This window comes from Paraburkholderia unamae (genome assembly GCF_003268775.1).
GTDB lineage: Bacteria > Pseudomonadota > Gammaproteobacteria > Burkholderiales > Burkholderiaceae > Paraburkholderia > Paraburkholderia unamae.
Genome location: NZ_QLSU01000022.1, coordinates 108546 through 149384 on the forward strand (window position 1 = coordinate 108546; position 40839 = coordinate 149384).

At 59.8% G+C, this 40839-nt stretch carries 33 protein-coding genes and 1 pseudogene (1 of these 34 cut by a window edge); 20 read left to right on the forward strand and 14 right to left on the reverse strand.

Annotation, left to right across the window (positions count from 1 at the left end; translation table 11 throughout):
• From C7401_RS30110 to C7401_RS30120, 3 genes are all read right to left on the reverse strand, one after another.
• Positions 1-1262 carry the 5' portion of an ABC transporter permease subunit gene (locus C7401_RS30110; RefSeq protein ID WP_112175080.1) on the reverse strand. It extends 421 nt beyond the left edge of the window, so 1262 of the gene's 1683 nt are visible here — the first part of the coding sequence; its start codon is at positions 1260-1262; the stop codon falls past the left edge of the window.
• Entirely contained in the window at positions 1259-2275 is a 1017-nt protein-coding gene (locus tag C7401_RS30115; RefSeq protein ID WP_112175032.1) for an ABC transporter ATP-binding protein, read from the reverse strand. The genes C7401_RS30110 and C7401_RS30115 overlap by 4 nt, the downstream gene beginning before the upstream one ends.
• 81 nt (positions 2276-2356) lie before the next feature.
• Positions 2357-3373, reverse strand: coding sequence for an ABC transporter substrate-binding protein (locus C7401_RS30120; RefSeq protein ID WP_181565725.1), 1017 nt, complete (start codon positions 3371-3373; stop codon positions 2357-2359).
• Positions 3374-3648: 275 nt separating this feature from the next.
• Between C7401_RS30120 and hisN the strand changes: the two genes are divergently transcribed.
• Both hisN and C7401_RS30130 read left to right on the forward strand, forming a co-directional pair.
• Complete coding sequence (gene hisN, locus C7401_RS30125) at positions 3649-4440, forward strand: histidinol-phosphatase (RefSeq protein WP_112175033.1); 792 nt, start codon at positions 3649-3651, stop codon at positions 4438-4440.
• 44 nt (positions 4441-4484) lie between these two features.
• Complete coding sequence (locus tag C7401_RS30130; protein ID WP_112175034.1) at positions 4485-5255, forward strand: DeoR/GlpR family DNA-binding transcription regulator; 771 nt, start codon at positions 4485-4487, stop codon at positions 5253-5255.
• Positions 5256-5330: 75 nt separating this feature from the next.
• Here the strand turns inward: C7401_RS30130 and C7401_RS30135 are convergent, their stop codons facing one another.
• Together C7401_RS30135 and C7401_RS30140 are read right to left on the reverse strand one after the other, a co-directional pair.
• Complete coding sequence (locus tag C7401_RS30135) at positions 5331-6998, reverse strand: Na/Pi cotransporter family protein (RefSeq protein ID WP_112175035.1); 1668 nt, start codon at positions 6996-6998, stop codon at positions 5331-5333.
• Positions 6999-7067: 69 nt separating this feature from the next.
• The gene (locus tag C7401_RS30140; protein ID WP_112175036.1) at positions 7068-7694 is read right to left on the reverse strand and encodes a DUF47 domain-containing protein; all 627 of its coding nucleotides are present in this window, start codon (positions 7692-7694) and stop codon (positions 7068-7070) included.
• A 120-nt stretch (positions 7695-7814) separates the two neighbouring features.
• Between C7401_RS30140 and C7401_RS45370 the strand changes: the two genes are divergently transcribed.
• The 6 genes from C7401_RS45370 (at position 7815) to C7401_RS30170 (ending at position 15248) form a co-directional block, all read left to right on the forward strand.
• Positions 7815-8036: a TonB C-terminal domain-containing protein gene (locus C7401_RS45370; protein WP_112175037.1), complete on the forward strand. Its 222-nt coding sequence runs from the start codon at positions 7815-7817 to the stop codon at positions 8034-8036.
• Positions 8037-9113: 1077 nt separating this feature from the next.
• The gene (locus C7401_RS30150) at positions 9114-10292 is read left to right on the forward strand and encodes a tyrosine-type recombinase/integrase (protein ID WP_258397279.1); all 1179 of its coding nucleotides are present in this window, start codon (positions 9114-9116) and stop codon (positions 10290-10292) included.
• A gap of 2 nt (positions 10293-10294) precedes the next feature.
• Positions 10295-11836 carry a site-specific integrase gene (locus C7401_RS30155; protein WP_112175039.1) on the forward strand — a complete coding sequence of 514 codons (1542 nt, stop codon included), beginning with the start codon at positions 10295-10297 and terminating at the stop codon, positions 11834-11836.
• Positions 11833-14157: a hypothetical protein gene (locus C7401_RS30160; protein ID WP_112175040.1), complete on the forward strand. Its 2325-nt coding sequence runs from the start codon at positions 11833-11835 to the stop codon at positions 14155-14157. Before C7401_RS30155 ends, C7401_RS30160 begins: the two co-directional genes overlap by 4 nt.
• Positions 14150-14647 carry a hypothetical protein gene (locus C7401_RS30165; protein ID WP_112175041.1) on the forward strand — a complete coding sequence of 166 codons (498 nt, stop codon included), beginning with the start codon at positions 14150-14152 and terminating at the stop codon, positions 14645-14647. Before C7401_RS30160 ends, C7401_RS30165 begins: the two co-directional genes overlap by 8 nt.
• Before the next feature lie 97 nt (positions 14648-14744).
• A complete protein-coding gene (locus C7401_RS30170) occupies positions 14745-15248 on the forward strand; it encodes a hypothetical protein (protein WP_112175042.1) in 504 nt (167 codons plus the stop codon).
• 387 nt (positions 15249-15635) lie between these two features.
• On the opposite strand, the gene C7401_RS30175 is transcribed toward C7401_RS30170, so the two are convergent.
• The 6 genes and pseudogenes from C7401_RS30175 to C7401_RS30200 form a co-directional block, all read right to left on the reverse strand.
• A complete protein-coding gene (locus C7401_RS30175; protein WP_112175043.1) occupies positions 15636-16118 on the reverse strand; it encodes an RES family NAD+ phosphorylase in 483 nt (160 codons plus the stop codon).
• Positions 16115-16621 (reverse strand): Xre family toxin-antitoxin system antitoxin, encoded by a 507-nt coding sequence (locus tag C7401_RS30180; protein ID WP_112175044.1) that lies wholly within the window; start codon positions 16619-16621, stop codon positions 16115-16117. The genes C7401_RS30175 and C7401_RS30180 overlap by 4 nt, the downstream gene beginning before the upstream one ends.
• A 105-nt stretch (positions 16622-16726) precedes the next feature.
• Positions 16727-18182 (reverse strand): annotated as a pseudogene (locus C7401_RS30185) (ATP-binding domain-containing protein).
• Positions 18183-18346: 164 nt separating this feature from the next.
• On the reverse strand, positions 18347-18775 hold the full coding sequence (locus C7401_RS30190; protein WP_112175045.1) for a hypothetical protein: 429 nt from the start codon (positions 18773-18775) through the stop codon (positions 18347-18349).
• Positions 18776-18874: 99 nt separating this feature from the next.
• Positions 18875-19450, reverse strand: a complete 576-nt coding sequence (locus C7401_RS30195; RefSeq protein WP_112175046.1) for a DUF7686 domain-containing protein — start codon at positions 19448-19450, stop codon at positions 18875-18877.
• 443 nt (positions 19451-19893) lie between these two features.
• Positions 19894-20772: a GntR family transcriptional regulator gene (locus C7401_RS30200; protein WP_112175047.1), complete on the reverse strand. Its 879-nt coding sequence runs from the start codon at positions 20770-20772 to the stop codon at positions 19894-19896.
• Positions 20773-21052: 280 nt separating this feature from the next.
• Here C7401_RS30200 and C7401_RS30205 point away from each other — a divergent pair, with 280 nt between their 5' ends.
• From C7401_RS30205 to C7401_RS30225, 5 genes are all read left to right on the forward strand, one after another.
• On the forward strand, positions 21053-22078 hold the full coding sequence (locus C7401_RS30205; protein WP_181565726.1) for an amidohydrolase family protein: 1026 nt from the start codon (positions 21053-21055) through the stop codon (positions 22076-22078).
• Positions 22079-22107: 29 nt separating this feature from the next.
• Positions 22108-23478, forward strand: a complete 1371-nt coding sequence (locus C7401_RS30210) for an NAD-dependent succinate-semialdehyde dehydrogenase (protein ID WP_112175049.1) — start codon at positions 22108-22110, stop codon at positions 23476-23478.
• 34 nt (positions 23479-23512) lie between these two features.
• Complete coding sequence (locus C7401_RS30215) at positions 23513-23938, forward strand: cupin domain-containing protein (protein ID WP_112175050.1); 426 nt, start codon at positions 23513-23515, stop codon at positions 23936-23938.
• A 15-nt stretch (positions 23939-23953) separates the two neighbouring features.
• Positions 23954-25027 (forward strand): isocitrate/isopropylmalate dehydrogenase family protein, encoded by a 1074-nt coding sequence (locus C7401_RS30220; protein WP_112175051.1) that lies wholly within the window; start codon positions 23954-23956, stop codon positions 25025-25027.
• A gap of 170 nt (positions 25028-25197) precedes the next feature.
• On the forward strand, positions 25198-26517 hold the full coding sequence (locus tag C7401_RS30225; protein WP_112175052.1) for an MFS transporter: 1320 nt from the start codon (positions 25198-25200) through the stop codon (positions 26515-26517).
• 1105 nt (positions 26518-27622) lie between these two features.
• On the opposite strand, the gene C7401_RS30230 is transcribed toward C7401_RS30225, so the two are convergent.
• Positions 27623-28516 (reverse strand): LysR family transcriptional regulator, encoded by an 894-nt coding sequence (locus C7401_RS30230; protein ID WP_112175053.1) that lies wholly within the window; start codon positions 28514-28516, stop codon positions 27623-27625.
• Positions 28517-28898: 382 nt separating this feature from the next.
• Between C7401_RS30230 and C7401_RS30235 the strand changes: the two genes are divergently transcribed.
• The 3 genes from C7401_RS30235 (at position 28899) to C7401_RS30245 (ending at position 32676) form a co-directional block, all read left to right on the forward strand.
• Complete coding sequence (locus tag C7401_RS30235; protein WP_112175054.1) at positions 28899-30239, forward strand: cation:dicarboxylate symporter family transporter; 1341 nt, start codon at positions 28899-28901, stop codon at positions 30237-30239.
• Positions 30240-30324: 85 nt separating this feature from the next.
• Complete coding sequence (locus C7401_RS30240) at positions 30325-31401, forward strand: 1-aminocyclopropane-1-carboxylate deaminase/D-cysteine desulfhydrase (protein ID WP_112175055.1); 1077 nt, start codon at positions 30325-30327, stop codon at positions 31399-31401.
• Between the two features lie 141 nt (positions 31402-31542).
• A complete protein-coding gene (locus C7401_RS30245; RefSeq protein WP_112175082.1) occupies positions 31543-32676 on the forward strand; it encodes an MFS transporter in 1134 nt (377 codons plus the stop codon).
• 1537 nt (positions 32677-34213) lie between these two features.
• Here C7401_RS30245 and C7401_RS30250 read toward each other — a convergent pair.
• Complete coding sequence (locus C7401_RS30250; protein WP_112175056.1) at positions 34214-34561, reverse strand: hypothetical protein; 348 nt, start codon at positions 34559-34561, stop codon at positions 34214-34216.
• Between the two features lie 456 nt (positions 34562-35017).
• Entirely contained in the window at positions 35018-35800 is a 783-nt protein-coding gene (locus tag C7401_RS30255; RefSeq protein ID WP_112175057.1) for a hydroxypyruvate isomerase family protein, read from the reverse strand.
• A 297-nt stretch (positions 35801-36097) separates the two neighbouring features.
• On the opposite strand from C7401_RS30255, the gene C7401_RS30260 reads away from it, so the two are divergent.
• The 4 genes from C7401_RS30260 (at position 36098) to C7401_RS30275 (ending at position 40305) form a co-directional block, all read left to right on the forward strand.
• Positions 36098-37165: an isocitrate/isopropylmalate dehydrogenase family protein gene (locus C7401_RS30260; protein ID WP_112175058.1), complete on the forward strand. Its 1068-nt coding sequence runs from the start codon at positions 36098-36100 to the stop codon at positions 37163-37165.
• Entirely contained in the window at positions 37162-37887 is a 726-nt protein-coding gene (locus C7401_RS30265) for a GntR family transcriptional regulator (protein WP_220092867.1), read from the forward strand. Before C7401_RS30260 ends, C7401_RS30265 begins: the two co-directional genes overlap by 4 nt.
• A gap of 107 nt (positions 37888-37994) precedes the next feature.
• Positions 37995-39302, forward strand: coding sequence for an MFS transporter (locus C7401_RS30270; protein ID WP_112175059.1), 1308 nt, complete (start codon positions 37995-37997; stop codon positions 39300-39302).
• Positions 39303-39420: 118 nt separating this feature from the next.
• Entirely contained in the window at positions 39421-40305 is an 885-nt protein-coding gene (locus C7401_RS30275; RefSeq protein ID WP_112175060.1) for an amidohydrolase family protein, read from the forward strand.
• The last annotated feature ends 534 nt before the right edge of the window (positions 40306-40839 follow it).

Sequence of the window (40839 nt, forward strand, 5' to 3'; positions counted from 1 at the left end):
CATGTCCCCAGCGGACCGCTATTGAATGCGAGAATATAAGCGAGACCGACAACCATCCCCGGCACGGCGGCTGGCAGCACGGCCACGGTGTAAATCAGCCTCGACACCGCGCCCGGCATGCGGCGCGCGCCATAGCTCAGGCAGAACAGCAACAGCACGCCCAGTGCGGCCGCCGCGAGCGAGATTTCCAGCGACGTGATGATTGCGCCATATCCGCCGGACAATTCGCCCCGGTAATTGGCGAGAGTCAGTTCGAGCCGGTACGGCCACAAGCGTACGAAGCTTGCAAAGACGACGGTCGCGACGGAAGCCACGATCGGCAGCAGCGCGAGCAGGCAGCCGACACCGAGCAGCCTGTCACGCAGGCGATTCACACGGGGCGTCACTGATACACGGCTCTCCGATGCCCCGCCGAATTGCCGCTGCGAAGCCATGCGCTCGATATACACCGAGGCGAGCGAAGGCAGCAGCAAGACCATGCCGACCGCGGCGCCCGTGCCGAAGTTCATCTGCCCGGAAACCTGGTTGTAGATCTCCGTGGCGAGCACGTGATAGTTCCCGCCGATCACCACCGCATTGCCGAAGTCCGTGATCGTCACGGTGAACACGACGAAGGCGGCGGACAGCAGGCCAAAACGCACATTCGGCAAGGTGAGTGCAAAGAATTGCTGCCAGCGTCGCGCGCCGAGCACGTCGGCGGCGTCGTAGTAGCGGGCGTCCGATTGTGAGAGCGCCGCGCCGATAATGAGCACAGCCTGCGGCAACGCATAGATCACGTCGGCGATCAGGAGTCCCCAGAAACCGTAGATCTCGACGTCCCAGCCGGTCCACTTGTGCACGAGGCCATTGCGTCCGAGCAGGAACAGCATGCCGAGGCCTTGCATCAGCGAAGGCGCGAGCATCGGAAGCAGCAGCGTCGCGCGGATCATGTTCGGCGCAGGCAGGCGCGAGCGCTGTAAGCTGAACGCGATCATGAAGCCGAGCACGATGCTCACGAGCGTCGTCGCGGCGCTCAGCACGAGGCTGTGCCACGCCGCCTCCAGCATGCCGGGCGTGCGCCAGAGCGCGACATAGTTGCCCACGCCCAGTCTCGCGTCGCCATTCACGAGGCTATGCCACGCGATAACCGCAAGCGGATAGAGGAAGAACAGCGCGAGACAGGCAAGCGGCACCGCGACCATCGCGACGCGCAGCACGGCGCCCATCGTGCGGCCCGTGCGCTCGACGCGCAGGCGATTCGTGGCAGCAAGCGAGGCGCTCATGCCGCCACCCATGCGCAGCGATCGTTGGCCACGGAAAGGGTGACCGGCGCGCCTGCTTCCATCGGCAGGCCACGCGGCTGTTCGGCGAGCAGTTCGCGGCCGCACCAGTGCAGGCGTATGCGCGTGGTGCTGCCGAGGAAGGTCGAGTCGATCACGCGGGCGGGCGCGCCTTCGCTGTGTGCTCCCGGCGACACCGTGAGATCCTCGGGACGCACGCACGCTTCGAATGCGGCATCGGCGCCGCCCGGATGGTGCGTCATCAAGGCAGGGAATGCATCGCGCACCCACGACGCAGGCAGCAGGTTCGAGGTGCCGATAAAACTCGCCACGAAGCGCGTGCGCGGGCGCTCGTATAGTTCGCGCGGCGAGCCGATCTGCTCGATGCGCCCGTGATTCATGCAGATGATCTTGTCTGCGAGCGTGAGTGCCTCTTCCTGATCGTGCGTCACCATGATGGTGGGAATGCGCAGACGGCGCTGGACATCGTGAATTTCGCGGCGCATTTCGACGCGCACCTGTGCATCGAGTGCGGAGAGCGGTTCGTCAAGCAGGAGCAGCGAGGGATCGACGGCGATGGCGCGCGCGATCGCGACGCGTTGCTGTTGACCGCCGGAAAGCTGGCCCGGATAGCGGCCGGCGAGATGCGGCAGGCGAATCAGTTCGAGCAGTTCCTTGCAACGTGCGTCGATCTGCGCGCGCGGCACGCCGCGAATCTTCATCCCATAGCCGATGTTCTGCGCGACCGTCATGTTCGGGAACAGCGAGTAGGACTGGAACACGATGCCGAAGCCGCGTTCGCGCGCGGGAATCTCCAGCAGCGAGCGCGTACCCATCATGACACTTCCGCCGTCGGCGTCGAGCAGGCCGGCGATGACGCGCAGCAGTGTGGTCTTGCCGCAGCCGCTCGGACCCAGCAGGCAGACGAACTCGTCCTCCTGCACGTCGAAATGAATGCGTTCGAGCGCGACGTGCCCGGCAAATGTCTTGAAGAGATCGGAGACGGTGAGATGCATGATGACTTCCCTGAGTGGCCAGGCGAGGTTGCCCGACGTTGCGCCGGGCACGAAACGGACTACGGGACAGCGCGACTGCGCTTAATGCATCACGTCGGTCTTGAAGCGTCTGAGTACTGCATCGTGCATTTTCGCGGAAGCGGCGAAGTCCATCGGGTACAGCACTTTGGAGACGTCGGCGGGCAGGCCTTCGGCGATCTGTTCGGGCGTCGGCTTGATGCCCGGCGTCGTGACGATTTCCTTGTATTGCTGATAGAGCTTCGCGGCGTCGGGCGAGGCGACCCATTCGAGGAAACGCCCGGTATCGGCTTGATGCGTCGAACTCTTCAGCATGCCCGAGCCTTCGAGCTCGTAACCGACATACTTCGACGGAATCACCATCTTCACCGGGAAGCCGGCCTTGATCGACTGCATGGCGACGAACGCGAACGAAGCGCCCACGGCGTATTCGCCGGTGCGCGCGAGCTTGCACGGTTGCGAGCCCGACGGCGTGAACTGCGCGACATTCGCGCCGACCTCCTTGAGGATCTGCCAGCCCTTGTCCTCGCCCGCGCCTTGCAGGATCGCGGCGATTTGCAGATAGCCCGTGCCCGACGAAGCAGGGTCCGGCATCACCACGTTTCCTCTGTAGACCGGCTTGGCGAGGTCTTCCCACGAGGTCGGCATAGGCAACTTCTTCGCGGCAAGCGCGTCGGTGTTCACGCAGAGCGCGGCCATATAGCCGGTCGCGGCAAACCATTTGTCGGCCGGATCGCGGAACTGCTTCGGCAGGCTCGACACGTTCTTGCCGCTCACCGGCGCGAGCTGCTCCGCGATGCGCGGATCGAGCAGATTCGTGAGCGCTTCGCCCCAAACCGCGTCCGCATGCGGCGCGCCGGATTCGGCGATCATGCGCGCGGCGAGGTCGCCCGTGGACAGACGCAGCACGTTGACCTGTACGTCGGGCAGCGCCTTTTTCGCGGCGGCGAGGTACGTGGCGATTTCGTCGCTTTCCAGTGCGGAGTACACGGTGATCTGCCCGGCGCGCGCGGCGTTCGAGATCGTGCACGTGAGCAGCCCGAGGGCGAAAAGCGAAGTCGGTGTCTTGCGGATACGCATTGCGATCTTCCTGAAAGAGTGAGAGGTGACCGAAGAAGGAACCCCACAAAGTCACAAGGCGCGCGCGTTGCCGTCTGTGTCGAACCGTGTGTTTTTGCGCTGTGTGGTTTTGTGGATATTTGCAGAATATTGGCATTGGGTCTAGCAATCAAAAATATCTGCTGCCATGATGGCGACACCACGAAAGCGAGCCTCGCGCGCCTTAGGCGCGGGGGTTTTGCCACACTGTTCACGTCATGGCAGCGGCAGCGCTGCCCCAGAAAAGGGCATTCAAGATGAGTCAGGAAAGCGACGATGTGCTGCGCGAATTCGAGGCATTCGCGGTGCTGCTCGCCGACGAGGCACGCGAGATCTCGCTGAGCTATTTCCGCAAGAAGCTCGACATCGAGACCAAGTCGGACGAGAGCCCCGTGACCATTGCCGACCGCGAGATCGAGGCGCATATCCGCGCGCGGCTCGCGCAGCGCTTTCCCGCGCATGGCATCTTCGGCGAGGAACACGGGCGTGAGCGGACGGACGCGGAGTACGTCTGGGTCATCGATCCGATCGATGGCACGCGCAGTTTCGTGACGGGCTGGCCGATCTGGGGGACGCTGTTCGCACTGCTGCGCAACGGCGAGCCGGTGCTCGGCATCGTCGATGTGCCCGTGACCGGCGAACGGTGGATCGGCGGCAAACTGGGCGCCTGCGACAGGCAGGGCGTGGCGCTGCACACGAGCGGCTGCACGCGCCTCGCGGCGGCGCATGTCTACGCCACGTCGCCCGACATCTTCGATGCAGCCGAACTGCCGGTGTTCGAAGCGGTGTGCCGTGGCGCCGCGAGCCGCCGGTTCGGCGGCGATTGCTACAGTTACGCGATGGTCGCGGCGGGCTACGTCGACGCCGTCGTCGAAGCGGGCTTGCAGCCTTACGACTATCTGGCTATCGTGCCGGTCGTGGAGGCCGCGGGCGGGCGCGTGACGGACTGGCAGGGCTGCGCGGTGGGAATGGGCAGTGACGGACGTATCATCGCTGCGGCCACACAGGAGCTGCATGCGCAGATCCTCGAGATCACACGCCGTCTTTGAGCGCGAAAGCAGAGCCGGACAAGCTATGAGGGGGCAGACAGTCCATGTTGGTTGAGGAGCGATATCGCCGCATTCGCGCGCTGTTGAAGGCGCACGGCACCGTGTCGGTCGAGCATATGACGGAGGCGCTCGGCGTCTCGCGCGAGACGATTCGCCGCGATCTCGTCGAGCTCGACACGGCGGGCGAAATCCGCCGCGTGCATGGCGGCGCGATGTTCGTCGAGAGCGAATTGCCCATCGGCGTGCGAGCGGGCATTCGCGTGAAGGAAAAGCGCGCGCTCGCGCGCGGTGCGCTGGCGCATATCGGCAGCGGACAGACGCTGTTCATCGACGCAGGGACCACCACGGCGATTCTTGCCGAAGCCCTCGCTTCGCTGAGCGGTCTGCACATCGTCACGAACTCGGTGGCCGTCGCCAACGAGCTGGCTGGCGAGCGCGCCGCAAAGTCGGGCGGCCATGCGGTGCATCTGCTGGGGGGCGCATTCAATGCGCCGGTTGGCGCGACGTATGGCGGTGCCGCGATCACCGAGGTGCATCGCTTTCACGCCGACATTGCCTTGCTGTCACCTGTCGGCGTGGACGCGGTGCATGGCGCGACGAGCTTTATTCAGGAGGAAGCGGAAATGGCCGACGCCATGAGCCGCAATGCGAAGCAAACCCTTATCCTCGCGGACTACTCGAAGATCGGCGTGCGCAGCAGGGTGGTGTCGTGTCCCGTCGAGCGCATGTCGGTCATCGTCACGAACAGTCGGGCGGCGAAGTCGCCTCAAGCCCAGGCATTGGGCGACGTGGTGCCTGCAATCGAGTACGTCTGAGACTGCCTCGTTCTCGACTGGCTCGATCGCCGAACGGACGGCATGGCGTCTTCATCTGCTGCGTTTCGCGCTGCCTCACTCCTTCGTGTGCAGACTGTCCAGCGAACGTTTGCGCAGGCGAGTTTCATGAAGCGCGCCTGCGGCGTCGAGCACGGGGTAGGCTGTCGAGCAGAAAAGCGAATTCAGGCGCTTCATGTTGCTGATGAGATCCAGGTGCAAGGCGCTGGTTTCCACACTGCGCATCGACTGTCCCGCAAGCCGGTCCAGATGCTTGTGGGAATACGCGCGCTCAAGATCGCGAAAGCGTTCCTTTTCGGCCAGAAGCTGCTCCGCGCAGCGCAGATCGTTGTTCAGAAAAACGGACAGGCCGAGCCGGAGGTTGCTCACCAGCCGCGCGTGGAGATCGTCGAGTTCCCCCAATCCTTCCTCGGAGAAAGCGAGTCGTTGAGAGATCTTTTTCTCTTCGATGTCGCTCACGATGCGCTCGATGATGTCGCCCGCATGCTCGAGATTGATCGTGAGGGAAATGATGTCCGTCCAGCGCTGGCTTTCGGCTTCATCCAGCTGTTCGCGCGAGATCAGGGTCAGATAGCTTTTGACTTCGGCGTATAGCTGGTCGACATCATCGTCCATCCGCATGGTTTCGCGCGCGACGGCGAGATCGTTGCGTCTGAGCAGCTCGGAGACGTTCTCCAGCATCACGCTGACGATGTCGCCAATCCGCAGTACTTCGCGCGACGCGTTGGCCAGCGCGAGTCCCGGCGTGGCAAGCCCGGCAGGATCGAGATGCAGCGGACGCAGTTCGCCTGCCACCAGTGGGCGGTCGGGCAACAACCGCCGGCTGATGGCGGCGACCCGGTCGACCATGGTGAGGCAGGCGCAGCATCGCACTGTGTTGTAGATGAGATGGAAGCCGACTACGGCCTCGCGCGGATTCGCAATGATGACCGGCAATACGCGTGCGAGCAACGATGCGAACGGCAGGATAATCACCGCACCGAGGAGCTTGAATGCGAAGCTGCCCGCGGAGAGGCGTCGAGCCGCAGCATTTTGAGGCAATGCGCTCATCAGCGCGAGCAGCCCGCTGCCGAGATTCGCGCCGACCACCAGACACAATGCGACCTTCAGCGAGATGACGCCGGAGGAGGCGAGTGTCGCGGTCAAAAGAACGGCCGCGAGGCTCGAATACGAGAGCATCGCAAAGGCCGCGCCGACCAGTGCATCGAGCATCGTGTCGCCGGTCAGGGCGCTGAACATCACCCTGACGCCGGTGCCCTGCATCATGGGTTGCGCGGCTTCCACAATCAAATGAAGTGCAAGCAAGATCAAACCTAGCCCGATGAGCGTGCGCCCCGTTTGACCGACGCGCGTCTGCTTGCGCGTGAGAAAAAGCGGCACGCCGACGAGTATCAGCAGCGGCGACAACCACGACAGATCGAGTGTCAGCACCCGCGCCATGAGCGCGGTGCCAACGTCGGCGCCCAGCATGATGGTCAGCCCGCTCGCCAGCGACACCATGCCTTGCGCGGCGAACGACGAGATGATGACCGCCGTGGCGTTACTGCTTTGTACGAGGCTGGTGACGCCTAGACCGGAGAGGAAGGCCTTGAGCCGGCTGCCCGTGCTGCGGCCGAGGATTGCGCGAAGATCGGCGCCTAGCACGCGCAGAATGCCGGTGCGGACGATGTGTGTGCCCCACACCAAAAGCGACACACCGGAAAGCAGATTCAGAAGGATCAACACGATTGGATATCGCGACGTGCAGGATCATCGTCAAGATTGCGAGTTAATTGGATACATGTTATAACTTGCTCAGGCGTTTTCCAGCACGATACCCTGAATTATCTTGGCAGCGTCTTCACACTTATCGGTGATTGTCTCGAGCAATTCGTAGACGCTTTTCAGTTTGATCAGTGTCTTTACATCCTCCTCCTCATGGAACAGTCGCGAGATCGCGATACGTAGCAATCTGTCAACGTTGGATTCAAGCTCGTCGATCTCCCTGCAGCATCCCAGGATCTGTTGCGACTGTTTCATGTCAGAAAGCATACTGACTGCCTGCTGAACCTGAATAACTGTTCGCGTGCTCAGGCGCGCAAACTCGATCGCATCATCGGGCAGCGCTTTCACGTCATACAGCGTTATGGTGTTTGCGACATCCTCAATGACATCGATGATGTCATCCATCGTATTGATAAGCTGTTGGATCTCGTCGCGATCAAGTGGCGTGATGAATGTCTTGTGCAACAGGTCGTTGCAGTCACTGGTAAGCTTGTCGGCAGCCTTTTCGATGATCTTTACATTCCGTCGATGATGCTCCGCATCCTCAAGATTCTCTATCAGCTTTTCGAGAGCGCGACTGCCATCCACAATATAACGGGCGTGAGCATTGAAGAGTTCGAAGAAGTTACCTTCTCTGGGCATGAACCGGCCGAACATAGGGCATCACCTCAGGTTCGACGGTGCGACGCTCGCTCCGTCACAAGAATGACACATCTTACCGCTATTCGGGTTGTATCCTGTTGCGCCAAAATTCGGTGACCTCCGCTCGACGGCCCGGTGTTTGAAACACGGCAGAGCGGGATAGGGTCGGGCAATACGTCGGGTCTCGAAGCGGAACTCTCAGTGCGTTGCTCCCCGAGGAGGACGCTGCTTCCGGCGAAGATCGGGCGCAGCAGCGGCAATCCATCGTGGGACACTGCTGCGTTGCGTGCCGCGCAGCGCCCGGATCCCGATGCCCGCGGACGTCGATTAAAAAAGCGCCTGCAAGCTTTACGGTGATAGTTCGACCATGACCGGCGCTCGCGCAGTCGGCGACGCGAAGTTGCCAGAGCTCGCCGCGTTTTGCCATCGTCTTCGGCGAAAGACGCGTGGGCAGCCGTGTAGTTGCCACGGCCGTCATACCCCGCAGGGAACGCATGGTGCTCTGGAAATACTATCGCGCCGTACAAACTAACTGGCATCTAAGCAATGAATGACCTGTTGATCGTTATTGGCCTCTCCATGTTTGTGCTCTCGCTTGTGGCATTGCTCGGTGTGATGCTCATGGACACGCCACTTTGAGACGCACGAGCGATGCTCTCCATGGTCAGATTCGGTTCGTCCTTCTGTGGCAACTTGAACTGTTGGGCGTGACCCCCGAGATGCGTTCCGGAGTCCGGAGTCCGGAGTCGGGAGTCGCGACGATTGCGTTCAACGGTAAAGAACTCGTACGCATATGTGGATCCCGCGCATCGATGATGCGACTCACGTAGTGCTGCGCGGCGCCGCGCAACATCCGCACATTATCTTCCGAAAACCGGGATTCTTGAATCCCTTGCTCTGGATGTTTTGCCGAAAACGGGGTATCACGCAAACCCCATTCCTAACGCACATGTAATTGGGAATGCAAATGCGAATCTTGGCCCTCTGGCAACGTGTTGGTTGGTTATTCAGGTTTTGTTGTATTTCAACGGGGAAGGCGGCCGAGCTATTCGTGCAACGAAGCTCGATCGTTTGCTCCGAGCCAAGCTCCCGAGGAAATTGGCCGTGTAATTGTCTCGCGCGCGAAATTTTTGGGTGGCCGCTACTGCTTGTGGTCGAGATTGGGCAACAGTCGCTTAGCTCGCAAACCGGTTTGGTCCTGTGGCACTGGCTGGGGTGGTCAGTTCTCTGGTAACAACGGCGTATCCAATTTAACATAAGTAACATTATCAACATCAGTGGTACCTTTTAGAGCGTTGCGTCACGGAGGGACTGTCATCAAGTTGTCCGCAACAGAGACATAGGATTTGGCATCTTTTACTGTTGCGCGAATTCATGGCCTTTCTACAGCTCTCGGACGCGCTTGTGCCTGGCCGTCTACGAGGCGTCGCACTCGTGGACGACTCCGCCTTTCCTCGATATTGGGCCAACGTCTGGCTAATCATGTCGATGGGCCATCTGGCCGAAAATACCCAAACTGGCAAGCTTCGGTACATCGAAGATCTCTACCGGCATGCAGACCGGATTCTGGGACCGAGCGGCCTCGACGATGCACTTGCTGGTTCCGATGACGGCGCACTGGCCGACGTTCTCGAATCATGGTTTGTTTCTATCAGAAACCGGGCGCGGGCCACCCGAGCCGACGAGTTACGCTGGCACGCTGGCCTCGGATTCGTGACCGATGTGCTGACTTGGCTTTCGAGGAGCCGGATTCCTGACGAACGCCTGCGTAGCATAGAGGCACGGCTGCATAGGCTTTCGACCTTGTACAGCCAATTGCACGTGCGCAAAAGCGGTCAGGTCGAAACCATCCGCTCGTTGCCAGCCTCCGTCGTAGAGACGCTCTACGGGCTGCTTGACCCGGATTCAGGCCGGAATCCGTTCAAACATGCGGGGACCCGCTGGCGAGTTTACATTGCCTTCATCCTGATGCTGCATCAAGGCCTGCGACGCGGTGAGTTGCTGCTGCTTACGGCAGACTGTGTGAAATCGGGCTTCGACAGGACGCGCAACACGCTGCGTTATTGGCTCAACATACAGCAAAATGAATACGAGGATTCAGAAGCCGACGAACCGATCGACACACGGTATTCGAAGCCGAGTATCAAAACCGCTCATTCGGTCAGGCAGATTCCTGTTAGCCCGCTCACGGCGCAGCTGGTTCAGACCTATGTCGAAAACTATCGTGGTCGTCCCAGCCATCCGTTCCTGCTCAATTCATATGCTGGTAATCCGCTCGCGACTGAATCGCTGACGAAAGCGTTTCGCGAGGTTTCGAATGCACTACCAGACCCGGTACGCCAGAAATTGCGTGATCGCAGTGACAAGGACGCCGTTATGCCGCATGACCTGCGGCACACCTGCGCGGTCGTTCGCTTACGTCAATTGCTGGACAACGGTGACCCGATGGACGAGGCGCTGCAGAAGATGCGAACGTTCTTCGGGTGGTCAAAGAAGTCGGTGATGCCCTCGCGCTACGCACGTGCTGTGTTCGAGGACAGGCTATCCGCCGTTTGGAACGACTGCTTTGATGACCGAGTGGCGTTGCTACGCGCCATTCCGAAAGGTCTTTGAGCATGCAACTATCCGGTAGCGTTGGCATTGCAGATGCCGCTCCCGACGCAGGCGAGTTGATTGCCGAAGTCGTCTCACGACTTCCAGCGCTTCCTCCCGTCATCCGTTACTACGACGAGTTTGATGATGCGACCCGTTCGATCGTCGCGCCCACAGAAGCCAAGGTATTCGAACTGTTGATCTACGGGCGCCCGCATAGGCTGGACTTCGATCGATATCCAGGTGCATACGGGATGCTGGTGAAGCAGCTCTTCCTGTTCCTGCTGGGCAAAGGCCTTCATGTCGTTTCGGCTTTGAAGGCAGCAAGCGGAGCGATGCACTTCTCGGTTTCCGAAGTCGAAAAGCTGATTGACGCCGGTCCCCACAAAATCGGTCGCGAATGGACCGTCATACGTGCTCGAGAATTGCCTCAGGACGCGTACCGCTTCAGCAAAGGACTGCTGCGATTGCTGTGCCTCCATCGGCTTCTCGGCTGGTCCACAGCGTATGAGGAATTTATACGCTCTTCCCTGCCCGGTCCCGCGACCGATTCGCATGCCGGAATTCGTTCTGGAGATGTCTTTCTGTCGGTCGAAGAGGAAGCTGCGATCGTCAGGCATCTGGACGAAACCGTTTCTGCCCTCGCGTCCATGAATGCGCCTCTAGCGAACGACGACCTCTGTAATGCGGGCATGTTGCTGTGCGCTTACCAGTTTGCCATGCGCCCAATACAGATTGCGATGCTGACCATGAGAAATGTCCGTATCTGGGAGGTTGTGCCGGGTGAACCACCGACGGTTCATCTAACCTTCCATATGGCGAAGCAACGGAGGGACTCAAATAGAAAGCCGCTGACGCGTCGGGTCAAACGAGAATGGGCTCCTATCTTCGTTACGCTCAATGCGCTGCGACAGGATGAAGGCTTTGCAGGCACTGGACGCTTCTTTGCTGTCGAATCGAACTATGAGGCCGGAGCCCGGATTGCCGCGCTCGTGAGAAAACTGATCGACTCCGAAGACCTCGGTACGGCGACCGACCTGCGCCACACAGCAGCGCAGAGACTCGTCGATGCTGGCGCAAGCCACGAAGAGTTGGCCGAGTTTCTAGGCCATTCGCACACACAAACGGGCCTGGTGTATTACGAGACATCTACTACCCATGCAGAAAGAGTAAACCGGGCACTCGGTGCGTCGGACGTGTACAGGCGCGTTGCAAGGATCGCGCACGACCGGTTCATCTCCCCGGAAGAGCTCACCTTACTCAAGGGTGAGCAGCAGATCGCTGGTGTGCCTCACGGCATCCCGATCGCAGGTATCGGTGGCTGCACGTCGGGACAACCCGCCTGCCCCTATAACCCGGTGACGTCCTGCTACGGCTGCGGAAAGTTCATGCCCTTGCATGACAGGGCAATGCACGAGAGCGTGCTGGCCTCAATGCGCGAGGTGGTCGTATTGTTCGAGCAGAGCTCCCGTGGCGACACCAGGTCACCAGCCTATCTCCAGTTGCAGCGCACGATCGCTGAAATCCAGACGGTCATCGAGGAACTGGAAAGCGAAGACCGATGAATCCCTACTACAGCGCGTTCGTCGAACTGGGAAAGACTCTGGCCCGCGAAAAAGGGCTGCAGTGGGACATGCCACTCGACGAGGCAGGCGCTGTTGCTGATGGCGTCGGCTGGAACCTGACGGCCATCGCGGGCGACGTGCCGCCACCGACTCACTACCTGCGGGACTTCGGACCGGACATGAAGGCGCTGGCGATCGTCAACGCGGAGCGCGTCGAGCATGGACTCGCACCGCTGCCCCGATGCCCGCTGTCTGCGGCTTGGCGGGATCTGGTCAAGGCGGCCGTTGCCGAACAGTTGCTGTTCAAGCGCAACACCACCGGACATGTCATGCAGCACATCGCGCGACCACTCCGTGTGGTTGCGACATGCGTGGAAAAGGAACCCTGGAAACTGACCGTTGATGACCTGCGTATCGCGATTCGCATTGGAGCAGCGATACAGGCCAGCGGCAAACTGGGCGATCTGGTCATCGGTATCGTCAAGTTGATTCTTGATGCCCAGCACCTTTGCGACGTGGGGCCGTTGTACCCTGCGCTCGCCGTTCCGCGGATGAGAAGCAAAAGTGCAATCAGGGCAAAACATGTGTGGTCGCCGGAAAGGCTTCGCGACGATCTCGAGGCTCGCAAACGTAACGAGCGTCTACCCGAGCGACGCGCGTTCTGGGAACTGACACGCATCGTGATGACCGAAAAGCCGCGCACGTTCATGGATGATCTGCGGTTTGCAGCGGCGCGCTGCCTGATCGTGACCGGCATGCGTGCAGGCGAGGTCGCACTGCTGCCGGTTGACTGGAAGCGCGAGCGAACGTACCTGGATGTGAAGGGCCGGCCAGCCGGCGACTCCGGTGGCATCTCAACGTCCCTGATGGTGCGACACTTCGCCGAAAAGCAGCAGGATGATGAGTCCGACAGTCGCATCCTTCGGGAAAGCACTCAGCCAGTTCCGGAAATGTTCCGCGCGCTGCTGGCAGAGACCTTAGCTCACGTGGCCCAGCTCACCCAACCGCTGCGAGCGACGTTGAAGCTGCAGTGCGAAACGGGGCGGCTGCTGCCCTGGTATCCGGTTGACAGTGTGGTGCCCGTCGTCGAAATCTACCCGCGTCTCACGGGTAACCCGTTCTGGTCGACTATCGAACGGGAACCCTTCGTTGAGCGCTATCGTGAGAACTTCGATCCTGCAGTCCTTGATGAACTGCATGAATACCAGCTAGACCGGCGACGCAGCGGCGACCTTCCCCTTTCCATGGCGGTCTACATGTTCGGGAACCGCCTGAAGCAATTGATGCTCAAGGGCGAGACCCTCCTCCGATTCCGGCGTGGCGACGGCTCGCCGGTCAGGCTTGGTGAGCGGCTGGAATGGCATGCGACGCATCTGCATGTCGGCGAACTCGAGGAACACATCCGGCGCGTGACGCCATCCAAGGTGTCCGACATCGCTCCGCTGCCGCTGGCAGTTGGCTCCGTCCAGCCTTGGGAGCTTCTCTTCGTGCAGCCGAAACGCTCGCTTGCCGAAGAGCGCAACGATGGACTCTGCGATGTAACCCGTTATATTGCGGTAAGCCGCCCGGACCCTGAGTTTATCTATGACGGCTTGCTGGACGATAATGCTGTGCCAAACCTGTTTGCCAAGTATGGTGAAACGGATGAAGACCGCGCCATGAAGATTGAGGCGCACATGTTGCGTCATCTGCAAAACACGGAATTGTTCCGGCTGGGTGTGGCGGACACGATCATCTCAAAGCGCTTCAACCGGCGCAGTGTCGCACAGAGCTACGAGTATGATCATCGCAGTCTCGCGGAGGATCTCGAGCAGATCGAAATTCCGCAAGATATCGAACTACTACTCGGCGAGAAGGCCAGTACCGTCGCGAAGCTCATCAAGGGCGGCAAGGCTTCGGGGCCAATCGTTGACGCCTTCCGGCGCATCCAGGCCGCTGAAGGCGACATGGCTGCGTACGAGTACCTGCGTGCTGAAGCGGACGGATTCCATGCCACGCCATATGGACACTGCCTGAACTCGTTCACAGTCGACCCTTGCCCCAAGCATCTCGAGTGCTTCGCTGACTGTCGTCACCTCTCGGCCACTGACCTCCCGGAGCACCGGCGAAACCTCGTCCAGCTCGAAGGAAAACTTAGTCTGGCTCTGGAAACGATCAAGGGCCGTCCCTCAACGAGTATCGGCTGGAAGAACCAGCTTGAGCATGCCGAAAGGCGTCTGGCTGGTGTGCAGAAGCTGCTCGCGACGCCACCTGGCAAGCACGCATTCCCGGACGGTATCGACCTCTCCGTACCGCCACAACGAGGAGTACTTGATGACTGAAACCGGCGAATCGATATCGCACGGCGACGAGCAGATGCGCGAAATTCTTGAGACGCTGCTGGCTGACGACGAAGACATCACGGCGCGCGCCGTTGCCCGGTTGCATCCAACCATCAAGGCGGCATCGTCGATTACCCGCAGCGAGTCTCGAAGCCAGCTGCTGGCCGAGTATCAGGAGCGGCAGTCAGCATACAGGCGCTGGCGCGGCCGGATCGCGAAACGTTCCGGCTCCGACACGGCCTCGTCGCTTGCCGACAAGGACATCAGGATTGCAGAGCTCGAGTCTACTGTGCAGTTGCTTACCGCCTCCCACCTCGCCATGCTGCGCGCTGTCGGCGAACTCGGTGGCTTCAGCAAGTGGGCGAAATTCTATGAACACCATCGGGAGGCGCGCGACAAGCTCGCCGAGCTCGGCGCGATACCGACTGCGCCTGCATCTGCAATCTCGTCGACCGGATCAGAACACCGCGAAAACACAAAGCGACGATGATCATCCCTGCGGTGTGATAGTGTTTGCTCGACACCCCAGCTACGAAATGGCTGAGGTTCCGCGGCGGAAGCCGCCTCTCTCCCGAAAGGAGCGTTTGATGTCTTATTGCCACTTCTTCCAGACCCTGCACGATGAAACCCATCCGATCGGCAAGCTCGGACGGGGAACTCACTACTCCGTGCTTCGGGCGCCTGTGTGGCACGACGAGTTCCTGAACCGAATCGACCGGTGCGCCTTCCTCGACTTCGCGGTCATCTGGGATGAAGATCACGACGATCGCGTGATCGACGCCGTCATGATGCTGTACGTCGGCGGGCTACTGTCCCCCGTGCGGTATATCGGTGAGCGGAAAGGTACGCTAACGATTCTCCTGGCGTCCGATCTGAAAAGCGATTGGGATCCGGAAAAGCTTCAGCAGTATCGCGACGATATCAGCGACATGTGCCAATGTCTGGAAGACCCGTGGACCGCCCACGTGGCCGGCGTTGGTGAAGATGGGCATTCGATCATCCACGCTTCGCCCGACAAAGTTGCCCTGTACCTGAAAAACATCGATATGCTGTGGCAACTCGGCGTGGGTCCCAGATCGCAAACCAGCTAGATCGCGCGCAACACGACGGCTGTCGGAGATCGCGCTTGGTGAGTATCGTGTTGCGTCGCCTCGTGATACTCGACGCAACAATAGCCCCGGTTTGGGATGCGCAACGGCGAACTCGTTAAAGAGGCAATATCCTGTGGATAACTCGGCCGCCTTCCCCGTTGAAATACAACAAAACCTGAAAAACCAACCCCACGCAACACTGTGCCATAGGTACCAAGATTCAACGTTTAATACGTAGTCCTATTTATTTGATGCTCGAACGACCGTGCGCCTTATACTTCGCGGTCTCCAAGGCGCTTCGGGGCATAAGAAAGGACCGCAAGAACTTTCAGCTCCTGACGTTTGCTCCCGGATGTTTCGTACTTGCGCCGGTCATCGACATCGGGCTCATCGCGTCGCCTGACCAAACAGCCGCGGATCCAGCATAAAGGGCTCGCTACTGACGACCTTGACGCTCGCCATCTCCTCATGCATCGGGTTCAGCAGCAGATTGAAATCACTTGGACAGACGACCGACGGTACGCGCATCCCGAGCTGCTCGGCCGCCTCAAGCCATTGCCGGCCAAGCGCCCTTGTCGCCGCAGGCTCGCGCGTCAGGTCTGCCCAGCCATCTGGCAGATCCGGGACGAACGCCGCGTTGTAGACGGCGTCCGGCACCTCGAGTGTCACGAGGAAATAGCCACCGGCCGGCAACAAGCCTGCCATGTGCACCAGCGCCTCCAGCAACGCTGTCGACGCGTGACAGCACGTGTAGAGCACCCGCATGCCGCGCGGGTTCCAGCGGCCGCCGGCGATCGCCGCACCATTGCCGCTCAGGTCATCGGCGCGGTAATAGCCGCGCCGCTCTTTCGCCAGGCGGTAAAGCCTCATGCAGACACGCCGTGGATGACGCGCAGCAGAATCTCACGCACGCGGTCGTAGCCCGGTTGTGAGTCGAGCACTTCGAGCGGACTGAGCCCGCCCAGCTCCGCATTCAATCGCTGCATCCATTCGGCGGCCAGTGCCGGGTCCTCGAACACCTCGACCGCGAGCTGCCGCACGTAGAGCACGCGCGCGACGCGATCCGACTCGGATGGCGACAGGCGCTCCTGGCGCGCCATCTTGCGCAGGATCGTCGAACTCGGCAGATTGAGATTTGCGAGCAGCGTCTGCACCGGCACGTGCAACAGGTCCTTCGCAACGCGCTCAATGATCGCCGCTTCCATGCCTTCGCGGATCTGCCGGCGCTGCTCGAGCGGGTCAAACTGGACGAGGAATGTTTCGATATCGTCAGGGTGGGCGTCGGACCGGCCAGAGCCGACCAATGCCTTGCCGGCATGCGCGGCGGCCGGGCGCGCGGCCGCATGACGGCCGGACGGTTGATTCAGGGCCATGATGTGAGCCTCCCAGATGAGAACATCATAACTCCCATTTTAGGGTAATCTCAAACGGGAATCAAGAAACTCCCGTTTGAGCACCTGCCGGACTGGCCAGTTCTGTCACCGGAGACTGAAGAGCCGCAGCAGCTCGTCGCGCAACTCCGAGATATCGAGGACATGCTGCGCCCGGGTCACGGCCACGTAGAGCAGGCGGAGCTCATCGTCGTCCGGCATCGGGCTCTCGTCGACGCCGCGCAGGCGGAAATCATTGGCCACCTTGACCCGCTTCCATTCGAGGCCCTTGGCGCGGTGGACGGTCGATATCACATAGTCGGCGGCGCCAGCGCCCGCCGAACGCTGCGCCAGCACCCGCAGATAGCCAGTACCCAGTTCGTCGACGATCCGCCCAACCGGCAGCAGATCCTGACCAAACGCACTGCGTGCAAACGCCTGTGCGTCGCTCCACGTTTCGAACAGCGAAAACGCCGCCGGGCGGAACGCGCGCTGTCCGGCCAGCAGCCGGTCCGCGCCGTCAGCGTAGGCGAGGATCTCCGCCGGACTCATCCGGATCGCCGGTCGATGTCCCGCCTCGAGTCCTGCAGCGAACTGCCAGATCGCCGTGACGTTCTTCCGGCACAGGATCGCATCAACCGGCAGTGCCAGCGCGGGATCTTCCACCATGATCGAGCCGATGGCGTCCTGTCCCCGGACGGGTGTGCGCTCACCGAGCAGCGTGAGCAGCCGGCTGGCCAGCGCTGCAAACGCGACGCTAAAACGGAACGACTCTGTGAGCGCGCATTCGGGCGCGTCGATCTGCGCCATCGCATTGACCGCGCCCCGCCACTCGTAGATCTGCTGGTAAGGATCGCCCACGTAGATGATCCGCGCGTGGCGCTGCCGGCCGAGAACCGACAGCATGACGCCATCGCTGTCCTGCGCCCCATCGAAGAGGACGTAGTCGGCTTCAATGCGTGGCTCCGAAAGCGCCCAGAGCTTCAGGAGCACGTCAGGCGAAATGGCGCTCGCCGCTGCGCCCTCTTCCCACAACCGCTCGACGTAAGGCAGCAGGTAGCTGCGCAGTGGCCCGGTCACCGCTTCGTCGATCTTTTCATCGACGACAATGTGCTTCGCTGCCGGCTGAATGTCAGCGGACCGGCCAGAATCTGTCCAGCCCATCGGCAATCATCCGTCCGATCTCGAACGGGGCGATCTCGACAGACTTGCACATCACTGTCCGCACTTCCAGCGGGCCAAGCCCGTAACGCGCAGCCAGTTCGTGCGGAGGCTCGCCCTGAAGGCTCATCCGGTTTCGCAGCGACGGACTGACGGAGGCCCAGGCCATCGAATGCATCGTCCGTGCGCCGACGTGAGGTGGCAAGCGCCGGGCGGCGCTTGCCGCGATTTCCCGGTTGAACGCGAGGTACGTGCCACGCCGCTGGCCGAACTGCTCGGCCACGAGCTGGAGTGTGGAGGTCTTGCCCGCGCCTGCGAATGCCTTGATCTTCAGGTCCGCGGCGCCACGCGCCGCCTCCAGCACGGCCTGCTGCTCTCCCGTGGGAATAAAGGTCCTCTTCACGCGATACCAGACCTCATGTGCGATCGCTCCTGGCGATGTGGAGTCACGGATCTTCGCATGATCCATAGCTGATCGCGCGGCCCAGGAGGCACCGGACGTGACCTCGGAACAAGTCCACGTTTGACCAACGGAGACCGTGGCGTTGCGAAAGCTGAAAGCGTCCGTCAAGCCTCAAGAAACTCAAGTCCGTTTTCCGCACACCATTGCTTCAGCGCACTTTCGACAGCATCGGCTTCGAACGCATACCAGCGCTCGAGAACGCCCTCACGTTCCAGCAAATCCTTGAAACGCGCATACGCCCCTTGCCGCCGGAAAAGTCCTTCGGCCTGGTCGTAACACGCAGGTAACTCCTGTGCGACAAAGCGCAAGGCGAGACGTCTTCCCAGATCAAGCTCGTTCTTGTGCGGGATCGCAAGGTAGCGATCGGAAGTTTCAAGGTCGTCGGGAATCTCTTCGTCAAACGCGTCGCTGGAATCGGAAGTCCACCAGACCTTGCCCGTATCGAGCGAGACATACGCGTTATGCTCCATTGGCGCCGCGTAACTGACGAAGGCAAAGTCCATGGAAAGATCGTCGTGCCAGAGTGCGACCATGATTTTCCTCCGATAGCGGTGTAACGTTCGGGCGACCCAGTTTGCAAACCGCCCGAGAGCTAGGGACGGCAGCTCGCCATGACACTCCGGCGCCGCGACTCAAAGCTCCTCGCTCGGGTCAGCGATCTCGAGCCGGAACTGGCACCCTTCCATGCACATGAGCATTTGTCCAAGTTCGTCCCATGAGACATCCTTCCCGTCGACCACCACGAGTGGCAGGCGTCCGGGCTGCGATTCGTCCCATTCGATACGCCCACGCACCGTGCTGCCAATGATCTGGCACTCATGAAAATCGATGTGCCTGACCGACAGCGCGCGGCGAATCTTTTCGACGAGTCGCCCGAGCAGCACGACCACATCGTCGTCGGCCTCACCGATCAGCTGGAACCGGTAGCCAGCTGGAATTTCTCCGCGCAGCTCAAAGGCATCCAGGGCAATCCGGTCGCCCAGGAGGCGGAGCTGGAAATGGAACTGGTGGGACTCCCCCTGGCAGTCGATCATCTGGATGGGGGCAAGCCGGACGTTCTCAAAATCGGTGAATCCGGCGGTCTCGGCGATCTTCGAATTGAAGCACCGCATGCAGAGCAACTCATAGCTGCCATCACCGTAGCCGCACTGGATGGTGTCCCAGGGCGGCATTTGGCTGCCACATTGTTTGCATCGGTCGTGCGCCATGTTGTGCCCGCTGTAAAGTTTCTTCCTGCGATTGCTGCGAGGTTGGGGGCCGGTTGCCGTCTGTGCCGACACTGTTCGTCGCAGGTGCGGCAACATGCAACCCGAGGAAGCCGCAAGAGGTGCGCAGAAACTGGCGAACGGATGCCGATATTTTACAGAGACTGCGAGCAGATTCTAATTGGCGCCGAGCGTCTTGCGCCGCCTGACGAGCGGGAAGGCGACACGCCATCCGTGATCGAGGCGTTCGATGAGGACATTTCCACACGGCGGCTTCCATGGGAACACGCTACAGGCCTGATGTGCCCGGAGCTCGGTAGCCGGTGCAGGCTCCCCTTCAAAAGAAGAGGATGACGAATCAAAAATGTGATCATTTCTTTTATGTCAAATTTACGAATACTAGTAAATTGACGGCAGTCCGAGCGTCGGGCAACCGTGCCGCGCTATTAGTCCGACGTTTTCTCCCGCACAGCGCTGTGCAGATGCAACTTCATGAAATCGGCGGCCGCTTCGCGCTGACCGGATAGAAGCAGGTCTATCAAAGTGAGGTGTTCACGGCAGCGGCGCCCTGCCTGGTCCCGGTCGACTGCTTTCCGGTACTCCATCAGCCTGCGCAGCCTGTCTAGCCGACGCAGTCCGTCAAGGATGAAGACGTTGCCTGAGCACGCCGCGATGGTCTCGTGCAACCGGCTGTTCGCATCGAAAAGTGCTGCCGGCGACGCCGTTCTGACGCCGCCATTGACGAGGGCTTCCTGCTCGGTCCGGCAACGCAATAGCGCCTCGCGATCGAGCTTGAAAGTCGGCTCCATGATGCCCGCTGCCTCGATCAGTAGCCGGTACCGGTAGCCTTGTCGATATGTCTCCGAAGACGTCAAAACCGACTGGAACTGCCAGCCGTGCCCTGGCCGCCGCTCGATCCACCCCTCCTGCACCATCCGACGCAGCACTGCGTTGAGCTGTGCACGCGTGATGCCGTATCGCCGCATCAGCTCGTTTTCCGTGACACGGTCTTCGAGCTTCCCCGCGAGCCGATCTTCAGCGATAGCCAGATAAGTTTCTTCGCTGGCATCGACGCTCTCGACCTCGATCGTCTCGGCCTCACTGGTGGCGCCTACGCCTTCCGCCACTGCGTACCCGCCGTCCGGATGCGCCGCCACCACGGCCTGCGCGGCGAGACGCCTGAGCGCCTCACGCACGGGCGAGCGCGACACGTTGAATTGCTCGGCGAGCGTGCGCTCCGGTAGCCGTGTTCCGGGAGCGATACCGGACCTGGCGATGTGCTGGTGAATGTTCGCCGCGAGTACGTCGGCTAGAGCGCGGGGCATGGCAGGTCGGAATGATGGAATTTTCGCTAATCCTATCATATTTGCCTAATGGTTTTTTGGTTATCTATAGACCCGATATTTTCCAGCCTCCTTACGCTTCATCTGATCGCCCCGACATTGATGAACAGCCAATTCTCGCCAATATATCGCGATTTTCACTGAGGAAAGGATTTGTCGTCGTTTACCCTTGATGGTCTTTCAGAACAACAAAAAACCCTTTACATGGTTTATCGCAAGCATAAAATACCAACCAATCCAGCTTCTACGCCCAGGGAGAAACATGTATCGCAGGAACCTTCTCGGCGCGAGCCTTGCAGCAATGGGTGGCCTTGCACTGTCCAGCGCGTGTTCTGGCGCCTCCGCGTTTGGCGGCACCGCCTCGTCGCCCGCCACATCTCCGCTCGATGTCCCCAGCCTGCCGGCTTCGACCTTGCCGTCCGGAAGCTGCGATTGCCACGTCCACATCTTCGATGCCGAGCGGTATCCCTTCGCGGCCGGCCGCTCGTACACGCCAGGCCGCGCGGTCGTGTCCGACCTGCTTGGCTTTGAAGGGCGTCTTGGAATCGAGCGCGTCGTCGTCGTGCAGCCGAGTGTGTACGGCACCGATAACTCGGCACTTCTCGCTGCCCTGAAAGAGCTGGGGACGTACCGCGCGCGTGGCGTCGCCGTCATCGACCCGCAGGTCATCACCGATTCAGAGCTGCGCTCATTGAATGACCACGGGGTGCGCGGAGTGCGCCTGAATCTCGAGGTGAAGGGCCAGCGCGACCATACGGTCGCCCTCGCGCAGCTCAAGCACGCGGCCCAAACGGTGGCGCCGCTGGGCTGGTCGATCCAGATTTACGCAGATGTCGACGTCGTCGCAGCCATGGCGCCGACGATTGCTACCCTTCCCGTCTCCGTCATCCTCGATCACTTCGCGGGTGTGCGCGTCGCGAGACAGCCTGAGCAACAGGATGCATTCGATACGGTGCTTCAGCTCGTGAAGGACGGAAACGTCTACGTGAAGCTCTCGGCGCCGTATCGCGCATCAGCGCAAGGCCCCGACTTTGCTGATATTGCCCCGTTCGCACAGCAGCTCATTAGCGCGCGGCCGGACCGCATGCTCTGGGCGTCCGACTGGCCCCACACGGGCAGCGCAAGCCATCGCGACGGCGACCTCACGCGAGTCGAACCGTTTCGCAAGGAAGACGCCGGCCGAGCGCTGAACAACGTACTTTCATGGGCCGAGACGAACTCCGTGCGCCAACAGATTCTGGTCGACAACCCTGCCCGACTTTATGGTTTCGCCGCACAGGCGAGCTGAACCCGATTCACAAAATCAAGGATTCCTGCATGTTTCGCACCCTGAACCCTGCCACTGAAGAAGTCGTAGCAACCTTCAACCCGGATACCCCTGAGCGCGTCGAACAGGCGCTCGCAGATGCCCAAGTCGCACAACGCGCGTGGGCAAAGCAGCCGCTCAATGTCCGCACAGCAGCGGTCGCGCGCATTGCTGAAGTTCTGCAACGCCGCAAAGCGGAAATCGCAGCGCTGATTACGCTGGAAATGGGCAAGCCCATCGCGGAAGCGGAAGCCGAAGTCGAGAAGTCGGCGTGGACGTGCCGCTTCTACGCGGAGAGCGCCGGAAAGTACCTGAATGACGAGACGGTTTCGAGCAACGCGAGCGAAAGCTACATCGCGTACGACCCGCTGGGCGTGGTGCTGGCCATCATGCCGTGGAACTACCCGCTGTGGCAGTTCATCCGCTTCGCTGCACCCGCACTGTGCGCCGGCAACGGTGCGATTCTCAAGCACGCCGGTAACGTGCCCCAATGCGCGCTCGTCATCAACTCGGTTTTCGCCGAAGCGGAAGTGCCGCACGGTCTCATGACATCGATGCTCATCGAGCCCGAAAACGTCGCCGCGCTCATCGAAGACGCACGCATCGCCGCCGTCACGCTGACCGGCTCGACTGCTGTGGGCAAGCTGGTCGCCTCGCAGGCTGGCCGCGCCATGAAGAAGCAGGTGCTCGAACTGGGTGGTTCGGACCCGTTCATCGTACTGGCCGACGCCGACGTCGAGGCCGCCGCAAAAGCCGCCGTGAAGGCACGCTTCTCGAATGCGGGCCAAAGCTGCGTTTCGCCGAAGCGCTTCATCGTCGACGAGAAGGTCGCGGACCGCTTTGTCGACCTCTTCTGCGAAGGCGTGGCGAAACTCAAGGTCGGCGACCCCACGCAACGCGATACGACGATTGGCCCGATGGCGCGCAGCAACCTGCGCGACGAACTGCACCGCCAGGTCGAGCGTACGCTCGAAGCAGGTGCGGTCCTGAAGGCCGGTGGCCAACCCGTCCCGGGTCCCGGCTTCTTCTACGCGCCGACCGTGCTGGACCGTGTCGCGCCGAATATGGCTGCTGCGGTTGAAGAAACGTTCGGTCCTGTCGCGGCCATTCTGCGTGTCGCCACCAAAGACGAAGCGGTGGCACTGGCAAACGCAACGGAATTTGGTCTGGGCGCTGCGCTGTGGACGAGCGATCCCCAGCAAGCAAAAACGCTCGTTCGTCAAATCGAAGCGGGGGCTGTGTTCGTCAACGGTCCCGTCGCTTCGGATGCTCGCCTGCCCTTCGGCGGCATCAAGCAATCGGGCTATGGCCGGGAACTGGGCGCAGCCGGCATTCGCGAATTCACCAACGTCAAGACCGTCTGGATTGGCCCTGCCGCCTGATTCGGCGCCCACGACTGTCCTCAATGGAGCACACATGACCATCAAGACCCCCTCGGGCGCTGCCCTCCTGAAACCCGACCAGCTGCCGACTTACGACCGTGGCGGTGGCGCCAGCACGACGCCGCTCGTCGGCAAGTCGACGGGCTCGGATAGCTTCATCACCGGCTACACCTCGTTTGCGCCCGGCGTGAAGATCCCGTTCCACAGCCACAACTGCCAGGAAAGCGTGGTACTCGTCGAAGGCCACGCGATTCTCGACATCGACGGTCTGGAATATGAACTCAAGCCGCTCGACACGACGTTCATTCCGCCGAATGTGCCGCACCGCTTCCGCAACCTCTCGGAAACCGAGCCGATGAAGATTCTTTGGATCTACGCGCGCCAGGACGCGACGCGCACGCTCGCCGACAGCGGCGAGACGCGGCCCGTGTCGGCCGAGCACCAGACCTCTTCGAATTAAACTGAGCAAATCATCATGCGTATCCTCGTTTGTCCCGGCGACGGCATTGGCCCGGAAATCATCGCCGCATCCATCGACGTGCTTGGCAAGGCCGACCAGATCTTTGATCTTGGCCTGCAATACGATTACGAAGACATCGGCTTCGCGAGCCTCGAAAAGCACGGCACGACTCTGCGCCCAGAAGTACTGGAAAAAGCACCCACGTACGATGGTCTGATTCTCGGCACCGTCTCACACGCCGATTACCCAGCGCCCGAGAAAGGTGGCCGCAACGTTTCCGCCGCGTTCCGTTGCGAGCTTGACCTGTACGCCAATGTCCGCCCTTCGCGCACGCGTCCGTTTCTTACGTCGAACATGCGCGAAGGCAAGAGCATGGACCTCGTGATCATGCGTGAGGCGACCGAAGGTTTCTATCCGGACCGTAACATGGCGCTGGGATGGGGCGAAATGATGCCCTCGAAGGACATGGCCCTTTCGGTGCGCAAGATCACGCGCCATTGCAGCGAGCGCATCGCGCGCCGCGCTTTCGAGCTCGCCATGAAGCGCAAAAAGAAAGTGACAGCCATCCACAAGGCGAACAGCTTTCACATGACCGATGGCCTGTTCCTCGAGTGCGTGCGCAACGTGGCCAGGGAGTTCCCTGAAGTCGAGCTGAACGACCTGCTCGTCGATGCCTCGACGGCCCACCTCGTACGCTCGCCGGAGAAATTCGACGTACTGGTGGCGACGAACTTCTACGGCGACATCATCAGCGACCTCGCCGCAGAGCTTTCTGGCAGCCTCGGTCTCGGCGGCTCCGTCATGGCGGGCGACGACCTCTGTTGCGCGCAGGCGCAGCACGGCTCGGCCCCGGACATACAGAACCAGGACAAGGCCAATCCGACGTCGATGATTCTCTCAGTCAGCATGCTGATGCGCTGGATCGGCGAGCATCGCCAGAAGCCCAACTTCATCGCGGCCGCAGACGCCATCGATAAGGCCGTCGATGCGGTTCTGGCAAACCCGGAAACCCGCACCGCTGACCTCGGCGGCAAGATGGGCTGCAAGGCGTTTGGCCTGAAGGTTGCGGAGGCAATCCAGAAGGGCTGACGTCTATCACGCCGGTGAAGGCAGCCCCTTCGCCGGACGCACATAACAAAGACAGGAGACGCTCGATGAAGGCCACGATGCCAATGGCAATTTTCGCGGGGTCTCCCCAAGACACCGTCGCATGGCACGCATACGCGTGACATTACGAAGGCATCATCGAAGGATTCAATATGCACTCCGAATCGCTGACAATGGACGAGCAATCGGCAGAACGCCCGGGCAATGAGGCAATACGCCAACAGGCACTGCGAAAGAATGCCTGGCGGCTGCTCCCGCTGCTCACGCTCGCCTTCATCTTTAACTACATCGATCGAACCAGCGTGGGCTTCGCCGCGCTGACGATGAACAAAGATATCGGGCTAACGCCTGCGCAGTTCGGCTGGGGCGCCGGCGTGCTCTTCGCGGGCTACTGTCTTTGCGAAATTCCGAGCAACCTCGCGCTATACAGATACGGTGCTCGACGGTGGCTCGCGCGCATCATGATTACGTGGGGCCTCGCCTCCGCGGCTACAGCGCTCGTTCAGGGCCCCACGAGCTTCTACGTTTTGAGGCTTCTTCTTGGCGTTGCCGAAGCAGGTTTTTTCCCAGGCGTGACGTTCTTTCTCGCATGCTGGTTCCCCGCGCAATACCGCGTGCGCGTCCTCGCACTTTTTACGCTGGGCGTGCCGCTCTCGTCGATTCTCGGCGGCCCGATGTCCACCTTCCTGCTGCAACTCAATGGTCTCGGTGGACTGCACGGCTGGCAGTGGATGTTTCTGGTGCAGGGACTTCCCGCTGTCCTGATTGGGTTCGCCGTGCTGGGCTTCCTTCGCGACGAGCCGAAGGATGCGTACTGGCTCACGGATGACGAGCGCTCGGCGCTTGTCGAGATGCTCGCCGACGAGCCCCGGCAAAAGCCGAAGAAAGCGCTGTTTTCCGCGCTCAAGGATGGCCGTGTGCTTCTTCTTGCTGCGATTCAGTTCGGCTTCGTTCTGGGCTCGTACGGCGTCGGCATCTGGTTACCGCTGATTCTGAAGGGACACGGTTATAGCTTGATGAATGTAGGCCTGCTCTCGACCATTCCCTATGTCGCGTCTGTAGTCGGCATGCTGCTCTGGGCTCGGGCCGTTGACCGTCGCGGCCGCCGTGTATTTCATTTGGTCGCAACCTGCCTTTCTGGCGGGCTCGGGCTCGTACTGTCTGCGCTGTCGCAGGGTATCGTGGTCGAGCTCGCCGGCCTGACCCTTGCCGTCGTTGCCGTCAGCTCAGCTCGAGCGATATTTTGGACCATTCCCACGCGGTTCCTCACGGGCATCGCCGCGGCCGGTGGCCTGGCATTTATCAACTCGATCGGCACGCTCGGCGGCTTTGCTGGACCGTATCTTGTCGGCGCCCTCAAACAGTCGACAGGTACGTTCTCGGCTGGAATCTGGGCTATGGCCGCCATGCTGGCACTGTCCGCTGCCCTCGCGGCTACGCTTCCTCTTTTCATGCGCAAAGAAACTCAGTAAATGACCACATGGTGCACTTCCGAAAATCAGCTGACTTCCAAACACGACGGAGACTTGCCGGCTCTCATTTTGCACACCAGACTGGGTATAGCGACACCAGATTCGGCTTGGGTCGGCCCGTGCGAATTGCAGTCACACGTCTCGCCTCCCAGATCGTTGCGAATTACGTCGAGTTCGGAATCTATACGGACACTCCCTTCCAGTCGCTCTGTTCCGACAAGAAACTGATTCGTCGCGGACTTACGTGGCCCGACGGCGGACATCGATTGCTGCGCGTGGCCGAAAAGTACCGGCGACGGATCAGGCGCATAGAGCTATCCCCTATGCGACCTACCATATCGCTATATAAGTAGTAATCCTTATGCTAGTTGAAAAGCTAGCGATGAACTACCTTTTGGAAAACTGCAGTCAAAATGGCGCTCGAGTACGGTCTCTGTGCCGAGCGTTGAGCGTCATCATTCTCGGATTTCTTGTATTCCTGGCTATGATTAGCCCGAAAGCCACGTCTGCAACTAGTCGCATGTGCCTGACGGCATTTGCACGCGAACAAGGCGTTGACCGCGAAACATTGATGAGCTCGCCCCGCTATCGGGATGCACTCGTCGATGCACTCAGTGCTTGCTCCCGATAACACGCACTTTGAGTGCGTCGCCTGCCGAAGGGTTGCGGAGACATGATGGACCCTGGAAGCAAACATCAGGCGCCTCTCATGCCAGCTGCGTGATATTGGTTGGCTCTGCCCTCGACTTGCCGTTCGCGCGGCGCGACTCCAGTCCCGACTCGCCTAACGCGAGAAAATCGCTTCGAGGTCGACCTCGTCCTCAGTCGAGTCAAGTGCCAAAGCGTGCGTGCGGCGTAGTCGTCAGCCGTTGTCGAGCGGCAGAGGATCAACCATCACGCGTTCGATGATGCAATCGCGCAGGTATCGACTCGAGCAAGCAACTTCGGATTGCGTGGAGGTGGCAGAGCCGTCCTTCGCTAGATGCGACGTTTCATCTGGCTTCGGGTAGAGCTCGCCTCAGGAGGCTGACTTGGGAACAAGACATGGAGGCCGCCGCCCGCGGAGGACGCGCCTCAGTGGATGGCCCCCCGAGCCGATAGAAGCCTACCGTGAATCCGGAAGGTGTTTATTTAGCTGCTCGGCAAATTTTTCGGCCGCAATGGAAAGTGTTCTACCTTTAAGCTGGCCTAGAACCACCCGCAAGTGATCAAGATCCTGCGTGCTGATCGGCCTGCCACAAATTCGCTCATCGGCACGCGGAACACCGCTAAGTGGGAGAAAGGTGACGGCCGATTCGCGTACGACGAAACTGCGAAGGAATTCGAGAGAATCCGACTCCACGGCGATCTCGGGCTGGAGCTGTAACCGCCACGTCGCCTCGTCCAGCAGTGTCCGTATTGCGAGCAATTGACTAGGCATTGCGACCGGATACTTGAAGCAGTCTCGAAGGCGAACCGAATCCGTCTGAGCCAGTGGGTGGGCCTTGTTGACGACCGCACAAAGTGGCTGATGTTTGACGAGCAGCTCCCGCACATCTGCTGACGGCGGAGGGTCGATGAGAAGCGCGAGATCCGCTTCGTAGTTTGCCAATGCATTGACACCCAGCAAGTTGTCGCGAACGTCCAGCGAGAACGACACCTGCGGAAACTGTTGCCGATACGTTGCTATTTCGTCTGGCAATACGCTATCGATGAACGCCTGGGAGCACGCCAGAGTGACGTGCCCTCGCCGGATACCGGCAAGCTCAGACAACTGGGCCTGTAGGCGTTCGAAGTCGGCACTCTGATCCCGGATGTGGCGAAGCAGAAGTTCCCCGGCTGCATTCAAGCGCATGCCTTGCGGCAACCTCTCAAAGACAGGCGTCCCAAGCTCCTCCTCGAAATCCTGGATCTTTCTCGTCAACGCAGATGGCGTGATGTGAAGGTGATCGGCTGTTTTGCGGATGGACCCTCGCCGCGCGACTTCTGCGATGAACTGGTAAATCTGCAGATGCCTCATGTAAATCCTTACTTTCTGCCAGTTATGTCGTTGCTACATTTGCATGAGACTAACAGAAATTAGATTCTGAAACGACTCGCCGTAGCTCGCAGTAAGCAATGGTTGTCGCTGCAGCGCTATCAGCAACTTGCGCCGGAGAAGCCGCATAGACGCCCGAATAAGGGCTGGTCGCAGTTTGCAGGTATGGAGGCGCCAAGCGCCGTGCAACGAGCTTCTTATGTTGCTATTTGCGCAACGGCCCGATGATAAATGAGCACTGGCCCGCAACACCTATGACTCCTATATTTGGCTTAACCGCGCAACGATCTCTCGCCTGCGCGCTGGCGCTCCTCCAAACCAGCCGAGTGCGCCACGACCGCAAAAATATGCAAATAGGAGACACATGAACATCTCAGCACAAAAGGCCCGCGCGCCGTCGACGCGAAGCTCTCTGCGTATCGGACTAGCCTGGCAAATCGTCATAGGCATGGTTGTAGGCATTCTGGTCGGCGTCGCCCTGAGCAAGTATCCGGACGTTCGAAGCGCGGCCGTCAGCAACTATATTCAGCCTGCCGGCGATCTGTTCATCAAGCTGATCAAGATGGTAGTCGTGCCAATCGTTTTCACGAGCATGGTCGTCGGTATCGCAGGGGTAGGAGACGGGAAGTCGTTGGGACGTATTGGATTCAAGACGATCGTCTACTTCGAGGTCATCACGACGATCGCCATCGTTGTCGGACTGGCTTTCGGCAACATATTGCAACCCGGAGTCGGCACCGACATATCGCAACTCGGTCATGCCGATATTTCCAGCATCCAGCACTCAGCTGCGCTAGCCGGCGAACATCATGGATTCATGCATCTGATTCTAGGGATCGTACCCGAGAACATTCTCGCGTCCATGGCGCGCGGGGATCTGCTTCCGGTGCTGGTCTTTTCCGTGCTCTTCGGTCTGGCACTTCAGGGCGTACCGAAGGAACTCCGGCAACCCGTCGTCGATACGCTTCGAGGCATCTCGGACGCCATGTTCAAGGTCACCGGCATGGTGATGCGATATGCACCTGTTGGCGTGGCCGCGCTGATCGCCGTCACGGTTGCGAACTTCGGTTTCGCTTCGTTGCTGCCGCTGCTCAAGCTGCTGGGTGTTGCCTACGCGGCCATCATCGCCTTTACGGTCGTCATTCTCGGAATCACGGCCCGCGCTTTTGGCTTCAACATCTTTACGCTTCTGCGCATCATCAAGAGCGAGCTGCTTATCGCTTTCACCACCTGCAGCTCGGCGACCGTTCTGCCCCAACTGATGAAGAAAATGGAGGACTTCGGCTCTCCGAAGGCCATCACCACGTTCGTCATTCCGACGGGTTACGTCTTCAATCTCGACGGCGCCTCCGTCTATCTGGGCATCGGTACGCTTTTCGTAGCGCAGCTTTACGGGATTCATCTCGGCATACAGGAGCAAATCGTTTTGGTCCTGACGATGGTCGTCACGTCGAAGGGCGCGGCAGGTGTACCTGGATTCATGTTCGTCATTCTCCTCGCCACCTTGTCCAGCGCTGGGCTGCCTCTCCAGGGGCTAGCGCTGATCGCGGGAATTGATCGCTTCATGGATATGGGGCGTACAGCATTGAACGTCGTCGGCAATGCGCTGGCAACGCTGGTCATCGCGAAATGGGAAGGTCAGTATGACCACGAGAAGGGTCAGGCCTACCTGAGGCAGATAAATGACGTAGAGCAGATTTCCTGAGTCGTCAGCATGGCGTGCCGGTGCCGCAGGGATCGGCACGCATCTGGAATCAGATTTTCATCACGCAGGCTAACGGGAGCACCGTATGCAACTCTTTGAACTGGATGATCTACTCGGCAAGCTGCCGAGAAAGAGGATCGGCTTTTATCCAACACCGTTCCACAAGCTGGAGAACATGTCCCGCACCCACGGGATCAATCTCTTTATGAAACGTGAGGACATGGCCGGTCCGGGCTCGCTTAGTGGCAGCAAGATGCGCGTGGCCGAACTCATTATCGGACAGGCGCTCCAGGACGGAGTCGACACGATCATCACGCAAGGCGCGTATCTCACGAATTCAGGGATGCAGTTCGCAACAGCTGCCAGGGTCGCTGGCCTGACGCCCATCCTGTTCCTTACGCGCGACGAAGCGCAGCACGGCAAGTTGACTGACTACCGGGGCAACCTGCTGCTCGACAAGCTGATGGATGTGGAAACGCACTACCTGGTCGCGCCTGGGAGCGCGTACGTGAACCGTCCAGACGACAAGGAGCGTGTGCTGAACGCAATGAACGCGCGCAAGGTCGAACTCGAGGCGCAGGGCCGGAAGGTGATGATCGTTCCGACGGGCGGAGCGTATCCCACCGGATTTGCCGCGCATGTCCGCACGTTCATGGAAATGATCGAGCAGGCCCGCGACGCAGGTGTCGAACTCGACTACATCTATCACACAACCGGCACGGGGACTGCCTTGCCCGGCATGCTCGCCGCCAAGCTGTTGACGGGCCATCCGGTCAAGTTTCGTTCGATTTCCATTTCGCACTATCAGCCCGACTTCTGGATCAACGAGGCCATCATTGCTGAACGCGTGAAGCACATCTTCCGGACATTCTCGATCGAGCCGCCGTCCGATCAGGCCATTCTCTGCGAAATCGAAGTCGACAACCGTTTCATTGGCGACAATTACGCGGTTCCGTCACCGGAGGCCACCGCTGCAATCAAGGAACTGGCAAAAGCAGAGGGGGTGTTTCTTGGCCCGGTCTACACCGGAAAGGGCTTTGCCGGTCTGCTCGAGCACATTCGCAGCGGGAAGGTAGCGCCCGACAGCAACGTCGCCTTTTTGCATACTGGCGACACGGCCAACCTGTTCGAGGTGTCCGGCGTCGTCGGCGAACTTGAGTAACGGGCATCGCTCCGCAGTTTAGAAAAAATGGAGTGAACATTGGACAAGGTTTCTATCGTGGACACAGCTTCCTGTGAGCGTCCGGAGGCTACGGCGAACGGAACTCCCGTTGCGTCTATCAGTCTTGGACTGACGTTGATCATGGCGATTACCTGCGGCATGGCAGTCGCCAATATCTACTACAACCAGCCGATGCTCGGCATTATTGAAAGCACTTTCCCCCACCAGCGGGCGCTGACGGGATTTGTGCCGACGACGACTCAACTCGGCTACGCGCTAGGGTTGCTGCTTCTCGTGCCGCTTGGCGATCGTATTGAGCGACGACGCCTCATCGTCATCCAGTTCGTGGCACTCGCGCTATCGCTCGCGGCGGTTGCGCTCTCTCCTGACGCGTGGTCACTCGTGTTTGCGTCCGCGCTTGTGGGAATTTCATCGAGCGTTGCGCAGCAGATCCTGCCGTTTGCGGCAGCATTGGCCTCGCCGGAGCGCCGCGGAGCCACCATTGGCACCGTGATGAGCGGGCTTCTCTGCGGCATCCTGTTTGGTCGGGCCCTTGCCGGCGCGGTTGCTGTACATTTCGGCTGGCGAGCCATGTTCTGGCTCGGCGTGCTGATGGCCATACTCGCGGGCCTCGTGCTCGCCGTTACGCTTCCCAAGAGCCCACCGAAGACGCAGGCAAGCTATGGTGAACTTCTCAGGTCGCTGGCTGCGCTGTGGCGTGAAGAACCACAACTGCGAACGGCGACGATGGTTCAGGCGTGCGTGTTCGGTTCGTTCAGCGTACTGTGGACCACTCTCGCACTGCAACTTGCCAGCCGATATCATCTCGGCGCGGACGTAGCCGGTCTGTTCGGCATCATCGGCGCTGTAGGCGTACTTTTCGCGCCGATAGCCGGACGAATTGCGGACCGAAGAGGTCCCCACTTCGTGATCGGACTTGCCAGCGTCACTATGATTGCGTCCTGGGTGGTCTTTGGTGTCTGGGGCATGGTCGCTGGGCTGGTCGCGGGTGTTGTCCTGCTCGATTTCGGCGCACAGGGCTCGCAGGTCTCGAACCAGCACGTCATCCAGGCGCTTCGCCCCGAAGCCCGTAACCGCCTGAACGCGATTCTGATGGGCGGCATGTTTTTGGGTGGTGCTGTCGGTTCCGCGGCAGCGAGCCTCGCATGGGATCTGGCTGGCTGGACCACTGTGTGTGCGCTGGGCGCGATGTTTGCAGCTACGGCGTTTGGCGTGCATGCCAAGGGTCGCAGATCGGCGGCGAAGGCCCACTGACTTGATGGTCGCCATCAGGCAGCATCCTGTGCAGCGTTGAAACTCCCCGTGGCCGCAGAGGCGTCGACTACCCGATTACCTGATCTCGCGCCCCTTTCGCGGCGGCGAGCGGGCACCTTCAAGGCATTGGATGCACACGCACGACTCCCCGCCCCGGTTTTGCGGCTCGACGCATCAGCCTCAGCGAGGCCACAAGCGGCAGCACTAAGCTCGCGTTCCGATAGAGGAAGATGCGCTCGACCTTTCTCCCGGTCGTGGCCTGTAAAGTTTGGCGAACCTTCAGCGTGACTCCTCAGGGTTCGGCGACAGCAGAGCACGGAGACTGTTCGCGACTCAACGAGGAATGACTGCTTCGAGGTCTGCCTCTTCCTCTGTTGAGTCCAGCGTCAACAACGATCGCTCGATGTGATCACGGTGCTCATGCATTTCATTCGATCAGAAGCTCGCTATCCTGACCGATAAAGGGCAGAAAGAGATCCAGCGCATCGAGGCGTCAAAGCACGTTTCGGGATGGCTGGACGCCCACTACCTTGTAACGTTCCTTGCAGAGATTGCGCGTTCCTGACGACGCATCGTGGCGAGCTTGCAGTTTCGACAATGAAGGAAGGGAGCGGGACCAAGATGGGACTCGCCTTTGAGCATGTGACCACCGCATCGTACGACTCGGATTGGTGATCACATCGGGGCGTGTTTCATCCATAAAGCAAAATCCGGCCCAGAGCGCCTGTCCAATCAGACGCAAACACTGCTCCTGTTTCTGTTTATCTGGGGATAGCTGCCGACGTGTCAGACACAACGCAAATCAGCGAACGTCGCCGCTTCAGCCTATATGGTCGCCCTCCGTTACCGGAAGGTTGGGGCCGACTGCGTCTGCGACAAAGAATCGAGCGGCGTGTAGAAAAAACCAACCGGAAAAGGCGCGTCATGCGGGTGGACATGACGCGCAAAGGGGATAATCACCGATTGCGACCGGACACGAAAGCATCTCAATTTAAGACTTAACGCGCCCTCTCACAGTGTCGTTCGGCAATCCAAGTCTACCCATTCACATATGGGACGGTCAGTAAGGATTTTCTGAAAATATCGTCGTCCTACATGCAATGTTTTCTTGCAAGGGCAAAGCCGATGACGATCGATCCACGGAATGTGGGTTCGCTCTATATTGCTGGGCAGAGACGTGTGCATCGTCCGCCGACACGGTCCGGCAATTGGCTACGTTGGGGGGGGCGCGGTGAGCGCGTGAAATGAACCTTCACGACTACGAATCCCGGGATCCCCTTGAAATCGTCGTCAATGGCGCTTGGCCCTGATATCAGCGAGCAGTTCCGCGGATTCTTCCACCCGTGCCTGTCAGCAAAACGGCGCTGCTGTCGCGCGCCTTGCGTTACGACGGCGCACAAGGTGCCGAACATGGCCAAAAAAGCGCTATCTTATGTTACGTTTAGGATTCCTGCCGAGGTACCATTACAACTCAGCAAACGGAAACGACCTAGACTCCTTAAAGTCGGCCCAATCGTAGAGCTTGACGGCTCCCACCTTAGTTCGCAGAAGAAGCCATCAGCTCAATCAATCGCGTTTTGGCTGCCCACAAATCATCCGCCTTGACTCCGACGAGGCTATCGTCACGTGCCTCGATAAGAATCTGGAGCAAAAAATTCGTCAGGCCGGCCGCAAGATGCTGTTCGAAAAGCGGTCGAGCATCTAAGGCAGTGGCTGACGCCTGATTGCCCCTACGTGGCGCGATGGTTGCGTCTCCGGCAACGATGTCTTCCAACCTTTTGCAGGCGTCTTTGCCGGCCTCTCCCAAGGCTCCCTTGGGTGCAGCGTCACTGGCGACGAGGGCAACCCAATTGACAACCTCTCCAAATGACGAAAACTCGATCATGACTTGCCCCCCTGGAAGAAATCCAGTCTTTACGGATCTTTTCGCGACGATACAGATCGTGCTGGTGACCATCGAGATCCGGACCTTGTGCGCGACCTACCTCGCCCATGCTGGCCGAGGTAAGCCACTTTGCTTCAGCAATTTTGCCTTTGCCGACCTCCTCTGAAGTCGCACTAACGTTTGACCGACGGCTGTCCGCAGCGCATCGGCACATGGCGTCGAGTCATAAGCAAAATGCATCGGGACGAAACGCCGATGCATGGGGGACGCCAATCCCGCAAGGAACTGGCGTCGGTGCGAGTGTCCCAGTGGTCAGATGGCAAGGAACACCGGAGGGTCATGACACGTAGTCAGCGATACACAATGTACCACATCGCAATAATAAACAATATGCTTCCCTTCCCCCGGTCACCCGACAGGACCCCGCGGTTGCCCGGATGCCGACTAGATGAGGCCTTAGTCGCATCGGGGATGGAGATAAGGTTCAAGGTAACTAAGCCCGCTCAAAGTGTCGTTCAGCGGGCGATACTCGCAGCCAACGTACTGTTGATATCCACGGGACGCCAGTTGGGCGAAAATTTGCTGGAATGGCAACGTCCCCGTGCCAGGCTCATGTCTACCAGGAAAGTCAGAAATCTGGATATGGCCCGCCCGCGGCAACCAACGCTCCAGCAACGCGAGAGAGTCATCGACCAGAGCCGCTGCGTGATAAGTATCAAAAAGGAATTCAAGATTGCGATCAGGGATCGCCGCGAACAGCGCCTCGGCTTGATCGAAGGATGACATGAAATAGCCGGGGACTTCCTGTGGGCTCATAACCTCGACTAGCGTCTTGATCCCGACGCTCCCGAACACCTCTACGGCAGTCTGAAGATTTTCGACATACACATCCCAGTTCGCATCTGCACCCTCCGTCACGACTCCGGACATCACGTGGATACGGGGACAGCCGAGCGACAAGGCCGCGTCTCGCGCGATGTCAAGGCTGTCGCGGTATTCCTTGCGGCGCCCCGGGAATGAAGCAAGACCTTTTTCGCCGGCCGCGGAGTTGCCCATCGGCGCGCCTATCTGGACCAGTTGCAGGTTCTGCTCGTCCAGCAGTCTCTTCAAGACGCCGAGGTCATGGCCATACGGCGACGGAAACTCAACCGCACGATAGCCGCAGCGGGCCGCCAATTCGAAGCGATCGAGGAATGAAACCTCGTTGAACTGAAAACCCAAGTGAGCGCTGAGTTTCATACGTTTTCTCCTCCTTTTGCGTGCCACGTCGTCCGAAAGGGGCCACGATTCGTTTTGGGATGAGCGCGCTTCCTCCACCGCGCATCAATTTTTACCCAACCTAGCGTCGCATCATCCAGACGCCACGTGACCCTGGAACAAACCCCTAGGATTGTATTTTGGAATTGTAACGTACAATCTAACCAAGTTGGTATCGCACAACGTATCTGCAACGGTATGCAATGCGGTATCCAAATTGGCGAGCGCACGATCGTGATGTCGTACGCGGATTGGTCTAATTGTTTAGGAAGAAAAGAGATGAAACTTGCAGTGCTCCCAGGCGACGACATTGGCCCGGAAATCATGGACGCCACCCTTGCTGTCGTGCGCGAAGCAGACAAGAAGTTTGGCCTGAACCTGACGCTCGAAGTCCACGAGGTCGGTATGGCGCTCCACCAGAAACGCGGTACGACCCTTCCGCCGGAAGTTGTAGAGGCGGCACGCGCGGCTGACGGCGTTCTGCTCGGCCCGGGCGGAATGACGCTCTATCCGCCGGTCAGCGAGGGTGGTATCAATATCCCCGGCACGATCCGCAAGCAACTGGACCTCTACGCGAACATCCGCCCGGCGCGGTCGCGCCCCGGCGTGCCGAAGGCACATCCGGGCCTCGACTGCGTCATCGTGCGCGAGAATACCGAAGGTTTCTACGCCGACCGCAACCTCTTTCAGGGATACGGCGAATTCATGCCTACCCCCGACTCTGCAATCGCGCTTCGCCTGATCACCTCGAAAGCTTCGCGGCGCATCGCCGAGGTCGCGTTCAAGACCGCCATGACCCGTCGCAAGCACGTCACCGTCGTCGGCAAGCGACACGTGATGCAAGTCACCGACGGTCTGTTCATGGGCGAGGTCAACAAGGTCGCCGAGCGCTATCCGGAGGTTACGCTTCGAGAAATCGACGTGGACGCGATTGCGGCCGAACTCTATACAAAGCCGGCCGCCTTCGACGTCATCCTCACGACGAATATGTTCGGCGACATCCTCTCGAACCTGGTCAACGCTCTGGCCGGCGGCCTCGGTATGGCATCGGCTCTGAACGTCGGCGACACCCATGCGGCAGCCAATGCTGGGCACGGCTCCGCGCCCGATATCGCCGGAAAGGGAGTTGCTAACCCGATCGGTCTGATCCTTTCTGCAGCTGCGCTGCTCGGTCATCTGGGCACGCGCCCGGGCGCTGAGGCTTTCGCGGCGGCGGGTCAAGCAATCGAGCGTGCCGTTGACCATGCATTGGCGAGCGCGGAATCGCGAACGGGTGACCTCGGTGGCACGGGTGGCACGGCCACTGTGTCCGAAGCAATCTGCAGGCATATCCGGGCCCAGAAGTGAGTGACACTTCCTCCGAGTTCAAGGCAGCGAGGTTCGCCGAAGACGAGGCGGACGCGCTGGCGCCCCCGCCCAGCAACGCGATGATCGCCTACCAGGAGATCCGGCGTCGCATCATGGACAATGTCTACCCCATTGGGGCGACGGTCTCGATGCAGGAAACCGAAGCTTCCCTGCACATGAGCCGGACTCCGATACGGGATGCATTGATCCGGCTGGAGGAGGAGCGTCTGGTCAAGTTGGTGCCGCGTCACGGTTTTCAGGTTCTGCCCATTTCCGCGCGCGACACTGCCGAAATCTATCGGATATTGACCTCCCTTGAAGTGCTCGCCATTGAGCAGGCGATGGAGACGAAACCGTCCCCGGACAAGCTCGCGGAGTTGGACGCTGGCGTCGCCGGCCTTGAGCACACGCTCGCGATCGAGGATCTGGAAGCATGGGCGCGGTTCGACGCGATCTTCCATGAGACTCTGATCGCGCTCTCGGGGAATAAACGATTAATCGAGCTGGTCCGTCAGTTTCAGGACCAGACGCGAAGGGCACGGCGCATCACCCTGCACCTGCGTTCCTCGCCTGAGCTTTCCACAAAGAATCATCGTGAACTCGTGGAGGCGATCATGTCGGGGGACACAGAGAGGGCTTGTGCAATCCACAAAGCACAGCGGATGCGCAGCGCGCGCGAACTGACCGGAATCCTGCGGACACTCGATATCCGGCATCTCTAGCAAAATCGTGCCACGACGCCGTAGGTGGACGGGAGGATAGCGGCGTCTCGACACAACAATAATCACTTGAGTGGATGGCTTTCACGCCCATCCATTAGGAGAACGAAATGCTTGCCAACTCTTCCGATCAATCGTCGGCTCCAGTGACGACCGAGACTGTCGAAGATTCCGCACTACGAAAAGCAGCCTGGCGGCTTGTGCCGCTGATGACCTTGTGCTTTCTGGTCAACTATATCGATCGCACGAACATCGGCTTTGCAGCCCTGACGATGAATAAGGCGCTCGGTCTCTCCACCGAGGCATTCGGTTGGGGTGCTGGAATACTCTTCTTTGGGTACTGCTTTTTTGAGGTTCCCAGCAACATCCTTCTCTATCGCTTTGGTGCCCGAATCTGGTTGGCCCGCATCATGATCACGTGGGGGCTGATCTCCGCCTTAACCGCCTTGGTCATCGGGCCGAAGAGCTTTTATGTCGTTCGTTTCCTGCTCGGCGTTGCTGAGGCGGGCTTCAATCCCGGCGTCATGTTCTTCTTCATGGCGTGGTTCCCCAAGCGCTTCCGCAGCCGCGCCATGGCCTGGTTTCAGATGGCGATTCCGCTATCGGCCGTCGTGGCAGGTCCACTTTCGGCAGCGATCATGCAGATGGACGGCTATCTCGGGATCGCCGGCTGGCAATGGATGTTCATTCTGGAGGGTGTGCCCGCAGCCATCCTTGGCGTCGTTCTGTTGTTCGCCATCGTTGATCGCCCGGACGACGCACCGTGGCTTAACGTGGACGAACGGAAAGCCCTGACAGACGCTGTAGCTAACGAGCCCCGCGGACATACCAGCAAAAATCTCCGTGCCGTGTTTCGCGATCCGCGGGTCTTTGTGCTCGCTTTGCTTCAGTTTGGTTTCACTGTCGGCTCGTACGGGATTGGCATCTTCCTCCCGCAAATTCTTCGTGAGCACCACCTCTCGATCCTGTCGGTTGGTCTTCTTTCCGCAGTTCCGTATCTGTGCGGCTGCGTGGCCACTATCCTGTGGGCCGGGGCCGTCGATCGCCGGGGACGTCGCTATGCGAATCTCGCAGTAACCTGCGCGTTGGGCGCCGGCGGACTGTTGTTGTCGGTCTGGATTCCCACACTGTCTGTAGCCATGATCGGTATGTCCATTGCTATCGTTGGCGTGACCTCGGCCCGTGGCATTTTCTGGTCGATTCCCCCTCAGTTTCTCTCTGGCGAGGGTGCCGCAAGCGGCCTGGCACTGATCAGCTCGATTGGCGCATTCGGTGGTTTCATGGGCCCTGTACTCATGGGTTGGCTTAAGCATACGACCGGATCGTTTTCTGCAGGCCTCGTTTGTATGGCCGCCCTGGTTGCCATCTCGGGCGTCCTTGCGGCGCTGCTCCCGATCTGGCTTCGTGCAAAGCGCTGACCGCAAGCCTGGCCTCAAGAAAGACGGCGGTTGAACGCGGTCGTCGCGACTTGCGCATTCCTGTGGGAGTCGCGACCGATCGACCGTCATCGAGATGCAACTCTGAGTGTCCCCATCAATGTCAGACCCCTCACCGAAAAACCTAAGCTTCGTTGTACCGGCTAACGCGTGTGACTCGCATCAGCATGTCATCGGCGATTCAGTCGTATTCCCGATGGCACCGGGTCGTTCATATACCCCTCCCGAAGCGCCGCTTTCGCGCCTTGAAAAGCTGCATCGAACGTTCGGCTTTGAGCGCGCAGTCCTGGTTCAACCCAGTTTCTATGGCACCGATAACTCCTGCCTGTTGGACGCGCTAAATCGACTTGGTCGCAGCGCCCGGGGAATCGCCGTCATAGATCGGGACACCAACGAGTCCGCGCTCGACCATATGCATGACGTTGGTGTCCGTGGTGTACGCGTAAATCCCAAAGGCTTCGCTAATGACTCAACTGCTATCGCTCGCCTGTTAAATGAATTCACGGTACGCGTTGCGTCTCGCGGCTGGCATGTGCAGACTTTTCTCCCCTTGCCAACGATTGCGGCCCTTGAACGCACACTGATTGAACTGCCGACTCCGGTAGTCATTGACCATTTCGGCGGCGCAACAGCTGATGGCTTGAATCAACCGGGCATCGCCAGTCTCTTTCGGCTGCTCGACTCGGGAAACTGCTACGTAAAGCTCTCAGCCCCGTACCATGCGAGCCATTCTGCACACGGATACCCGGAGATGCTCAGTCTGGCTCGCGAACTGATTGCGCGCAGAAGCGACAGAATTCTCTGGGGAAGCAACTGGCCTCATACGAATGCCAGCCTTACCCAGGGGCGCACGGCTCTGGACATCAATCCGTTTCTGGATATCGACGAAACAGAATTGTTCGATCTGATTTCCGCGTGGGCGCCAGACCCGAAAATCCAGCAGGCGATGCTCGTCGACAACCCTCGCAACTTATTCGATTTTTGAATCTGCCAACAAGCGCCCTCTCCGGCTTCATGATTTCACGCCTTGCTCGGCTTCGGTGGCCGGGGCCCGATAGGCAGGCGCTCTCGGCTGCACTTCAACTACCTCCGCACGAGCACAGGCAATCCTAAACCGTGCTCGCAAGGCATTTTGTTTGTCGTTTCGTCTTTCGCAGCCTCAAAGCACTACATGCACAACCTAGACCGATAAAAGACGCAGAAGTCACCCCACTTCGACATGGGCATGATTCGAAATGCATATCCATATCTAACTAGATTCGTGGCGACCTCCCCAGTTTGCTCCTTTCATGAAATGCCGAACGATCGACGCGATAGGATAGGACTGCAAAGTCTTTTTTAGCGGCACCGATCCGACAGCTCAGTTGGAAATCTATAACGTCACACAACTACGAATCAGCGAATATGAAGTCACCTGGAAATCACACAATGAAAAAAACACTTCTCGCCCTCGCCACGCTTGGCACCTTTGCCGGCGTCGCACATGCTCAGAGCAGCGTCACCCTGTACGGCATCATCG

Excerpts from the sequence above, each read along its gene's own strand:
- C7401_RS30115 (WP_112175032.1), bottom strand. The coding sequence starts at position 2,275 with ATGCATCTCACCGTCTCCGATCTCTTCAAGACATTTGCCGGGCACGTC.
- C7401_RS30120 (WP_181565725.1), bottom strand. The coding sequence starts at position 3,373 with ATGCGTATCCGCAAGACACCGACTTCGCTTTTCGCCCTCGGGCTGCTC.
- hisN (WP_112175033.1), top strand. The coding sequence starts at position 3,649 with ATGAGTCAGGAAAGCGACGATGTGCTGCGCGAATTCGAGGCATTCGCG.
- C7401_RS30130 (WP_112175034.1), top strand. The coding sequence starts at position 4,485 with ATGTTGGTTGAGGAGCGATATCGCCGCATTCGCGCGCTGTTGAAGGCG.
- C7401_RS30140 (WP_112175036.1), bottom strand. The coding sequence starts at position 7,694 with ATGTTCGGCCGGTTCATGCCCAGAGAAGGTAACTTCTTCGAACTCTTC.
- C7401_RS30155 (WP_112175039.1), top strand. The coding sequence starts at position 10,295 with ATGCAACTATCCGGTAGCGTTGGCATTGCAGATGCCGCTCCCGACGCA.
- C7401_RS30160 (WP_112175040.1), top strand. The coding sequence starts at position 11,833 with ATGAATCCCTACTACAGCGCGTTCGTCGAACTGGGAAAGACTCTGGCC.
- C7401_RS30165 (WP_112175041.1), top strand. The coding sequence starts at position 14,150 with ATGACTGAAACCGGCGAATCGATATCGCACGGCGACGAGCAGATGCGC.
- C7401_RS30170 (WP_112175042.1), top strand. The coding sequence starts at position 14,745 with ATGTCTTATTGCCACTTCTTCCAGACCCTGCACGATGAAACCCATCCG.
- C7401_RS30175 (WP_112175043.1), bottom strand. The coding sequence starts at position 16,118 with ATGAGGCTTTACCGCCTGGCGAAAGAGCGGCGCGGCTATTACCGCGCC.
- C7401_RS30180 (WP_112175044.1), bottom strand. The coding sequence starts at position 16,621 with ATGGCCCTGAATCAACCGTCCGGCCGTCATGCGGCCGCGCGCCCGGCC.
- C7401_RS30190 (WP_112175045.1), bottom strand. The coding sequence starts at position 18,775 with ATGGTCGCACTCTGGCACGACGATCTTTCCATGGACTTTGCCTTCGTC.
- C7401_RS30195 (WP_112175046.1), bottom strand. The coding sequence starts at position 19,450 with ATGGCGCACGACCGATGCAAACAATGTGGCAGCCAAATGCCGCCCTGG.
- C7401_RS30200 (WP_112175047.1), bottom strand. The coding sequence starts at position 20,772 with ATGCCCCGCGCTCTAGCCGACGTACTCGCGGCGAACATTCACCAGCAC.
- C7401_RS30205 (WP_181565726.1), top strand. The coding sequence starts at position 21,053 with ATGTATCGCAGGAACCTTCTCGGCGCGAGCCTTGCAGCAATGGGTGGC.
- C7401_RS30210 (WP_112175049.1), top strand. The coding sequence starts at position 22,108 with ATGTTTCGCACCCTGAACCCTGCCACTGAAGAAGTCGTAGCAACCTTC.
- C7401_RS30215 (WP_112175050.1), top strand. The coding sequence starts at position 23,513 with ATGACCATCAAGACCCCCTCGGGCGCTGCCCTCCTGAAACCCGACCAG.
- C7401_RS30220 (WP_112175051.1), top strand. The coding sequence starts at position 23,954 with ATGCGTATCCTCGTTTGTCCCGGCGACGGCATTGGCCCGGAAATCATC.
- C7401_RS30225 (WP_112175052.1), top strand. The coding sequence starts at position 25,198 with ATGCACTCCGAATCGCTGACAATGGACGAGCAATCGGCAGAACGCCCG.
- C7401_RS30230 (WP_112175053.1), bottom strand. The coding sequence starts at position 28,516 with ATGAGGCATCTGCAGATTTACCAGTTCATCGCAGAAGTCGCGCGGCGA.
- C7401_RS30235 (WP_112175054.1), top strand. The coding sequence starts at position 28,899 with ATGAACATCTCAGCACAAAAGGCCCGCGCGCCGTCGACGCGAAGCTCT.
- C7401_RS30240 (WP_112175055.1), top strand. The coding sequence starts at position 30,325 with ATGCAACTCTTTGAACTGGATGATCTACTCGGCAAGCTGCCGAGAAAG.
- C7401_RS30245 (WP_112175082.1), top strand. The coding sequence starts at position 31,543 with ATGGCGATTACCTGCGGCATGGCAGTCGCCAATATCTACTACAACCAG.
- C7401_RS30250 (WP_112175056.1), bottom strand. The coding sequence starts at position 34,561 with ATGATCGAGTTTTCGTCATTTGGAGAGGTTGTCAATTGGGTTGCCCTC.
- C7401_RS30255 (WP_112175057.1), bottom strand. The coding sequence starts at position 35,800 with ATGAAACTCAGCGCTCACTTGGGTTTTCAGTTCAACGAGGTTTCATTC.
- C7401_RS30260 (WP_112175058.1), top strand. The coding sequence starts at position 36,098 with ATGAAACTTGCAGTGCTCCCAGGCGACGACATTGGCCCGGAAATCATG.
- C7401_RS30270 (WP_112175059.1), top strand. The coding sequence starts at position 37,995 with ATGCTTGCCAACTCTTCCGATCAATCGTCGGCTCCAGTGACGACCGAG.
- C7401_RS30275 (WP_112175060.1), top strand. The coding sequence starts at position 39,421 with ATGTCAGACCCCTCACCGAAAAACCTAAGCTTCGTTGTACCGGCTAAC.